The sequence below is a fragment of the Saccharopolyspora sp. NPDC002376 genome, assembly GCF_053593195.1.
Window position 1 is genome coordinate 1 of record NZ_JBSFBZ010000053.1, and the last position, 54,577, is coordinate 54,577.

Sequence of the window (54,577 nt, forward strand, 5' to 3'; positions counted from 1 at the left end):
CATGGTTTTGCATCGCTGTCGCGTCCAGGTGGTTGACCAGGTTCAGGCCTGCGTTCGCTCCGTAGGCGGCCGGAATGCTGAGTGCGTAACAGTGTTCGAGCACTGTTGCGCACTCACGACCCCATGTGCCCAGAACAGGGCGATCAAGCAGCGGTCGCGGAAGACCGGGGTAAGTCGAACTCCAGCAACGAACGCAGCGAGAGATCCAGATCGAAGCGCGGTCCACGGCTTCGTCGAAGCTGGCGGAGGCGTTGCGCGCGGAAGTCCACATCGGACTTATCGGTGGACTGGCTGAGGATGCCGGACACCTCGCGCGGACGTTGCGCAGGTCCGGATGGCCTGTCGCCACCCGGGGGGCTGGTTGGTTTCTCGCGAGATTGTGCGTCCTCCGGTGGTCACTTGCCCTTGCGGGCTACTGGGATTTCCTTGCTGATCTGGGCTTCTCGGCGGGGCATTCGGATGGTGAGGATGCCTGCTTCGTACTCCGCCTTGATGTCGTCGGTGCTGCAGCTCATCGGAAGGAGCATCGTTCGGCTGTAGTTGCCGTAGTAGAACTCGCTGTGGCGGTCGGTGCGCTCCTCGTGCTTGCGCTCGGCGTTGATCTTGAGCTGATTTCCCTCGACGTTGATGTGGATGTCCTCGTCGGGGTCCACTCCCGGCAGTTCGCAGCGGAGCACGAACTCGTTGCCCTCGGTGAACGTCTCGACGCGCATCGCGTGGCGTTCGCCGAACGGCCATTCGCTTTCGAACATCTGGAAGATGTCCGCCAGTCCCATGCTCGGCCGGGGCAGTGAGCTGGTCATGGTGTCCTCCTCGGCGCAGGGTCTCGGCTGCGGGGGTACCCGCGCGCATCTGCGGCAAACCGGTGGCGATCACTCCGCCGACCAGCGGGCCGACGACGGGGATCCAGAAGTACCAGCTGAACCACTGGTAGGTACCGGGTAGCGCGATCTCGCCCCAGCCGCTCAGGAAAGTCCACAGCCTCGGGCCGAGGTCGCGCGCGGGGTTGATCGCGTATCCGGCGTTGGGGCCGTAGGTCATGCCGATGACGGTGACCGCCATGCCGATCATGAACGGTCCCATGTTGGCCGCCGGTGCGGTGTTGCGCGCGTCGATGAGCGCGAAGATGAGCAGCACCAGCACCGCGGTGCCGACGATCTGGTCGAGCAGCGGGCCCCACCACGATCCGTCGAAGTACTTGGCGGGGAAGGTGGCGAAGATGGCGAAGGTGTCCAGCGACTGGTTCCGGGCCAGCCCGGCCTTGGTGTTGAACGCGTTGATCGCCCAGCGGTAAGTGGCGAACACCAGTGCCGCCGCGACGAACGCGCCGACCAGCTGGGCGAACATGTAGGGCACGACCCTCCGCCACGGGAAGGCCCGCCGGGCCGCGAAGGCGAGGGTGACGGCGGGGTTGATGTGAGCGCCGCTCACACCGCCCGCGACGTAGACGCCGAACACCACCGCGAACCCCCAGCCGAAGGAGATGATCAGCCAGTTCCCGGGCCCGAACGCGTCGGATTGCCGACCGGAGCCGGACAGCCCGGCAACCGCGACCGCCACCGAGGCGCACCCCAACAGGATCAGAACGAACGTGCCCAGGAACTCGGCGAGCATCTCGCCGCCGAGCCCTCGTCGGTAGCCGTGACGGCGTTGCCCTTGCTCAGCCATCGTTGCTCCAGGAAACGAGTTACGTCTTCAGGCTCGTTCCAATAGGCCACGCTGGGGCTGTTCTCGCCAGACGACGTTGAAGAACCCGCGGAGGTCAGGCGGTGCGGTGGGCTACGCGCTGCAGGTACTGCTCTCGGTCGAGCGGGTTGTGGTCGGGCCGGAGGCTTGCCGCGGACTAGGTGTGTAGCGGGCGAACCAGGCTTCCAGCACGCCTTCGCCGTAGGTGAGGCCTGGCAGCTTCTGCTGCAGCTCGTGCACGTGGGCGGCAGGCAGCTCGCCCTCCACCAGGCACGATGTGCTGCGCGTGGTCGTCGCCCGCGGTACGCCCTGGAGTCGGGCCACTGCCTGGGCGACCGCGCTGAGCGCGTCCGACGGGATGTCGAGGTGGAAGCGGTGCAGCGGCTCGTGCACAGCCGTTCCAGACTGTCGCAGCGCGCTCATCAGCACCAGCGGTCTTACCAGCGTCGACGTGGGCCAGGATCCCCAAGTTCAACGTGCGCACGAGTTTCAACGTCCTTTGCGTAGGTGGTGAGTACCTGCGGTCGGGACGTGGCTGTGCGCATGAGCGCCTCCTTCTTCGTACAACTGGTGCGGAGAGTGCAGCAGGAGTCCACAGCGGACGGCAACTGATTATTTCGTTCGGCAAGCCGGACAAGGCCGATTGATGGTCCGGATATGAGAACGGGGCGGGCTGGAAATCCAGCCCGCCCCGCAGCTTCGGTTCGTCAGATGCGTGGGATCTGCATGGTCGGCTGTTCGGACTCGCTGTCCGCGGACAGGACGCGTCCAGTCGTCCGGTTCGCCCTGAGCTTCTGGACCAGCTGTGCGGCAACCCTGGACAGCAGCAGGATCACGACCGCCGACACGATCGCGCCGAAGAGCAAGCCCACCAGCGCGTCGTGCGGGTAGTGGGCGCCGACGAAGACCCGGGAGAACGCTGCGCCCACCGCGAGGAGCAGGGCCGGGATGCCGAGCTTTCGCCAAGCGGCCAACACGCCGATCGCTGCTGCACCCGCGATGACCGAGTGGTTGCTGGGGAAGGACCAGTCACCCGGCGGCGGGCACTCCACGATGGTCGTCACGTGCATCGCCTGGCACGGCCGGTTCTCCTCGATCAACGACTTGAGGATCTCGCTCAGCGCGTAGGCCACCCCCACAGCCAGCACGCCGAGCAGCGCGATCGCCATCGATCGTGCGGGCATTCGTCGTGCTCGCCAGCAGGCGAGCAGCAAGAAGCCGAAGAGCAGCACCAGTGCGGCCTCGGTGAAGAAAGCGGCGAAGGACTGCACCCATCCGGGAGTGCCGGCGGCGAAATCCACGACGTCGCGGTAGAGCTCCGCGCTGATGTCGGGTACGCCACTGGCGGTGTCCGGATTGCCCGCGCCCGCCGCTATCCCTCCGGCTTGCAACATTGCCGCCGATCGGTTTTCAAACACGTGTTGACCTGCCATCCATTTCGACTTGAACCCCTCGCGGAGGGGCGAGACGGCGCCATGTCGGCGGTGGCGGAGGCACCGGGGTGCACCGTCCGCGGGGGTCCTGGGCCAGGTCTAGTCCGCCGGGGCCGTCTCAGCCAGGGTAGCCAGGCGGGAGCGGGGTCGGTTGACGTGCTCGGTCAATCCCGCCCGCGACGAACTCCGAGACCGCGTGAACCGCGTGCTGCCGCAACAGCATCACGGCAACCGGGTCGTCGGACGTTTCGGTCACACGCACCCCGTCGGCAAGCCGCTCCACCTGCAGGTCTACTTCCTGGTGGCGCGCGAAAACAGCTGCGAACAGCGGATCTTCCTGCCGGATCGCCGCACCTCGCTGCAATCGCGACCACATCTGGTCCACGTGTTCGCGGATGCGCTCGGCGAGATCGGCGGCCGGACTGGTGGTTGTCGCGCGGATCCCATATGAGTAGTGCTCGACCTCACGCCGGATTTCACCGTGTCGCACCAAAAGATCCTGGATGACCAGCATGTCGCGCACTACGTCCGGATCCCCCGCGTTGTCGGGTGTGAGCATCCAGTCGGGCAGCGGTTGGTTCCGCGGCGGCTGCCCGCACGCGGTGAGCAGCGCGGCAGCGACTGCCAGGAACTCCCGTCGCGAACACATGTGGTGCGACATGCGCGATCCCGTCGAATCGGATGTACTGGCGCCAGGATGCGCCCGGCCCGGTCAGTGCGCAGCGGGCAGCAGGCGCGGGATCGCTCGCACGTAGATCACCATGCCGATAACTTCGACCAAGGTCTGGGTGACCACGACGATCGCAGCTACGGCCAAGTGATCCGGCAGGGCGAGCGCCAGCGGCAGCACGACCAGCGAATTACGCGTCGCCCCGGTGAACACCACCGCACGACTGTCCGATGTGTCCAGTCCGAACAGGCGCGCCACCGCCATCCCGGCGAACGGCATCACCACCAGGAAAACGACGTAGTGCGGAACCACCTGCGCCACGTCCCCGATCCGGCCGTCGAGCGCCGGGACCTGCGAGGCGACCACGGTCAGCAGCGTCGCAGCCATCAGCGGCACCATCGCCGCGCCCGCAGCGTCAGCGACCTTCCGGCCCGTCGGCTTCCGCGTCGCCCACGCCTGCGTTGCCCAGGCCAGTGCGAGCGGAACGACGATCAGCACCAGGAACGCCTCGACGAACGGGCCGATCTCCACGACGTCGGCGAGACCACGCCCCAGGAACAACAGCAGGAACACCGGCAGCAGGAGCATCTGGGCGATCAGCAGCAGGGGAGTGGCGGCCAGCAGCCGCTGGCTGCTGGCGCCGGCTAGCCCGGAGAAGACGATCACGTAGTCCACGCACGGCGCGAGCAGGACCAGCAGCACTCCCAGCTGCACGGCCCGATCGCCGGGTAGGAACGCGAACAGCACCGCGACGACCAGCGGCACCACGACGAAGTTCACCACCAGCACCGCCGCGAGGAACCGTCCGGCGCGCAGCGAACGCGCGAACTCCGCGACCGGAACCTGCAGGAACGTCACGTACAGCAACGCGCCCAGCACAGGATTGATCAGCGACTCGAGACCGCTGCCCACTGCGGGCGTTGACCAGCCCAGGAGCGCACCGAGAGCGATCGCCGCGAGGTAGATCCCGACCTGGTGCCGCTCCAACGCAGCCACCACGCCGTTGCCTTTTGGTGAGCAGACGTGAGCATGCTCTGTCCCCATTAGGCAGCCTCGCCTTCCGGCGGGGCAGTCCCGGTCTGACCAACAGAGTTGTGCCGGGTTGACGCTTCACGGCCTGCTGCGTTGACCACTGGCGTGGTCGCGGTCTCCTGCGTGGCTCCACGTCCGTCTCCCACCCGATGGTGGGCGGCCGGGCTGCTCCCGGTACCGGTCCCCGTTCCACCCGTGTGCTGGGCGTCGCCGAGGCGGGCGAGGTTGATCGCGGCGTTGAGATCACGGTCGATCATCAAGCCGCAGTGTTCACACACATAGGTCCGGTCGGCCAGGGTCAGGCTTGGCTTTCGCCCACCACAGGCCGAACAGGTCTTGGAAGAGGGGAAGTAGCGGTCGGCCTCGACCAGGGCGGAGCCGTACCACTTCGTCTTGTAGCCGAGCATTCGCCGGACTTCGGCAAGCGCGGCATCAGCGAGTGCCCGGTTCAGGCCACGCTTGTAGGCGCCACCGGCCGAGCGCATGCCGACGGCGTTCAACGTCTCCACGGTGATGACCTGATGGCGTTGGGCGAGTTCGGTGGTGGCCTTGTGCAGCCCATCTCGGCGCACCGCTGCTGCGTGGGCATGCGTGCGTGCGACCCGGGCCTGCGTTGTGCGCCACCGACGCGACGGTTGCCGCTTGGTCTTGGTGGCCGGATCCCGTGGGCCCTGTTGGCGTGCTGCCCTGCGTTGCAGCACCCGTAGATGTGCCTGTGCAGCGGTAAGCGACTTCGGCGCTGGGATGCGCTCAACCTCAACACCATCCGGGGTCGCGACCACCAGCAGACTGTCGGCCTTCACACCGACATCGACACCCACCACCGGCACGCCTTGACCGACGTGACCAGGTGCCCCAGACGCTCGTTGGACGACGGTCTGGAAGGCCACATGCCACCTGCCGTCCGAGTCGCAGGACAGCGTGGCGGACAGGATGCGGGCGGTCCCAGCCACGATTCGGCGGGCGAGTTTCCTCGTGGACTCATGCGTCTTCAACCTGCCCAAGCGGGGCAGAACGATGTGGTGCCGGTCGGGCTCGACACGGAGGGTGCCGGTAGTGAACCGCACCGATGCACGACCTCGCCTGCTCTTAAACTTGGGGAACCCAACCACCCGCCCAGCACGCTGGCCGTTGCGGGAGGTCGACCAGTTCTCCAGGGCGCGGGCGAGCGCATCCAGACCGGTGTTGTACGCCTCCTTGGAGTTCTCACCCCACCACGTCGCCACCACGTCCTTGCGGCGGTTCCACTCCCTGCGCAGCCCAGCCAGCGACCAGTTCAACGAAGATGTCAGATCAGATTCGCCGATGCCGTAGGTGCGTTCGGCAGCCCGCTGGTCCATAACGGCCTTCACCAGCGCGAGCATCGTGTTGTGCGCCTTGCGGGCGCCACCCGCATGCGACCAGAACGCCCGCACCTGGGCCGGTGTCGGATCCAGCGCATACCGATACGCCTGCACCGTCCACCCGTCCGGAACCTCGAACCGCGCCATCACACGGCCACCGCCTCCAGGCCAGTGCCCGTGACGGAGGCCACCGCGCGCATCGTCGCGGCGGCGTCGCCCCAGATCATGCCCGACTCCAACCGCCGAGCAAGCACCGGCATCCGGTCCTCACAGAACCACCGATACGTCGTCTGCGGATGCACACCCCGCATCCGCGCCCACTCAGCCAACTTCACACACTCATGCAAACACACGTTCAATCATGTTTGATCACGCAACGCCGAACAGTTCATTGCCCCGGATGCGAACTGTCCGATTCTGTCCGGTGCCGGATGGAGGGCGTGGTTCAGGTGCGCGCGGCGGGCTCGGTGGCTGCGATCAGCTCGACCAGCTTCGCGTTGAACGCGGGCAGATCTCGCGGTTGCCTGCTGGTCACGAGGTTCCGGTCGACGACCACTTCCTCGTCGAGCACCTCGCCGCCGGCGTTGCGGATGTCGGTGCGGATGCTGAAGAACGAGGTCAGCTGGCGGCCGCGCACCACGTCGGCCTCCACCAGCGTCCACGGTCCGTGGCAGATCGCGCCGACCGGCTTTCCGGAGTTGACGAAGGTCCGGACGAACGCCACCGCATCGGCGTCGCGGCGCAGGTTGTCCGGGTTGATCGTGCCGCCCGGCAGGATCAACGCGTCGTAGTCGTCCGCAGCGGCTTCGGTGACTTGGCGCTCGACGGTGAACCGGTCACCCTTGTCGATGTCGTGGTTCATTGCCTGGATCTCGCCGCGGTGCGTCGAGAGCAGCTCCGCCCGCGCCCCGGCGTCCTCCACCGCCGCGCGCGGTCGGTCCAGTTCGACCTGCTCGACCCCGTCAGCGGCGAGGATGGCCACCCGTCGCCCGCGCAGTTCTCCGGTCATCGTCGGTCACCCCTTCCACTCGCAGCACCACCGCGGTCGGTCTCCCAGAACTTGTCTTTGATCTTGTTTTGCGCGGCGGTGCCGGTGGCGGAACCTCAGCGCCCGCCTGGTCTGCGGGTGCCCAACTTTGTGTATGCCAATACACGGCAGTTGGGCCGTCTTCGCCAGGCGAACGCTGAGAACCCGTGGCGGTGCCAGCCGCGAGGGTGGGCTGGCGGCGCATCAAGGCAGAAGATCAAAAACCAGGATCAAAGACAGGCACTCAAACCCCAGCGTCCTCGACCTGTTCGACGCTGCAAGTCGGTTCCCGTCAGTCCTCGGGCCAGCGGGCGCCGTTCTCCCAGTAGGTGCGGATGCTCTCCAGGGAGCGGCCCTTGGTCTCCGGGGCGAACCGGTAGACGAAGGCCCAGGAGATCGCCGCCAGCGCGAGGAAGATGCCGAACGTGGAGGCACCGCCCAGGCCGTCCATGATCGGCAGGAAGAACTGGGCCACGATCAGGTTCGCCACCAGGTCAGCGGTCAGCATCAGCGAAGCGCCGAGCGTGCGCAGCCGTGCCGGGAAGCTCTCCGAGGCGAACACCCACACCAGCGAGCCGAAGCCGAAGTTGAACCCGGCGGTGAACACCAGGATCGACGCGAAACCCCACCACGATCCGCCGCCGTCCAGCGAATCGGTGGCGAACACCAGGATCATCGCCAGGCTGGACACGATCATCGTTGCGATCCCGCCCAACAGGATTGGTCGGCGCCCCACCCGGTCCACCACGAACAGCGAACCGATGGTGGCCAGCAGCGCCGCGCCCTGCACGATCGCGGGAAGCCCGAGCACCGTGGCGTGGCCCTGGAAACCCATCTCCTCGAAGATGATCGGGCTGTAGTAGGTGACCGCGTTGATCCCGGTGATCTGCACCAGGAAACCGAGGACCAGAACGAACATCGTGGCCGTCGCGTAGGGCGAGCGGAACATCTCGGCGAGTCGCCCGCCGCGCTGGCTGTCGATGTCCGCGCGGATCTCGGCCAGCTCCCGGTCGACATCGGCGCCGGGATCGACCTGTTGCAGGGTTCGCCGCGCTTCCTCGTGGCGTCCCTTGAGGACGTACCAGCGCGCTGTGTCCGGCAACTTCAGCAGCAGGAACATCACCAGCACCGATGGCACGGCTGACAGCGTGAGCATCAGCCGCCAGTTCCCGGATCCGGCCAGGCTCCAGTCGACGAGGTAGGCGATGAGGATGCCGGTGACGGTTGCGACCTGGTAGCCGACGACCAGTGCGCCGCGGATCGCGGCCGGCGCGGATTCGGCCAGGAAGATCGGCGTCACCACCAGCGACAACCCGATGCTGATGCCGAGGAAGAACCGCGAGACGTCCAGCCACAGGATGTCGGAGGTCAGTCCGGACCAGACGGCGAACACCGCGTATCCGGCCACCAAGAGCAGCATGGTCGCCTTCCGCCCGATGGCGGTGGCCAGCTTGCCGGCGAGCAGCGCGCCGACGATGTTGCCTGCGACCAGCACGGTGGTCACGCTGCCCTGCAGCGCGGGGGACAGGCCCATCTCGTCGGTGATGAACAGCAGCGCGCCGGAGATGTTGCCGATGTCGTAGCCGTAGATCACGCCGATGGTCGCCGCTGCCACGGCGATCCGGCGTGCTACGGGCGAGGTGGTGCTCAACGCGGGCGAGGCTCCGGACATGACAAGCTCCTTGTTGCGATCAGATTCCGAGGACTTCCAGGAGTTGCTCGGCCTCCTGTTCTGCGCTGAGTCGCGAAAAGGCTTGCACTGGTCAGGTTTTCAGGCGCGCGGCTGACTGTTCACCGAGGACAGTCGTGATCTGGTCGGCCGCGAGGGAGGGCGCCATGAACCGTCATGGTGGTCACGTGCTCGCCAGCGCTCGGGCTGGCCGGTGATCCGGACGGCGTCATCGCACGTTCCTTCCGAAGGTGTCGGCGGAGGAAACAGCGCGAGTTTAGGGCGATCGAAATTGAGCGAGCAATGCTCCATTTGCTCAATATCGAGCAATCAGGCGGTCAGCACCGTAGTCCCCGCCGCCCTGAAGGCGGCACACACGTCGGCGTCGACACCGACGTTGGTGATCAAAGTGTCGATGGCGTCGGTGGCGCAGATCTGGGCGAACGCCCGCCGGTTGAGCTTGGAGCTGTCGGCGACCACGGCGACCCGCGCCGCGCGCGAGGCCATCAACCGGTTGATGCTGGCCTCGCCCTCGTGGTGCGCGTAAGCGCCGTGCTCCGGATCGATCGCGTCGACGCCGAGGAACAATAGATCCAGCGTGATCTCCTGCAGGATGTGCGTGGCCAGCGGTCCGGTGAGCTCGAAGGACTGCTCGCGCGCCACGCCGCCGGTGACCACGATCTTGATGTGCGGCCGCACTACCAGCTCGTTGGCGATGTTGAGCGCGTTGGTGACCACGGTGAGCCCCGGGGAGCCGTGTTCGGCCAGGTCCGCGCGGGTGGCCAGGCTGCGCGCGACTTCGGTGGTGGTCGTGCCGCCGTTGAGCCCGATCACCATGCCGGGCTGGACCAGGCGCGCGGCCGCCGCGCTGATCCGCTGCTTCTCCGGCGCATGCCGGGCGGCCTTGTGCCGCAGCGGCAGGTCGTAGGCGATGCTGGTGGCGACCGCGCCACCACGGGTGCGGGCCAGCAGCTGCTGCTCGGCCAGGTGGTCGAGGTCGCGGCGGATGGTGGCGGCGGAAACGTCGAGCTCAGCGGCCAGCTCCTCGACGTCGGCCCGTTCGCGCTGGCCGACGATGTCCAGCAGTTTGCTCAGCCGTTCGTGCCGGTTCATGCCCAGTCTCCTCCGCGCAGTTCGCAGGCAACCTACTACAGCGGACATCGCCCACCGGGCCACGGCGAGCTGCGGTCGCGTGCCGCCGAACGGATCAGCCGTGAAGCCGCCGCGCGTCGGTACTGGCTTGATGTGAGATGTGCGATTGTGCGTGAATCCACGGTAATACACGCAGTTTCACGCAGGAGGCGTTATGGTCGAGCATCCGCGCAGCGCTCTGTCCCGGCGGACCTTGCTGCGCTCCAGCGCGGCGGCGGGGGCCGGGCTCGGACTTGCCAGTCTGGCTCCCGGTGCGGCAGCGCAGAGCGCGTGGCCCGCGGCCAAGGGCAAACCCATGATGGGCGTGCCGTTCGAGGCACATGAGACGGTTCGGGTAGGCATCATCGGCTTGGGCAACCGCGGTGCGAGCATGCTGCCGCTGTTCCTGGCATTGGACGGCGTCGCGATCACCGCGGTGTGCGACACGAGCGCCGCCGCGGTGGAGAAAGCCGCGCGCACGGTGGTCGAGCAGGGCAGACCGGAGCCGGCCAAGTACAGCGCGGGCGAGCACGACTTCGAGAACATGCTCTCCCGGGACGACGTCGACTTCGCCTACATCGCTACGCCGTGGGAGTGGCACGCGCCGATGGCGGTGGCGGCCATGCGCAACGGCAAGCACGTCGGCGTCGAATGCCCGATCGGCGTGACCGTCGACGAGCTGTGGGAGCTGGTCGACGTCTCCGAGCGGACCCGTCGGCACTGCATCCAGCTGGAGAACTGCTGCTACGGCCAGAACGAGTTGCGCGTCCTGCGTATGGCCCACGACGGCATGTTCGGCGACCTGCTCTACGGCGCGGGCGCCTACCTGCACGATCTGCGCGACCTGATGTTCTCCAAGACCTACTACGCGGGGCAGTGGCGGCGCGCCTGGCACACCAAGCTCAACGGCGATCTGTACCCGACGCACGGCCTCGGCCCGGTCGCCGCCTACCTGGACGTCAACCGCGGCGACCGGCTGGTGCGCATCACCTCGATGAGCACTCCGGCGCTCGGCTTGGCCGCCTACCGAAAGGAGAACCTGCCGCCGGACGACCCGGCGTGGCAGGAGCGCTACGTCAAGGGCGACGCGACGATGAGTCTGATCCAGACCGAGCAGGGGCGGGTCATCCACCTCGTGCACGACGTCTCCAACGGCCGCCCCTACAGCAGGCTGAACCAGCTGCAAGGAACCAAAGGGGTGTTCGAGGATTACCCGCCGCGGATCTACCTGGAGCCCACCGGAACCCCGCACGAGTGGGGCAACTGGGACGACTACGCCGAGCATGACCACTGGTTGTGGAAGGACGTCGGTCCCGGGCCTGGCGGGCACGGCGGCATGGACTACCTGATGCTCTACCGCCTCGCGCAGACCATGCACCTGGGGCTGCCGCCGGACATCGACGTCTACGACTCGGCCACGTGGAGCGCCCCGTTCGCGCTGAGCGCGCAGTCCGTTGATAAGGGCAGTGCACCGATCGACTTCCCGGACTTCACCCGCGGCCGCTGGACCGAGCCGTACCCGGGCGTCGATTCACCCAAGCCGTGATGGCTGAGTATTCGTTTTCCGGTGGGTGGGCGACCCCGACCGCCGCCCACCCTTTTCCCGAATGTCGGATGAAACCCCCGACGCTTCACCCGACAACCACGCCTGCTGTTCTCGCAGGTCAGCGGCGCGTGGTTAAAAGCCTGCGGGTTAAGCGCCCGTTCTGCAAGGGGGCACCCCCGATTTTGGGGCGTATCGAGCACCACATTTTTGGTAGCGGAGGGTCTCTTCGGAACTACGTTCGGGAGTCGGGGAGCAGTTCCACCGACGGCGGTTCGTGGGCGATCATCAGCTGCGGTGGATTCGGGAAATGGGCCAGCAGGTCCAGTGCGGCGATCGCCCCGGAACTGATGCCGAGCAAGAAGGTGGACTCACCGGGGCAGGCGACCAGGTCGAGGATCCGCCGAGCGTCGGCGCTGTGCACCTCGACCTGCTGTCCGCTCAGCGCGGAATCCGTGCTGCTGCCGGAAAACAGCGCGGATCGTAGCTGACCACTGTGTACTGGGCGGCGAGTTCGTCCGCCATCAGGTGGGGTGACGGATTTCCGGCGGAGAACGAGCAGGTCAGGGGAGGATTCCCTGGCGGCGGGCGGCCACCACCGCTTCGTGGCGGTTGTGGACGTCGAGCTTGTGCATCGCGCTGCGCAGGTAGGCCTTGACCGTTTCCGGGCGCAGGGACAGGCGCTTGCCCACTTCGGCGTTGGTGCAGCCCAGGGCGACCTGGGAGAGGACGTCGAGTTCGCGCGGCGTCAGGCTGGCCGTCGGTATCTCCTCGGGCTTCGAGGTGATACCGGCCAGCCGGTCGCAGGCGTGGTGCAGGCGGTCGCGGAGAGCGGGGTCTTCGAGCCCCTGCGCGATGGCGCGGAACTCCGCGTGCAGCTCCCGCACCTCTTCCAGCGCGATCTGCTCCCGGTGGTCGGTGTCCTCCACCGAGCGCAGGAGGCGGAGTCGCCGGTCGACCTCGTCGCGCAGGGACAGCTCGTCGGCCAATCGCCTGGTCACGCCCATCGCGACGTCGATCGCCCGGTCACCCAATCGGGCGGTTCCGCGCGCCGCGCTGTAGAGCACGCCACGGACCGAACCGTCCACCAGCACGGGTGCGGCAACCACCGAGCTGATCCCCTCGGCGAGCACCGGCGCGTCGTAGTCGTGACTGATCGTCAGCGAGGTGGCGTAGTCGCTGACCGCGGCTGGTCGCCCGCGCGCCAGCACCCGGCCGCCGAGCCCGGCAGCGGCCCGGATCTGCAGTCCTTTCAGCATGTTCGTCCGCACGCCGGCCAGCTCGGACAGGTGCAGAGCGCCTTCGGTGGCCTCTCCGCCGAATGCCACGGGCATGTCGGCCCGTTGCCGCAGTGCTCGGACGGCCTGACGGAAGGCGTCGCCGTCGTCCGGGCGCAGGAGAGTGTCACCGCCGGTTCGCACATCCACCCCTTTCCGGGGGTAGCCGGGACTGTTGTGTGGCGCGGAGCATAACGCCTGGCAGCGCCGGGGCAAAGAAGCCGGGAAGGGGCCGACCGTGAGCATCGAGCCGAGCACCACCACTGAAACCGCACCAGCAGCCCGCGTGGCAGAACTGCTCGAGCGGTTCGGCGCCCCGGGCGCCAATGCGGCGGAGCTGCTCTGCGACGACCATCCGGCCGATGCGGTCGCGTTCACCGTCGTCGAATCCGATCTGTCCAGTCAGGACCTCACCTACGGCCAATTGCGGCGCGAATCGGCGCGTTTCGCTGCCGCGCTGGCCGACCTCGGTGTGGCCCCCGGCGATGCGGTCGCCGTGCTGATGGGCAAATCCGCCGATCTGGTCGTGGCCCTGCTGGGGATCTGGCGTCGCGGAGCCGTGCACGTGCCGCTGTTCACCGCGTTCGCGCCACCGGCGATCGCCCTGCGGTTGCGTGCCAGCGGTGCGAAGGTCGTCGTGGTCGACGCGGACCAGCGCGCGAAACTTGCGCCGAGCGAGGACATCCCGGCCGATGCGCCGTGGCGGACCATCGTCGCCGGCGATTCCTCCGACGAGCAGTCCTTCACCGCGCTGCTCGACCGATACACCGGTGACGAGCCGAGCGGGCAGGCGGTGCCGCTCGGTGGGGACGGGTTGCTCGTGCAGCTGTTCACCTCGGGCACCACCGGCACCCCGAAGGGCGTTCCGGTGCCCGTCCGCGCGCTGGCCTCCTTCCATGCCTACCTGGAGTTCGGGCTGGACGTGCGGGCCGACGACGTGTTCTGGAACGCCGCCGACCCGGGCTGGGCCTACGGCCTGTACTATGCGATCCTCGGTCCGTTGGCGGCCGGTCGGCGCAGCATCTTGCTGCACGCGGGATTCTCGGCAGCGTTGACCTGGAAGGTGATACGCGAGTTCGGGGTCACCAACTTCGCCGCCGCCCCGACCGTCTACCGCAGTCTGCGCACCGACACCTCGGCCGAGCCTGCCGGAATCCGGCTCCGCCGCGCCTCTTCGGCGGGAGAACCGCTGACCCCGGAGGTGGTTTCCTGGTCCGAGCGCGAGCTGGGCGTGACCGTGCGGGACCACTACGGGCAGACCGAGCACGGCATGATGATCGTCAACGCCTGGGCCGACGGGGTTCGCGATGAGATCAAGCCGGGATCGATGGGCGCTGCGCTGCCCGGCTGGTCGGCCGAAGTGCTCGACGACGACCGGGACGAACCCGCGGCCGTCGGCACCGCCGGGCGGATCGCGATCGACGTGGCGGGCAGCCCGCTGATGTGGTTCACCGGCTACACCGACGCGCCGGAGAAGACCGCCGAGCGGTTCACCGCGGACGGCCGCTGGTACGTGACCGGCGATGCCGGTTCCCGCGATGCGGACGGGGCGTTGTTCTTCTCGTCCCGCGACGACGACGTGATCATCATGGCCGGCTACCGGATCGGGCCGTTCGACGTGGAGAGCGTGCTGGTCCAGCACGAGGCGGTCGCCGAAGCAGCGGTGATCGGCGTCCCCGACGAGCTGCGCGGTGAAGTCTTGGAAGCCTTCGTCGTGCTGCGCTCGGGAACGACCGGTGACGACGAGCTGGTGACCGAGCTGCAGCAGCTGGTCAAGCGGAAGTTCGCCGCGCACGCCTACCCGCGGTCGGTGCACTTCGTCGAGCAGCTGCCCAAGACGCCGAGCGGGAAGATCCAGCGCTTCGTGCTCCGCAAGCAGCACCGCGACTGATCATCAGTCGGGCTCGCCGGTGATCTCGGTGCAGGTGAGTCCGTCGTCATCGGCGGGCTCACCGACCAGCGTTCGCGCGGCGACTTGGTCGACGTCGAGGCAGCGGACCGGGTGGCCGTTGACCAGCAGCGGAGCGCGTTGCTCGCTTGCTGCGGCGTAGGCGAGCACCCGTTGCGGCTCGCTGCCGTCGGCCAGCCGGATGCGTTCGGATCCGTGCAGGTGGACCAGTCGATAGCGGACGCCGCGGCCTTCGCACTGGTCGAGCACCCGGCGTTGTTCCGGGGTGGCGAACCAGAGCGCATGCTCCTCGACCACGCCGGGCGCCGCCGTCAGCACGGCTGGACGTTGTCAGTCGCGGACCCGCAGCCCAGCGGCCCAGACAGCGGAAAGTCCGGTGCAGCGGGCGCTAAGCGCCACCACCGGACCGGCCAACCCCAGTTCCTCTCGCAGCCAGGTGATCTTGGCCGGGCAGGCGTTCGACCCGTAGACCAACACGAGCTGCCGACCACGCAACGGCTCCGCGCCGCGCTCACCGAGCCAGCTGTCCAGACACTTGCCATCCGAACCGTCGCCGCTGACGCGCCATCCAGAGGGTGCGGAGGAATCCGGCCTCAACGCCCACCCCACGCCGTCGAGGTGAACGAACGAGAACCCAGGCCGAGCACCGGGGTAGGGGGGAGCAGGGTAGTTGGCATCGGAGAACGGGGATCGGTCTGCGGCGGGCAGATCGGGGCGCAACATCGCCGCCCAGCATCCCACCCGAACGGCCCCGGTGCCAGGAGGTTGAGCCGAACTCGGGCGGTCCGGCACGCCCGCGATTCGGCTCAACGGGACTGCATGAGCTCCGCGCAGCGTTCGCCGATCATCATGGCGGGAGCGTTGGTGTTGCCACCGGTGATCGACGGCATGATCGAGGCGTCCGCGACGCGGAGACCCTCGATGCCGCGTACGCGGAGTTCGGGGTCGACCACGGCGTGCTCGTCGGTTCCCATGCGGCAGGTGCCGACGGGGTGGTAGACGGAGTGGATGCGGTTGGGCAGCTCGCGGGCGAGCGCTGCGTCGTTGCGGAAGTCAGGTCCTGGATGCAGTTCGCCGGTGACGACTCCGGTGAGGTGCCTGCTCGCCATCACCTCGCGCACCCGCTTCATCCCGTTGATCAGGAAGCGCGCGTCCTCGGGCTCGGTCAGGTACGCCGGATCGATCAGCGGTGCCGTCGCCGGGTCCGCGGAGGCCAGCCGGATCTCGCCGCGGCTCTTCGGGTAGATCAGGGTGGGCATGACGGTGAGCGCGGGGCGGCGGTCGACGACGTGACGTACTGATTTGTCCTGGTTCGGCGAGGGGTAGGACCACGGCAAGGTGTGGATCTGCAGATCCGGACGCCCATCGGAGTGCTCGGTGCGGACGAAAGCCATGCTGTCGAAGACCGTGCGGCCGAGCCAGGTGTCGCCTCGGGTGGCCTCGCTCAGGATGCCGTTGAGGAAGTGCGGCGCGGTGCCCCGGTGCCGGGCCGTCGGCGCCAAGAAGGTCATCGGCACGAACAGGTGATCGTGGAGGTTCTTGCCGACCGGCAGGTCCGCCGCGACGTCGATGCCGAGCCCCCGCAGGTGGTCGGCGGGGCCCACGCCGGACAGCATCAGGATCTGAGCTGAGCCCACCACGCCGGCCGAGAGCACCACCTCACGGGCGGCGCGGATCACACGCGGACCGGACTTGCCGAGCACCTCCACGCCCACCGCGCGTCCGCCCTCGATCACGACCCGGGAGACCATCGCCCCGGTCTCGACCCGCGGCGCAGCCCTGCGCGTGTCGCGCAGGTACGCGTGGGAGGTGCTGAACCGCGTGCCGTTGTGCGCGCTCATCTGCACGACGCCCACGCCTTCCTGGGAGGCACCGTTGTAGTCGTCGTTCTTGGGGACGTCCAAGCTCTCGCTCATCGCGTCGATCAGTGCGCTCGACGCCGGAGTCAGGTCCTTCTGCCGGGTCACCTGAACCGGGCCACCCGCACCGCGCAGCTCGGTGGAGCCCCCCTCCCAGTTCTCCATCCGTCTGAAGGCCGGCAGCACGTCCTCGAAGCTCCAGCCCTTGCACCCTTCGGCCGCCCAGTCGTCGTAGTTGCTCCGGTGGCCGCGCACGAACAACATCCCGTTGACCGAGCTGGAACCGCCGACGAGCTTGCCGCGCGTCGTCGGGATCCGGCGTCCCGCCGCGTTCTCCTGCGCGACCGTGCGGTAACCCCAGTCGAACCGCTTCTTGATCTGGGGAACCGAGTGCACGATCGTGATCATTCCGGGGACGCGCACGAACCGCGACCGGTCCCAGCTTCCTGCTTCGAGCAGGAGCACTCGCGCACCGGTTTCGGCCAGGCGACTCGCCACGATGGCCCCGGCGCTGCCCGCGCCGACGACGATGTAGTCGGTCTCCTCGGTCACCACGACCTCCACTGTGCGTTGAGGGTTACGGAAAACGGGTTCGCGGCACGGAGCCGGTCGACGGCACCGCAGCACTCGGGCCGTCGAGCACCCGATCGCACTGTGAAGTGAAACATGTTCTCGTCGTTGGGGGCAATATCTGACGCACGCGGAAGACCGAGTGTGGTGGGTTGAGTTGTGCGGCGTTCCGCGTGCGCTGGGTTCGAATGTGCTTCATCCTTTTGTTGCACGGTGATTGGGGTTGGCCTCAGCTGGGGTGAGGTGGAGCGGCGACCGTTGCGGGCGGGTGTCGAATGCTCGCTCGGCGCATTTCGGAGATTGTGCGACGTCGAAACAAGTTCTAGTTATTCGGAGTGGTGTGACTGTGCGGGACGCGACGCGATGAGTCAAAGCACGATGGCGAACCTGCGCGGGGCAGCGCGGAACTGCGTGCCGCGACTGGCTGTCGCCAGGCCTCGATACCAGGCGAAGAAGCCGAGGTACATGCTCACCACGGCGAGGGTGATCATCAGCGGTCGCCCCCCGGCACCGAGCGATGCGATGATCCTCCCGGGTATCCAAAGTGGACTCAGCACGGCCTTCCGCGCACTGGTCGGCGCGGGGCGGCCGCTGCTGATGGAATCGCCCACCTACTGGGGCGCGATCCTCGCCGCCGAGCGAGCCGGCGTGCAGGTCGTTCCCGTGCCCAGCGGCATCCACGGCCCGGACCCGGCGGAGCTGGCCGCGCGTTCGAGCAGACCAGAGCACGCGTCTTCTACGCGCAGCCGAACTTCGCCAACCCGACTGGCGCGCAGTGGTCGCCGGCCCTCGCCGATGAAGTGCTCGACGTGGTGCGCAAGTACGGGGCGTTCCTGATCGAGGACGCCACGGCGCACGACTTCGGCATCACCGCCGCCCCGGCGCCCATCGCCGCGCGGGACAACAGCGGGCACGTCGTCTACCTGCGCTCGCTGACCAAGAGCGTGTCACCGTCCGTGCGCGTCGCCAGCATCATCGCCCGCGGCCCGGCCCGCGAGCGCATCCTCGCCGATGCTCAAGCCGAGTCGCTTTACGTCAGCGGGGTGCTGCAGGCCGTGGCACTCGACGTCGTCACCCAGCCTGCTTGGCGCACGCACTTGCGCAACCTGCACCACCAGCTCGTCGAGTCCGCCCAGCAGCGGTGGCGAGCCGTGAACGCACCCCACCTCGTCGAACGCCCCGAAGCCCGCGCGGCTTGAACGATCTCAACCGATCCGCGGCATCGGCCATGGCCCCAGGTCACGGGCGCGGGAAACGGGCGCGCATCGCGGCGATGCAGCTATCCCGGGACGTGGGCCCGCCGAACCGGAGACGGTCATAGGCGGTGAACGCCGGTTCCAGCGCGTCGAGTTCATCGATCACGGCGTGCAGCCGTTCCGCCCACTGCGCTGAACCAGCATCCGGCTCGTCCGCTGCGGCACTGATCGCGGTCGTCAGATAATCCTTGCGCTGGATGGCGGCCGGGGTCACCGAGCGCAGGCACACGTACTGTCCGCTGAGATACGAATCCCACTCAGTCTTCCCAGTGATCGGGTCGGCCCAGTGAGCGGTGAACCAGGCTTCGAGGAGGTCTACGCCACCCGCTTCGTCGGCGAGGGCGAACAGGTCGGCTGGCACCATCTCAGCACCGTCGGAGCGCAGATATCCCGGAAGCGGCAGACACTGCCCCAGCATCAGCCGGCGGACCGCATCACTGTCGCGGCCATGGACTGCACACAGTTCTTCCAGGGAAACGAACTGCGCGCTGACATACGCATCGTCGGCATCGGTCATCGGGTGGTCGCCGTTGACCTCGCGGAACCGCTCGGCGAGCTGCTGCTTCAGGGCCGTCTCCGACATTGGGGAATCCTCCGGCGCCATCAGCGCGGGGACCTCCCGCGCAGGATTCCACACGCTACCGGCCGAATCGTTCGGCACTCACCGAACCATCGAAGGATTCAGGGCGCCCGAGACATCCCCGCCCTCAGACCGAGCCAACCAATCCACAGCTCCTGACAATTACTCGGACATCAGAGCGGGACTTGGCTGCATTACTTCCTCCTGCGGTTCTTCCGGGGGCACTGGCGTCGGGTCTCAGCGGAGCGGCGAACCTCATCCACGCTCGGCCGGTGACTCGGAGGTGGCGGCCCGTCGGGGCGCGGGCCGATGAGCTGCTGCCGCCTGATCCGAACGAGAGAGGAATGACCCGTCATCGCGCACCCCCGCCGAACGCCAGCTCGCGGCGCACCCGGTCGCGGAACCTCGCTGCCCACTGCGCAGCGGCCGGGAAATCCCAGCGCTCGACAGGCGCGGAGAACTCCTCGCGGGGCAGGTCCTGGAGGTGCCACCACGGCAGGCCGTAGCGCTGGAGCGCGGGCCGAACGGCGCTCAGCGGGGCGTTCTCGGCGGGTCCGAGACCGTGCACCGATAGCGCGTCGCGGGCCAGCGCACCGATGCCGTGACGTCGCAGCTCCACGCAGTCCGCGCAGCGTCGCCACGCCGAGACCCCCATGCCGGGACCCGCGTCCTGGTGGCGGGTGATCGTCGTTAACGCCGACACCTGGGGAGCGGGTCCGCCGCAATCGCAGCAGCCGACCGGGTGCGGGTGCCCGGCCAGTTTCTCGACGTAGCCCAGGTGCAGGCCGTCGATCGCACTAGCCCGTTGACCATCTACCAGCAAATTCACGTACGTTCTCCTTCAATTCCAGCGTTCGGTACCGATGTCGGGAAGCTGCTGCGAGGAGGGCGGGGTGGACCCGCCGGCTAAATCCCAGGGGCGGCGACCGATCCGGCGCTGCGGCCCGAACGCGCTCCGCTGGGCCTGGTCGATCACCTCGCCCATGTCCTGGACCAGCTGCCCACGGTTCGGGGCCGAATCCGCGGTGCGCTGCTGTTGGTTGGGCCGGGGAATCCGCCGGTGCGTCGCGGTGTGCACGCGGACGTTCCCCTCCGGAGGGGCCAGGCCCTCAGCGAAGCAGTACGCGCAGAACTGCGGATCAACGCGGAGTCCTTGGGGTGGGATCGTCCACTTCCGTGCGCACTGCGGGCAGGCCCGGCAGCAACAGGTGAACTGCGATCCGGTGGCGTTGCGGCACTCCGGGTGAGCGGCCAGTTTCTGCTCCCGCGAGCCGTAATCCAGGCAGGCGCAATCCCACTGCCGCCAGGTCAGCCACCGGGTGATGGCTGTTGCGAACGCCACGCCGGGGACGTCGGTGGTGTCCTCGTTCCAAGCGGTTTCGTCGCGGGCGGCCTAGCCCTCGTGCCTGCGCCGGAACAGGCTCAGCCTGGTCTCGAAGTCGTCAACCGGCTGGATCTGTCCTAGCGCCGAGAGCTGCTGAATCGCGTAGATCAGCTCCGGGCGGCTGGCGGTGGTGCCGTGCCACTGGCCAGCGCCGCCAGGTTCGGCTTGCCCTCCACCGACGACCAGACCGAACACGGTCACGAAATCTGGGACGTGGAGGGTCTGCCGTACGTCCTGGGCCAGCCCCTTGCCGGTGGCGGTCAGGTCGAGCACCACCTCGACGCTGCTGGTGGCCTTCAGGGCCTGTCGGACGGCTCGGCGGACCACCGCAGCCAACGCGGGCGCCCCCTCCGAGATGGGCACTTCGCGGTAGGCCCGGATCCGCAACGCTGGCCGGTAGAGCAGCTCGCCGGGACCTGCTCGTCGCTGCGTTGCGGGAGCACGTCCCCGACGCGCACCTGGAAGCCGTGCCGCAGGGCGGGGTGAACCTGTGGGTCCGACTGCCGGACGCGACGGATCTGCTGCGGCTGGTCCGGGATTGCGAAGCAGCCGGGGTCATCATCGCCGCGGGCGACGAGTGGTTCCCCGCCGAACCGACCGGCCCCCACCTGCGCATCAACTACGCCGGGCCGAACCCCAGGGCTTTCCCCGACGGTGCGCGCATCATCGGTGAGAAGCTCGCTCAGCAGTAGCGGTCAGCGGTGGAGGTCCCAGGTCAGCAGCGCGACGTGCAGCGACACCAACGACTCCGGGCTGTCGAGGGAGACTCCGAGCAGCTGCTCGACGCGGGCGAGCTGCCCGTAGTACGCCGTGCGGGACACGTGCGCTGCGGACGCGGCAGCGGACTTGTTGCCGCCGTGGCGGCACAACGCGCGCAATGCGTCGAGCAGCCGGTCGTTGTCCAGGATGGGACCAAGTTCCCGCTCCGCGAACGCGGTCAGCCGCTCGTCGCCGCGCAGCAGGTGCAGCAGGCCGCGCAGCCGAACGTCGTTGAGCCGGTGGAAATCGCGCGTGCCGTCATCGACGTGCAGCGCGGCTTCGGCGACCTGCGCGGCTTCGGTGAGCGTCCGGCGCGCGCAGGAGATCGACGCCACCTCGGTGCCCACCGCGACCACCAGCGGTAACGCGGCAGAACGGCGGATGTCGGAGGCGAGCCGGTGCAGCGCGGCATCGACGTCGACGCCAGCCAACACCACCACAGCGTGCACGGTGATGTCGTCGACCACCCCGACCAGCACCGGCAGCTTGGCCTTGCGTGCCGCGAGCGCGGTCGCTTCGGCCAGATCTCGCAGTGCCTGCTGGGTTTCCAGCGCAGGTGCCGGAGTCGTGGTGGTGCGCGGGCGCACCGCGATACCCACCAGCGGGCCGTCCAACGGCACTCCGACTCCGGCCGCGCGAGCAGCCAGGTCCGCGGTTTCAGCGTTGCCCGCGAGGAGTTCGGTGATCAGCGTGCGATGCGTCTGCCGCTCCAGGCTCTCCCGATCGCGCGTCACCAACCGGTTCACCGCGAGCGCCGACGCCGCCCGCTCCGCCACCACCATGTGCCGGTGCGCGGGTTCCGGTCCGAGCACCACCAGCCGCCCCCAGTCGTCGCCGCGCGCCCCGACCACGGTGGTCAACCACTGCCGGTCCACGTCGTAGGAGGTGCGCCCGGACTGCACCACCGCACGGGAGCGCTCCGACCATTCCGACAGCAGTGCGACCGGATCCTGCCCCGCTGAGTCGTAGGCCAACACCTGGTGTGCCATCGTCTCCAGCACCACCGGCCGCTCGAGGATGCGTGAGGCCTCGCGCAGCACGGACGCCGGTTCGGCGCCCGAGGTGGTCAGGGCGGTGAAGGCCTCGTGGATCGCGTGCGTGGCGCGCAGTTCGGCCAGCTGGGCATCGCGGATGCGCGCCACCACCGCCTCGGTGACGCTGACGAACTTGGTCTCCTCCGAGAGCGTCACCAGCGGCAGGTCGTGCCGGTGCGCCGCGTCGACGAGCGCGCTCGGCACCCGGTCGCGCCAGCGGCGCACGAGCTCCACGACTAGACCGCACGCCCCGGCCGCGGCGAGCTCGTCGACGTAGCGGACCAGCTCGGCGGGTTCGTCGGGCAGCGCGATGCCGGTGGTCAGCACGAGCTCGCCACCGCTGAGCAACGCCGCGATGTCGGCGATCTCCGCGACGTGCACCCACCGCACCCGGCCGTCCAGACCCGACGCCCCGGCGATCACCCGGGGCTTGCCGCGCCGCAGCACCGGCAGGTCGAGCACCTCTGACACGGTCGGCAGCGCCAGCACGTCCGGCGACATCAACTCCATCGCACCTCCCGGTGCACACACCGTACTGCCACACGGGCCAGATCAATACAGGTTGTCCGTAGTTGGCCGCGCGTTCGGCGGGCCAGACTGACCGCATCGGCACGACGGAACGGGGAGCAATGTCGGAATCATTGGTGGCCCGCCATCGCGCGGCCATGCCCAGCTGGCTGTCCCTCTACTACGACGAACCCATCGAGATCGTCAGCGGTCGGGGACGGCACGTCACCGACGCGGCGGGCGACACCTACCTGGACTTCTTCGCCGGGGTCCTGACCAACGCCATCGGCTACGACATCGCCGAGATCAGCGATGCGATCCGCCGCCAGGTCGACAGCGGCGTCCTGCACACCTCGACGCTGTACCTGATCCGCAAGCAGGTGGAGCTGGCCGAGCGCATCGGCGAGCTGTCCGGGATGACCAACCCGAAGGTGTTCTTCACCAACTCCGGCACCGAAGCCAACGAGACCGCGCTGATGCTGGCCACCCAGCAGCGCCGCAGCCACCAGGTCCTCGCGCTGCGCAACTCCTACCACGGCAGGGGCTTCGGGGCCCTCGGCGTCACCGGCAACCGCGGCTGGTCGGCCAGCGCGCTGTCCCCGTTCAAGGTCAGCTACGTGCAGGGCGGCTACCGCTACCGCAGTCCGTTCCGGGAGCTGTCCGACGCCGACTACATCGCGGCTTGCGTCGACGACTTGCGCGAGGTCATCGAGACCACCACCTCCGGAGACGTGGCCTGCATGATCGCCGAGCCGATCCAGGGCGTCGGCGGTTTCGCCACTCCGCCGGACGGGCTGTTCGGCGCGTTCGCCGAGGTGCTCGACGAGTACGGCATCCTGCTGATCTCCGACGAGGTGCAGACCGGCTGGGGTCGCACCGGTGAGCACTTCTGGGGCATCCAGGCGCACGGCGTGACCCCGTCGGCGATGACCTTCGCCAAGGGGCTGGGCAACGGCCTGGCCATCGGTGGTCTCGTCGCCGAGGCGGAGCTGATGGACTGCCTGACCGCCAACTCGATCTCCACCTTCGGCGGCAACCCGATCTCCACCGGCGGAGCCGTCGCTGCGCTGGAGTACTTGCTGGACAACGACTTGCAGGGCAACGCGGCCAAGCTCGGCGGGCGGTTGCTGAACGGGCTGCGCGCTCACGCCGAGACCTGCGGATTGATCGGCGATGTGCGCGGCAAGGGCTTGATGATCGGCGTCGAGCTGGTCGAACCCGGCACCCGCACGCCTGCCGCTGCGGCCGCCGGGCGGGTGATGGAACTGGCGAAGCAGCGCGGACTGTTGCTAGGCAAGGGCGGGTTGTACGGCAACGTCCTGCGCCTGGCACCGCCGATGACCCTGACCGAGGATGAAGCGGACCAGGCGCTGCAAGTCCTCACCGAGACCACCTCGTTGGCCGAGCAGGAGCTCAACCGATGACAGAACTGATCAGGCACTGGATCGCCGGCAAGTTCGACCACACGACCCCACAGCGCACCGGTGAGGTGTTCGACCCCGCCACCGGTGCGGTGACCAAGCAGGTCGCGTTCGCGGCCGAGTCCGATGTGGACGTTGCGGTGACCAAGGCCGCCGAGGCGCTGAAGGAGTGGCGGCGCACCTCGCTGGCGAAGCGGTCGAACGTGCTGTTCGCCTTCCGGGAACTGCTCAACGAGCGCAAGTCCGAGCTGGCCGAGATCATCACCGCCGAGCACGGCAAGGTGCTCTCCGACGCCGCGGGCGAGGTGCAGCGCGGCCTGGAGAACGTCGAGTACGTGTGCGGCATCCCCAACCTGCTGCGGGGCGGCTTCTCGGAGAACGCCTCGACCAGCGTCGACGTGCACTCGGTGCGTCAGGCGGTCGGCGTCGTCGGGGTGATCTCGCCGTTCAACTTCCCGGCCATGGTGCCGCTGTGGTTCGTGCCCAACGCGATCGCCTGCGGCAATGCCGTGGTGCTCAAGCCCAGCGAGAAGGACCCGTCGGCGGCCAACTTCATCGCCCAGCTGTGGCAGGAAGCGGGCCTGCCCGACGGCGTGCTCAACGTCGTGCACGGCGACAAGGTCGCGGTCGACGCCCTGCTGGCGAACCCGACGGTCAAGGCGGTGTCCTTCGTCGGCTCGACCCCGGTGGCGCGCTACGTCTACGAGACCGGCACCGGCAACGGCAAGCGGGTGCAGGCCCTCGGCGGCGCCAAGAACCACATGGTTGTGCTGCCCGACGCCGACCTGGACCTGGCCGCCGACGCCGCGGTGTCGGCCGGCTTCGGTTCGGCGGGGGAGCGGTGCATGGCGATCTCCGCGGTCGTCGCGGTCGATCCCATCGGCGACGAGCTGGTCGCCAAGATCGCCGAGCGGATGGCCAAGCTCAACGTCGGCGACGGCCGCCGCGGCTGCGACATGGGACCGCTGGTCACCGCCGCGCACCGCGACCGGGTCTCGTCCTATGTGGACGCCGGTGTCTCCGCAGGGGCGGAACTGGTGGTGGACGGCCGGGGGATCCAGGTCGACGGCGCCAGCGACGGCTTCTGGTTCGGCCCGACGCTGTTCGACCACGTCGGCACCGACATGTCGATCTACACCGACGAGATCTTCGGCCCGGTGCTCTCGGTGCTGCGGGTGCCCAGCTACGACGCCGCGATCGAGGTGCTCAACGACAACCCGTACGGCAACGGCACCGCGATCTTCACCGAGAGCGGCGGGGCGGCGCGGCAGTACTGCGAGGAGGTCGAGGTCGGCATGGTCGGGGTGAACGTCCCGATCCCGGTGCCGGTCTCGTACTACTCCTTCGGCGGTTGGAAGGACTCGCTGTTCGGCGACGCGCACGCCTACGGCCCGGACGGCATCCAGTTCTACACCCGCACCAAGGTGGTCACCACGCGCTGGCCGGACCCCTCCCACGGCGGCGTCGACCTCGGATTCCCGCAGAGCACCTGACCTTCCCCGGGTTCGGGGAGCGCTCCGCCGGAGGGCTCCCCGAACCCGTGTTGGTGCTTGCGGACCTGTGGGAATCGTCGGACCGCTGGCTAGGCTCCCTGACGTGGGAGATGTGTCATTGCGACCGGTTCGGGAAGACGACCTGGCGGAGCTGGAGTGGCTGATCAACGAGCCGGAGACCACCGCCCCGTACAACTGGTGGGGCTGGCAGAAGCCGGACCGGATGACCAAGCGCTGGGAGGAATCCGGTCTGCTCGGCGACGAGCAAGGCGTGCTGCTGGCGATCGTCGAGGATGAGCTGGTCGGCTTCGTGTCCTGGCACCGCGTCGAGACCGGACCGTCGTCGCACTGCTTCGACATCGGCGTCAACCTGCAACCCGACTCGCGGGGACGCGGCTACGGCACCGAGGCGCAGCGTCTGCTGGTCCAGTACCTGTTCGCGCACACGCAGGTCAACCGCCTCCAAGCCGGCACCGAGCTGGCCAACGCCGCCGAGCAGCGAGCCCTGGAGAAGATCGGCTTCATCAGGGAAGGCGTCCTGCGCGCCTACACCTACCGCAACGGCCGCTGGCGCGACTGCGTCCTCTACAGCCTCCTCCGCGAAGAGGTCGACCTGATCGACCAGGCCTGATCGGGGCCGTCGGACCGATCGGGGCTCGCGGTCGATAAGATGGGCCGTGACATGCCCGGTTCGTGAATTCGGGGGACGGACGTGACCGCTGAGTCCGAACCGGGTGGTATCTGCCGGGGCTGCAAGGGCCGGGGGCAGGTCCGGGTTCCGCGCGGGTTCGTCTCGGCGGACGGCGAGGTCTACACCGTCATGGGTTGGACGCGCTGTCGGCACTGCCGGACGACACCGGGCCGCCAGCCCCACCGCTGGCCGCCGAGGTGAGGATCAAGGCATGACCGACCAGGGCCAGCCGCCGGTGTTCGCCGGTGGACCGAACGCGATTTGCTTCACGTGCGGGGGATTCAAGAAGGTCAGCGACCCCCGCCTGTACATGATCCAGGCGACCGAAGACCTGATGACCGGCATGACGCTGGCGGAGTGGCGAGGCTGCCCCCAGTGCGGCGGCGACGGCATCCTCGCGGGCCTGCGCCCGCCGGTCTGAGTTTCTGTTCCGGTGGTCATTTTCCTTTAGCGGTGCAAGTGGCGGAACCTCAGCGTCCGACTGGTCTGCGGGTGCCCTGATTTATGGATGCCGATACACGGCGTCAGGGCCGTCCTCGCCAGGCGAACGCTGAGAACCCGCGGCGGTGCAAGCGTCGAGGGTGGGCTAAGCGGCTGCGCCGCTTCAAAGACAAGAGATCAAAACCGGACCCGGGCTGATTTCGCGAATCGGACATTAGTGGTGGTGTCCGGGTGATCCGGCCGCCGAATGGCTCGAATAGCCGGATGCGGCCGGAGTTGATCTCATACCCTCACCCGCATGCCCTTGCTCAAGCCCCAATCCGTCCTGGATGGACACAGCTCGAACCGAACACCGGTGCCGTTGATCGTCGGCCTGGTGATCTCCGGTTTCTGCCTGCTGCTGGCGCTGCTCTACTACTTCTTCGTTGAGGGCGGACCGATCAACACCGCGGTCGGCCTGCTGCTGGCGCTGCCCACCGCGATCGTGCTGGTCGCGTTGGTCCTGCTCATGGACCGGTTGGAACCGGAGCCCCGGATCAACCTGGTGCTGTCGTTCGGCTGGGGCGCGGGGGTGGCCATCGTCGGCGCCCTGATCGTGAACTCCGTGACCGGGGTGCTGCTGATCCCGATGCTGGGCGAGGAGGCCGCGGACGCGTCCACCACGTCGATCGTGGCCCCGATCGTCGAGGAGAGCTTCAAGGGCGGACTGCTGCTCTACCTGCTGTGGGCGCGGCGGGACGAGATCGACGGCCCCATCGACGGGATCGTCTACGCCGCCATGTGCGGGCTGGGCTTCGCGATGGTGGAGAACGTCCTCTACTACATGCGGGGCATGGACGACGGCGCGCTGCTGTTCGTGGTGGTGCTCCGAGGGGTGTTCTCGCCGCTGTGCCACCCGATCTTCACCTCGATGACCGGGCTCGGCGTCGCCTACGCCGCCACACACCGCGGCTCGGGGCGCGTCCTGGCCGTGATCGGCGGCTGGATCGGCGCGGTGTTCCTGCACGCGCTGTGGAACGGCAGCACCCAGTTCGGCTTCGGCGGCCTGGCGTTCGCCTACCTGGCGGAACTGGCGGTGCTGATCATCCTGATCGTCGTGGTGATCAGGGACCGCAAGCGGCTGGTGCACATGATCGGCAAGTACCTGCCCGCCTACATCCCGAGCGGGCTGGTGCAACCCAACGACCTCCAGATGCTGGGGAAGATGAGCGGGCGCAAGCAGGCGCGGCGCTGGGCGCGAGGGCAAGCCGGCACCGTCGGGGTTCGGGCCATGGGTGACTACCAGCTGGCGGCGACCGAGCTGGCGCTCCTGCACGCGCAGGCCGAGCGGTTGACCATCCCGCCGGACAAGTTCTTCCAGCGGCGGGAGGCCATCCTGTCGCTGATGCGGATGGCCCGCGACGCCTTCTTCCGGCGAATGCCGCAGCAGGCGCCTCCGCCGCCGTGGGCGCCGCGCCAGGAGCAGTCCGGGTTCTTCGCGCTGCCAGCACAGTTGGGGCAGCTGCCGACCTACCAGCAGCGGCCGCCGACACCGCCCGCCGGGCAACGCCGGCAGCCGCCCCGTCCGCCCCAGGCTCCGGGGCCGCAGCAGCCGGTCGGACCGCGCCCGCCGCAGCCTCCGGCTGGACAGCGTCCGCCCCAGCCGCCGATGGGGCAGCAACCGCCTCAGCCGCCTGCTGGTCAGCGCCCACCGATGCCGCCGCCGCAGCAGCCTCCGGGACCGAACGGGCAGCGTCCCGGAGGTCCCTGGCCGCCGCGCTGACCGGTCAGAGGGTGCGCAGCCGTGGCCAGAGCACGGGCCACGGCTGCTTCGGCTCCTGGTAGAGCGTGATCTCGTTGCCGCGAGCCATGTTCACCAGGTCCGACTCCACGGTCCCGAGCTGCTGCGACCGTCCGAAGTGGTCGGACAGCGACCGCTTGCCGATGTAGAGCACGACATCGCCGTCTGCGGGCGGGGTGCCGAAGAACCAGTAACCGCGATGCGGGCTGTAGACGCGAGGCAGACCGGCCGCGCGGCCTCGCACGTCGAGCGCGCCTGCCAGGTAGTAGGTCTCGGCGACGATGACCGCGCGGCGCTGCTGCTCGGGTGGTAGCGCCTGGTAGGCGCGGTTGACCGCATCGGTGAGCTCCGGCCAGCCGGTCTCGTAGAGCCGCGGGTAGTTGGGGATCTCAGGGTGCCGGGCCAGCACATCCAGCGGGTAGACCGGCAACATCGCCAGCGGCAGCACTGCCGAGATCGCGCAAGCGGGCCACAACAGCTTGCCGCTGCGGTACTGCAATCCGACCGCAGCCGCGGCGAACAGAACTCCGAACAGCCCCGCCACGTAGTTCGGCCGCCCACCGGTGACCAGGAAGAACACCAGAACGGCCAAGGTCGTCCAGCCCAGGAACCGGTACGTCTGCAAGGAAGGGGAGCGCAGCAGCACGGCCAGGCCGTAGCAGCACAACACCGCGCCGACCACGATCCCGGCGTAGAACAGCGTGGTCGGGACGAGCAGGAGCCGGTCGTTCTCCTCGTTGACCGCGGTGCCCATCTCCAGCGCGGGCCAGCCGTTGGCGGCCTGCCACCACAGCGTGGGAACAGCGGTCACCACGGGAATCGCGACAGCCACCCACAGCGAAGGACGAGCCAACACCGCCCGCGGACCGGTGATCGCGATGCTCAGCAGCAGCGCCGCGCACAGGACCACCACCTGGAACTTGGTCTGCACGGCGAGGGCCGCGATCAACCCGATGCCGATGAGCAGACGATCCTGTTGAACACCGTGGCCGTGCAGCCGAATCCATCGCACCAGCAGCCAGATCATCGCCGTCCACTGCAACGGTTCCATCGTGGATGCGGTGAGCCAATGGCCGTTGACCAGCAGCCACGGTGAGAGCGAGTACGCCGCCGCGGCCAGCACCTGGGCCTTGCTGTTGCCGCCGAACTCGCGCGCGACCAGCGCCGTGACCACCACCCCGAGCCCGGTCACCAGCGCCGCGGGCAGCCGGAACGCCACCAGCGAACCGGGAAACGCGGTGTCCAGGAACGCGGACAGGAGCGGTACCAGCGGCTGCTGGTCCATGTAGCCCCAGGCCAGGTGGAACTTCCCGGCGGCCAGGAAGTAGAGCTCATCGGTGACGAGGTCGTAGCGCGGCGCCAACACCACCAGCAGCGCCGCGACCAGTGCAGCGAGCACCAGGACCCGAGTCCGGGCGAATGGCGGGGCCGGGCGGGGGAGCCGGACGGTGGTCGCACCGTCGAAACCGGTGGTAGCGCTGGTGTACATCGGCTCCCCCCGGTCGTGACGGCTCGGGGCAGCCTAACGGCCGACCGGACGAGTCACAGGCGGCTGACGACCTTTCGCAGTGTGATGCGGACTGCTGTCACCGGACCGCGATCGGCCCCGGCCGCGGGCGTGTCGGTGATGTGCTGCTCCCTGCTCTTGCCGATGTACTTCCGCGCCAGCTGCTCGCGCAGCCTGCCGAGCAGTTCACCGCTCTGCTCACGGGGCCGATGGAAGCGCGAGCCCGCTTCGGCACGCGGGATGTCCCTGGCGAAGAGCTGCATGCCGTCGCCGCAGCTGCGGTTGGAACTTTCCCACGCGCGTTCGCGCCGGAGTGAATCGCTTCGGGCAGATCAGATGTCTGCCTTGTGGCGTTGGTAGTAACGGGCGACGCGGACTCGGTTGCCGCAGATCGCAGGTGAGCACCAGCGGCGGCGGGGGTTGGTCGCGATGAAGAGCATCACGCAGTTCTGCTCTTCGCATTCGCGGAGCGCTTCGATGATCGGGTCGGTGAGCAGCTCGGCGGCGGCCTCGGCCAGGCCGGCGGCCACTCGCACGCCCAGATTTCCAGGGCGTTCGACGGTGCCGACCAGCGAACCGCTGCGCCAGCTGAGCTTCCGGATCCCCGGTGCCGCCCGCTGGGCGTCGTTGAGCCCGCGGAGCGTGTCCGCCGGTGGACGCTTTCCGAGCCGGATCTGGGAGAGCGCTCGCGTGGTGTGCTCGCGCACCTCGTGCACGGCCGTCAAATCGGCTTCGCTGAGCGAAGTGCGCTCCGACTGGGTGGGCGTCGTCATCCGGTCCGCCTGGCGGGTCAGCCACTCCCACAGCTCCGCCGGCGTGCCCATGAAGTCGACCGGGCCGTCCGGGGTGATCGTCCTGGTGTTGACCAGGTCGACGGCCAACGGCTCACCGATCAGCGGCAGGCGCGTTTTCATGGCTCCAGATGGTAGTGGAGTCCTTGACAACGTCGAGTCCACCTGGTCCAACGCGTAAAGAACAATTTACCCATGATCAGCGTCGTCGGAGCTGCGGCACGCCGGGGTGTTGGCCTCCATCTGGAATGTGGCCAGCTCGGCGGTGAAAGCGCGATCGGGGAACTGGTGCAGGATATTCGGGGCGCGAGTCGAAGGATGGCCGGGTTTCGGGTTCAGCAGCAGGGATTCCTCTTCAACGCCGAAAGTCGGCAACCGGCCGCGGCGCATCGAACTCCCTTCCAGGGGCTGGACGAACTGCGCCAGCAGAGCCAGTTTCCGGCCCTCGCGCTGGTTTGTCGCTCGCCCGGAAGTGCCACGCTCGCCACTGATGTCCACTGTGGAATATTGAAGGTCCGGCCCGGTGCGAGTCGGGGTTCAACACCGGGCCGGAGGTTCGCGATCGGCGTCAAGGTGCGGTCCGCCGGTTCTTCAGGAAGTCGTTGCACCGCATGCAAGTCGGTGCCGTTCGCCAGTCCATCTCGCCGGGCACGGCCATCGCCACTTCAGCGCCGCACGTGGCGATTTCCACCGGTTGGCCCTCCCAGCGTCGGCCGTGGAAGGCGTGCCGCTCGAAGACGCCCGTCTCCGGATCCGGTGCGGGCAACCAGTAGTGCCGCTCGGTCTGCTGCAGTCCGATCACGCCACTGCTCCCGGGGAAGTCGTCGTGGCAGGGGGCAGGTGAGAGGCGAGCGGGAGGGGGATCGTGACCACCGGGAACCAGTTGATGCTCACGTGCTCGCCCGCCTCTCAGTCTCCTGTCGCCCCCGTTGTCGCCAGTATGGGAACGATCGCCCCCGCACATCAAGCAATCCGCGCAATCGCCAACCGAACGGCCCAGCAGGTCGCGTCACCCGGATCGGCTGTCCGAGTTGCGCCGCGCCCCGAGCCTTGACCGAATGCACGTATTGCACGGACGATGCATGAATCTTCCGAACGAGGAGGACCAGGTGAAGTTGACCTTCTGGGGGACGACGTCCCACGCGGGTACCTGCCCCACGCTGTACAGCACCGACCAGGGCACCTACGTCGTTCAGGGCTACAAGGTCACCGATCCGGAAGCGCTGGCCGCGCTGCGCGAACGCGGCCTGCCCGACCACGAGACGGCGGTGGAGGTACCAGCCGCTTTGCTCGACGTCTTCGTGCCGAAGGCGGCACCGTGAGTTCCTGGGTCTTACCGGGCGCGCAGTTCGAAGAACTGCTGCGCTCGTTCCGGCATCGGGCGTGGCGGTGGGAGTGCCAGGGCACCTACCGCCAGCCGGCCGAGGCCGAACCCTGGCGGCGCTGGCGAGCCGGTGAATCCGACGATCTGGCTTGGTTGCGCCCCTGGCTGGACCAGGTGGCGGCGGCGACCCGGGCGGGACGGTTGTTCGCCCGGGTGCGCGTTTTCCAGGAGCCGCCAACGGAATACCAGTTATGGCAGCTCGACGTCGGTCCGGCCAACGTCGCCGCGGGCGAGGACGTCCGGGTGCTCCCCGAATCCCGGGCGCGGGCGCTGGGCCTGCCCACCCACGACTTCTGGCTCTTCGACGAGGCGCGGGTTGCGCTGATGCACTTCGAGGACCAGCGGTTCGCTGGTACCGAGATCATCGCCAGCCCGGGGGAGGTGAACCGGTACCGGAACTGGTGTGGAATCGCGCGCAAGCACGCGGTTCCGCTGCTGGCCTACCGGCACGATCTGCTCGGGAGGCGCCGGTGAGCGACTTCGACACCCGCCGCCTCGCATTCGGCGACGCATTGCGGCGATTACGCGTGGAAGCCGGGCTGTCCGGCAAACAGCTCGCGCAGCTGGCCGGATGGACGCCGTCGAAGGTCTCGCGGATGGAAACCGCGAACCAGTCCGTCGCCGATTCCGACGTGGTGGTCTACTGCCGGTTGACCGGCGCGGGCGAGCCGGTTGAGTCCGAGCTGCGGCAGGAGCTGCGTGAGATCCGGCTCGAAGCGGCGAGCTGGAAGCGCCAGCTGCGCACCGGAAACAGCGCCCGGCAGGAGTACGGCAAACAGCTCGAGCACGACGCCGAGCGCATCCGGCTGTTCGAGATCGCGATGGTGCCCGGTCTGGCGCAGACCGCCGAATACGCCCGGTACATGTTCGAAGCGGTCGCCGTGCTGCACCAGAACCAGCTGGACATCGCCGAGTCGGTCGAGCGGCGGATGGCCCGGCAGGAAGTCCTCTACCGACCGCGGACCGAAGTGCAGATCGTGTGCTCGGAAGCAGGTTTGCGGCACCCGATCGCCCCGCCACAGGTGATGGTGGGGCAGCTCGACCGGTTGCTGGCCTTGGCCGGGATGTCGACGCTGCGGCTGGCGGTGCTGCCGATGGACGTGCAGCTGACCGCGGTGCCGCAGCACGGTTTCGTCATCATCGACGACATGGCCCTGGTGGAAACGGTGAACACGGAGATGACCGTGACCGACCCCGACGACCTGGCCCGCTTCCGCCGGCTTTTCGACGTGCTGTTGTCGGCTTCGCTCGAAGGCCCCGACGCGCGCGCCGTGTTGCACCGGCTGATCGAGCAGTACGGCGCGCTCGAGGGCTGAGGCTCAACTGTCCCGGAATGCGCGCCGCTGAATTGAGATCCCGAATGCTGCCAGCCAGGGGAGCGGCGTCGCGTTGCCCGCGAGGTCGAGAGCCGCGCCGCCCAGATACGCCCGCCGCGATGGCGATGTTCCAGACGGTGATGGTCAGCGACTGCGCCAAGTCCGCATCACGCCCCGCGACCCTCGCCGACGCGAACTGGGGTGTCCGTGCGGTTGCTGCGCTTCTAAGAGGAGCAGGACCTGATCCGTCCGGCGCGCGATGAGCTCGGGCACCGCGACTACGGGGACGGCTCGGTGGATCGGGTGCACAAGATCCGCGGTCTGCTGGATTCCGGGATCCCTACCCGGATCATCCGCGACATCCTGCCGTGCCTGGAGAAGCCGGGCGCGATCCACATGCGCATCGTCGCCCCCGAGATGCTGGCCAACCTGGAGCGGGAGCGGGCGAAGGTCGAGGAGCGGATGGAATCGCTGGCGGACAACCTCGACGCCATCGACGACTACCTGGCCAAGGCCCGCCCCAACCTCCGCCAGACCTAGAAAGATCGCTGGGAGCTGATCCAGAGCACCGGGCCGGCCCGGTGAGTGTGCACGGTGCGCATCCCGCAGGAGTCCAGCTGCTCGGCGACGTCGTCCGGCCCGAAGAAGGTCAGCCCGGCGCGGTCGCCGATTAGCCGCGCAGCCTGGTGCAGGAGGCCGTCGCGCGGCGTCGGAACCATGACCGCCAGCCAGCCACCGGGGGCGAGCGCGCGGCACGCCGCGGCCAGGACGTCGTCGGGTGACGGGATCAGCTGCAGCGCGGCCAGGCTGGTGACCAGGTCGAAGGTGCCGTCCGGGAACGGCAGGTCGCGCGCGTCGGCGCGGATGAATCCGACGTTGTCGGACGTTTCGGTGCGGGCCGCCCGCGCCAGCATGGGACGGGAGACGTCCAGGCCGATGGCGAGCCCGGTCTGGCCGACCTGGCGCCCCAGCGCGGCGGTGACGTTGCCCGGCCCGCAACCGATGTCGAGCACCCGGCCGCCCAGCGGCGGGCGGGTTCGAGTGGGCAGCCGGTAACAGGCCGGGGACACCCGGCGGGCGAACGACTGCACGTGGTCGTAGCAGCTCGAGCCGAGGCCGGACTCCCAGAACGACTGGATCGGCCCGGACGGCTCCTCGGGATGACCGCCGAGCAGATCCAGGTAACCGGCTTCGAAATCCGGCTCCTCCGGAGCGGACTTCAGCAGCGGCAGCACCCGGGTGAACACCTGCGGCGTCGATTGGTCGGTCATGCGCACCTCCCGGCGACCAACACTAGGCAGTCGCCGAGCCAGCTGCCAACAGGTGCGGCGGCTGCCCTACACTCGACTCGTGGTCAAGAGCTCCTAGGTGTGGGCTCGCCCTCCGATGAGGCGGTTTCGCCGGGCGGAGGGCCGTTTTCCGCTGTCGTGACCACGTCGGCTCCCGTTCGGTCGAGCCCTGCACCCTCGGTTCCCACCGCGCTAGCGCGGCATCTCGTGCTGCCTGACCTCGGTGCCTTCGACGTGCTCACGCTTCCCTGCTTTCGAAACGAGGAGTGATGGTGAGCGTGCCGAAGAGGTACGTGCTGGTGCTGACGGCGGTTCTGCTGTCGTCGCTGACCTTTCCGCTGACGATCACCGGGGCGTCCTTGGCGCTGTCCGGCATCCGCGAGGATCTGGATGCCGGGCTCGCTGCGACCCAGTGGGTGGTCAACGGCTACAACGCCTGCTTCGCCAGTTTCCTGGTGTTCACCGGTTCGCTGGCCGACGTGCTCGGCCGCAGGCGGATCTACGCCGCAGGCCTGGCGCTGTTCTGCGCCAGCAGCGCGATGAGCGCGCTGGCCGATGACGTGCTGGTGCTCGACCTCGTCCGCGCGTTGGGCGGTGTTGGCGCCGCTGCAGCGACGACGGGCGGTTCGTCGATGCTCGCCGCGATCTTCCAAGGGGCGGCGAGGAGTCGGGCGTTCGGACTGCTGGGGACGGTGCTCGGCGTCGGACTGGCGTTCGGGCCCACCGTCGGCGGTGTGCTGGTCGAGACCCTGGGCTGGCGGGCGGTCTTCGCCGTACCGGCGCTGATCGCTGGGCTGGTCCTGCTGCTGGTGCCTGCACTTCCGGCGTTGCCCGGAGAACCGGGGCGCGGCATCGACTGGCCAGGGGCGGCGCTGTTCACCTCGGCGCTGTTCCTGCTGATCTTCGCGCTCGACGAAGGACCCGCGCTGGGCTTCGGAAACCTGCTCGTAGTCGGTGGGTTCGTCGCCGCGCTCGGGCTCGGGGCTGCTCTCGTCGCCGTTGAACGGCGTCGACCGGACCCGCTGTTCCAGCTCGATCTGCTGGTCAACAGGCGGTTCCTGACGCTGGCCGTGGCTGCCGGGGCGCACATGGGTGTGCTGGTCCCGCTGGTGGTGTACCTGCCGACGTACCTGATCGCGGTCGTCGGGCTGTCGGCCGCGCAGGCCGGGATCTGGTTGCTGATGCTGACCCTGCCGACGGTGTTCCTGCCGACCGTGGGAGCGGTGGTGTCCCGGTGGCTGCCCCCGATGTCGGTGGTCGTCGGCACCGTGGCGCTGAGCGGGATCGGCGCGCTGACGCTGGTGACCATCGGTCCGGACAGCACCCCGCTGCACCTGCTGGTGCCGTTCGTGCTGATCGGCGCCGGGGTCGGGCTGTCCAACGGGATTCTCGACGGCCTGGCGATCGGTAGCGTGCCGCCTGAGCAGGTGGGTGCGGCGTCGGGCACTTTCAACACCGCTCGGTTGGTCACCGAGACGATCGCGCTCGCAGCGGTCGGGGCGGTGCTGGCCGGGGTTGGCGGTGGACAGCTCACCGGAACAGCGTTCACCTCCGGTCTGCACATCGCGAGCGTGCTCCTGAGCTGCGCCGCAGCGATCGCGATCGGATGCGTGGTGTTCCTGATGCGCCGGGCCGCGCTCGTCGAGCACCAGTAGAGGCTTTCGACGTGCAGTCGAGCATGCCTCGGCGGTGCGCGGCGAAGCAAGACCGCACCCGGCTGGAGGGCCTCGCGAAAACTTCCTTGCCCGACCGGCCGGTAGCGGGCAAGGTGGCGGTCGCACCGATCGGACGGGACGCGTTCCCGGCCGGGTGCGGCCTGGCGGGACAACGGCGTCTTGCCAGGCGTCGGGGAACGGGTCGAACGCGTTCGACCCAGCAAACGGAAGGTTTCACGTGCGCCAACACCCGCAGCCGTCGATGCGAACATCGTGGCGGCAACCGAGCACGACCCGCCTGTTGCTCAAAGCGGCTTGGCTGGAGATCCGCGCGGTACTGCTGTAAGCGTCAGCGCCCATCGGGCGCACCCCGCCGATGTCCGAAATGGACTGCATGAGGCGTGGGGTTGAGAAGAGAGAACTGGGTCAGTTGGTGGCCCGCGTCCTCACCTGAGATAGTTAATGAATTGACTATCTTCTGTTTGGGAGGCGTGATGGCGGCGGACGAGCTGGACTTCTGGTCCTTCGTCGAACTGGCCAACCACCGGTTGTCCGAGGAGTACGGCTTCCAGCACCAGCTGGCCACCGAGGTGCTGCTGGCCCTCAACCGGGCGTCCAACATCGTCACCTACGACCTGGAAGCGGCTGTGCACCGCCCGCGCGGCCGCTCCTGGTCGGGCTTCCGGCTGCTGTTCGTCACCTGGCTGGCTGGACCGCTGGAGGCGAAGAAAGCCGCCGAGCTGACCGGGATGAGTCGCGCCGCGGTCTCGAACCTGACCAAGACCTTGGTGGGCGACGGCATGCTGGAGCGCACGCCGGGCGAGCACGACGGCCGTTCAGTGCTGCTGTCGCTGACCGAGCGCGGCCAGCAGGAGATGCTCGAGGTGTTCCGGGCTCAGAACGAGCGCGAGCACGAGTGGACCAGCGTGCTCACCGAGGCCGAGCAGCGCATCCTGGTCATGCTGCTCGACAAGCTGATCACCAACCGCGACCAGTTCGACATCCGCGGCCGCAACTGACCGTCCGGTTCACCCGGCCTGTGGGTGGGACCGCGATTTCGCGTAGCTCGTGGGTCGGTCGGCTGTTGCGGAGCGTCGAGATAGTTAATACATTGACCAACTGCGTCGGGGCGTTGAGGCCCTGGGGCGCTGCGAGGAGGCGAGGTCGATGGCGTACTACCGGCAGGTCGGCGATGTTCCGCCGAAACGGCACACCCAGCACCGCAGGCCCGACGGCGGCTTGTACTACGAGGAGCTGATGGGGGAGGAGGGCTTCTCCAGCGACTCCTCGCTGCTGTACCACCGCAACCTGCCCTCGGCGCTGGTGGACTCCACGGTCTGGGAGCTGCCGGACCTGGAGACCGAACCGAACCACCCGCTGCGCCCGCGGCACCTGAAGCTGCACGACCTGTTCGGCGGGCAGGAGTGGAAGCGCCACGACGTGGTCACCGGTCGGCGGCTGGTCCTGGGCAACGCCGACGTGCGGATCTCCTACGTCGTCGCGGGCGAGACCTCCCCGCTGTACCGCAACGGGATCGGCGACGAGTGCGTCTACGTCGAATCCGGTGAAGGCGTGGTCGAAACGGTGTTCGGCGCGCTGCCGTTCCGGCAGGGCGACTACGTGCTCCTGCCGCGCGCGACCACCCACCGCTGGGTGCCGAAGGGCGACGAACCGGTGCGCGCGTACTGCATCGAGGCGAACTCGCACATCACCCCGCCGCGCCGCTACCTGTCGAAGTTCGGCCAGCTGCTGGAGCACTCGCCGTACTGCGAGCGCGACCTGCACGGTCCGACCGAACCGCTGCTGGCCGAGGGCACCGACGTGGAGGTGCTGGTCAAGCACCGCGGCAGCCGGGGCATCGTGGGCACCCGGTTCGTCTACCCGGAGCACCCCTTCGACGTGGTCGGCTGGGACGGCTGCCTGTACCCGCACACCTTCAACATCGCCGACTTCGAGCCGATCACCGGCCGCGTGCACCAACCGCCGCCGGTGCACCAGGTGTTCGAGGGCAACAACTTCGTGGTGTGCAACTTCGTGCCGCGCAAGGTGGACTACCACCCGCTGTCCATCCCGGTGCCCTACTACCACTCCAACGTGGACTCCGACGAAGTGATGTTCTACTGCGGTGGGAACTACGAGGCGCGCAAGGGGTCCGGCATCGGTCAGGGCTCGATCTCGCTGCACCCGGGCGGGCACTCGCACGGCCCGCAGCCGGGCGCCACCGAGGGCAGCATCGGCGTGGAGTTCTTCGACGAGCTGGCGGTCATGGTCGACACCTTTCGCCCGCTGGAGCTCGGCGAGGGCGGCCGGGCCGCTGAAGACCCCGGTTATGCCTGGACCTGGGCGGGACGGGGGCCGAAGCAGTGAGCATCCCGGAGTTCGCCAAGGGGCTGTGCGATGACGCGGCGGTCTTCCCGCCCGGTCGCGCGCCGCTGCCCGACGCCGTCGCCGCGCACCTCCGGCACACCCAGTCGCCGTACGCAGCCCTGGTCGGTCCGCTCGTGCTGGCCGCGCCAGCGTTGGACGAGCTCCCCGGGCTGATCTGGCCCGACCAACAGCTCGAACTTTCCGTCACCGCCCCGAAAGGTCCGGCGCAGTTGCCGGCCGCGCTCGCGGCGGTGGAATCCCTGCCGGTTCGGCTGCGGGCGCTGGAAGTCGCGGTTCCGGCCGGGCAGGAGCCGAAGGAGTTCTTCGCGGCTCTCGACGCGGTGGGCGTCGACGAGGACGTGGCGGTGTTCGTGGAGGTGCCTCGCGACGAGCGCCGCCCGGAGGTCATCGCGACCTGCGCTTCGACCCGATACCAGGCGAAGTTCCGCACCGGCGGCGTCAAAGCCGAGCTTTACCCCGACGATGCCGAGCTGGCCGCCGCGATCCGCGCGGTGGTCGACGCCGGAGTGCCGTTCAAGGCCACCGCGGGCTTGCACCACGCGATCCGCAACACCGACCCGACAACGGGTTTCGAGCAGCACGGCTACCTGAACCTGCTGCTGGCCACGGACGCGGCGGTGGACTTCGCCGACGAGGTGGAGATCGCCGGCGTGCTCGCCGAGCGGGACGCACAGAAGATCGCCAAGCGGGTGGCGGATCTGGACCGGGTGCGGGTCGTGGCGGCGCGCGACCGCTTCCTGTCCTTCGGCACCTGCAGCATCGGCGAACCCCTGGTAGAACTGGTCGACCTCGGCCTGGTCCCGGCCGAGGTGCTCAGCGGAGGAGGAACCAACTCGTGATCGACATTCCGGACGGCTCGCTGTTCGGGCTCACCAACCTGCCCTACGGCGTCTTCTCCACGCCCGGAACCGAACCGCGCGTCGGCGTCCGCGTCGGCGTCCGCGTCGGCGATTCCGTCGTGGACCTGGCGGCGGCGCTGGACGACGAGGTCTTCGCGCAGCCGACGCTGAACGCGTTCATGGCTCAGGGCCACGACCGCTGGGTGCAGGTGCGGCAGCAGATCACCGAACTGGTCTCGGGCGAGGTGCCGGACGAGGCGGTGCACCCGGTCGCCGAGGTGCGCATGCACCTGCCGATCGAGGTCGCCGACTACGTCGACTTCTACGCATCCGAGCACCACGCGTCCAACCTCGGACGGCTGTTCCGCCCGGATTCCGAACCGCTGATGCCGAACTGGAAGCACCTCCCGGTCGGCTACCACGGACGTGGTGGAACGGTCGTGGTGTCAGGCACGGACATCGTCCGCCCCAGCGGGCAGCGCAAGGCGCCGAGCGAGGACGCCCCGACGTTCGGCCCGTGCCGCCGCCTGGACATCGAGGCGGAGCTCGGGTTCATCGTCGGCACCGGAACCGACCTGGGCACCTCGGTGCCGGTGGCCGAGTTCGGCACCAAGGTGTTCGGTGCGGTGCTGGTCAACGACTGGTCGGCCCGGGACATCCAGGCGTGGGAGTACGTGCCGCTGGGCCCGTTCCTCGGCAAGAGCTTCGCCACCTCGATCTCGCCGTGGGTGGTCCCGCTGCTCGCGCTGGAGGAAGCGCGCGTGGAAACCCCGCCGCAGATCCCGGAACCGCTGCAGTACCTCAAGGAGTCCGAACCGTGGGGCCTGGATGTCGAACTCGCGGTGTCCTGGAACGGTCACGAGGTCTCCCGCCCGCCCTACCGCGAGATGTACTGGTCGCCAGCCCAGATGCTGGCGCACATGACGGTCAACGGAGCCACCAGCCGCACCGGCGATCTCTACGCCTCGGGCACCATCTCCGGTCCGGAGAAGGACCAACGGGGTGCGTTCATCGAACTCACCTGGGGCGGCAAGGAACCGCTGAGCATCGGTGGAGAGGAGCGCACGTTCCTCGAAGACGGCGACGAAGTCGCGATCACGGCTACCGCGCCCGGCGCCAACGGCACCCGAATCGGCTTCGGCGAGGTCACCGGCCGCATCCTCCCCGCCACCTGACGAACCGAAGGGCGCCTTCCACCTGCGAAGTCGGGTGGAAGGCGCTTTCACACGGTGACTACCGGAGTTCGACGATCATGTCGCGGAGTTCGAAGCCGCCGATCGCGTCGTTGAAGGAGACGCGTGGTGGCGTGCGCAGGGCGACTCCCGGCAGGGCGAAGAGCTTGGTGAGGAAGATGTCGGATTCCAGGATCGCGACGTTCGCGCCCGGGCACTTGTGCGCGCCGTCGCCGAAGGACATCCCCGAGGCCGTGGCGTCGGTGAGGGGGCGGGCCGGGCACACCGCGAGGGGCTCGTCGCCGACCGCGCGCTGGTCGGTGTTGGTCGCGCTGACCTGGACGTCGATCACGTCGCCTGCCGGGACGGTGACGGTTTCACCGTCTTCGGCGGGCAGCTCGACGGGTGCGGTGGTGCGGCGCTTGAGGTGTCCGACCACCGGTTCCAGGCGCAGTAGCTCGTGCAGGATCGCGATCCGCTCGGGCTCTTCGGCGGCGCGGTAGCGGTCGCGGAGCTCGCTGTTGGTGAACAGGTGCCAGGCTGCCAGGTTGACGAACTCCCGGGTGGTGACCATGCCCGCGGCGGCGAAGGTGATGCACTCGCCGAGGATCTCGGCCGACGAGCAGCCCTCATCGAGCAGGTGCGAGATCAGGTCGTCGCGCCGCTGCGCGCGCCGGGCCCGCACGGCCGGGCGCACGTCGTTGAAGAAGATGCCCGACCAGTTCCTGGCCTGCCGCCACACCCAGTGCAGGCCGTTGAGGCTGGTGAAACCCGGTTCGCCGAACTCCTCCGGGAAGAACCGCTCCAACCGCTGCGCCAGGCCCGGACGGCTCTCGGTCAGCCCGATCACCGCGCACGCCACGTCGATGGCGAGGTTGAAGCTCAGCTCCGACAGCGGCGCCCGGCCTTCGTGGCGAAGCTTGGCCAGCTGCTCGTCGGCGACTCGCTCCATGAGGCCCCGGTAGGCCTCGTCCACCCGGCGCGGCGTGAAGTACTTGGCGGTCTGCCGCCGGTGCTCGCGGTGCTCGGGACCGTCCCGGTAGAGCACCGGGCGCCGGATCTTGGCCGGCATCTTCTCGACGGTCTCCACTCCGAGCCCGGCCTGGACGGTGTCGGTGCTGCGCAACGCGGCGCGCGCGGCGGCGTGGCCCCGGACCAGCCAGGCCCCGTCGCTGCCTCGGCTCACCGGGCATCCGCCCAGCTCCTCGCCGCGCTCGATCTTGCGTGCGTCCGTCGCGTCGGTCGACATCGGGGACCGGTCCTTTCCGCAGCCTGGGGTGTCAGAGCATGATCCACTTCTTCTAGCAGGCCGGGTGCCGCGGATGCAGCAGGTGAGTCAGATTCGTAGCGCAATGTTGACCGCCGGTGCTCGCGTGTCGGGACAATCGCTGGTGAACGGTCGCCGGGTTGGGGCGTGCGCTTTGCCGCGCGTCACCCAATAGGATGACTGGAAAGTCGGTCTGAGGAGTTGCGCACCGTGAAGTGGCAGTTCGGCCCGTACCGCGTGGAGGGATTGATCGCACGGGGCGGCATGGGTGAGATCTTGCGTGCCTACGACACCCGCCACGACCGCGTCGTCGCCCTCAAGCTGATCGCCGCGAACCTGGCCTCTGATGAGGAGTTCCGCGATCGGTTCAAGCGGGAGGCGCACGCGGTCGGCCGGTTGCGGGAGCCGCACGTCATCCCGATCCACGCCTACGGCGAGATCGACGGCCGGCTCTACCTGGACATGCGGCTGGTCGAGGGCGGCGACGTCGGTTCGCTGCTGGCGGCCAACGGCCCGATGCGCCCGGCGGACGCGGTGGCCGTCCTGGAGCAGGTCGCGCAGGCGCTGGACGCCGCGCACGCGGAAGGCCTGGTGCACCGCGACGTCAAGCCGCCCAACATCCTGGTCGCCGAGAGCGGCTTCGCCTACCTGGTCGACTTCGGCATCGCCGCGTCGCTGCGGGCTTCGGGGAGCCTGACCTCCACCGGCTACGCCGTGGGCACCCTGGCCTACATGGCGCCGGAGCGCTTCGAGGACGGCCCGGTGGATCATCGGGCGGACGTGTACTCGCTGGCCTGCGTGCTCTACCAGTGCCTGACCGGGGCGAAGCCCTTCGCCGGTGAGACGGCGGCTTCGCTGATCAACGCGCACCTCAACCACCAGCCGCCGCTGCCCACGGCCGCTCGCGGCGACCTCCCGCGGGAGTTCGACCACATCGTCTCCCGCGGCATGGCGAAGAAACCGTCCGACCGCTACGCCAGCGCCGGCGAGCTTGCTCGCGCCGCCCGCCAGGCGCTGACCAGCGTGACCGCTGTTCCGAGCGAGTACGTCCCGGTGTCCGCCCCGCCACGCCGCACTGCCCGCTGGCCGTACGTGGCCGCAGGAGCGGGTGTGCTCGCCGTGCTCGCCGGGGCGATCGCCTTCGCCAGCACGATGCGGACCGAGCCGGGCCGGGCGATCCCGGTGCAGGCGCCGCCGTCGAACGACCCGTTCGATTCCGTCGCGCCGACCAGTGCCGTCGAGGAGCCGGTGTCGGAGCAGACCGAGCCGGGCGGCGACCAGGAGGCCGCGCCAGCGACACCGGAGCAGACCAAGTGGTGCCAGACGATCACCTACGAAGGGGAGGAACGCGGCTCCGGTTGCTTCGAAGCGATCGGCGACCACCTGTTCGCGCACGACACCAACAAGGACGGCATGTGGATCAAGACAGTCGCCGAGACCGACTACGGCCGGGTCGCGACGTGCGAGGACCTCAACTCCATGGGTGATCCGGTCGACTGCAACTACGACATGCAGGAAAGCGGCCGGGTGCACTTCAAGGTCGAGCTCTGGGACGGCAAGGCCAAGCTCAGCGAGACCTCCTGGTCCGACTTCGTGCCGATCGGTCAGTAGGCCGATTCGGGCAATCGGCCCAAGCGGCTGGCCAAGCAAGCGCTCGGGGGGTTAGCTTACCAAGCACTTGCTTGGAGGTGGTCGCGTGTCCGGGAGCGAACCGCTCACCGTCCCCACCGCAGTCGGCCTTGCCGCGCAACGTTTTCCGGATTCGGATGCGCTGCTGGACGGACCGGTTCGGCTCAGCTTCGCGCAGCTGCTGGACCGGGTGCGGACCGTGGCGCGCGCCTTGATCGCCGAAGGCATCCGGCCTGGCGATCGGGTTGCGTTGTGCTCGCCGAACACCCACCACTGGGTGTTGGCCGCGCTCGGCGCGCAGTACGCGGGTGCGACGCTGGTGCCGATCAACACGCGGTTCACCGGCGCCGAAAGTCTCGACGTGATCCGGCGTTCGCGGGCCCGAGCGCTGGTGATCGCCGGGGAGTTCCTGGGCGTCGACCGGCTGGCGCAAATCCACGCCGCCGACAGCGGGGCGCTCGACCAGCTGCGCACGATCATCCGCGTCCCGGTCGAAGGCGAGTTGGAGCCGGTCGAGGGCACTCGTCGCTGGGACGACCTGGGCGCTCTGGCGGTCGCGGTCCCGGAATCGCAGGCCGACGAGGTGGCCGCGGCGGTCACTCCTGACGACGTCAGCGACATCCTGTTCACCTCGGGCACGACGGGGCGGAGCAAGGGCGCCATGAGCGCGCACCGCCAAGCGCTCGGCGTCGCGCGGGCCTGGGCTGAGAACAGCGAGCTGACCAGCGACGACCGCTACCTGGTGATCAACCCGTTCTTCCACAGCTTCGGTTACAAGGCCGGGCTCCTCCCTTGTCTGCTGCGCGGCGTCGCAGTGCTGCCGCAACTGACCTTCGACGTCGCCGACGTGCTCCGACGGGTCGAAGCCGACCGGATCACGGTGCTGCCCGGCCCGCCGACCATCTACCAGTCGATGCTCGACCACCCCGACCGAGACCACCACGACCTGTCCAGCCTGCGGTTGGCGGTGACCGGCGCGGCAACCGTCCCGGTCGTGCTGGTCGAGCGGATGCAGCGGGAGCTGAGCTTCGACGCCGTGCTCACCGCCTACGGGCTGACCGAAGCCGTCGTGGTGACGATGTGCCGACCTGATGACGACGACGAGACCGTGGCCACCACCTGCGGGCGCGCCACGTCCGAGCTCGAAGTCCGGATCGCGAGCAAGGACGGCACTTCGCGACCCGCGGGTGAGGCGGGGGAGGTCCAGGTGCGCGGGCGCAACGTCATGCTGGGCTACCTCGACGACGAAGCCGCGACCGAGCAGGCCTTCGATCACGGTGGCTGGCTGCGCACCGGCGACATCGGCACCCTCGACGAGCGCGGCTACCTGACCATCACCGATCGGCTCAAGGACATGTACATCTGCGGCGGCTTCAACGTCTACCCGGCCGAGATCGAGCAGGTGCTGTCCTGGCTGGACGGAGTCGTGGACGTGGCAGTGGTAGGAGTGCCCGACGAGCGTCTCGGCGAGGTCGGCAAGGCGTTCGTCGTCGGCAGCGCGGAACTGTCCACGGAGGACGTGATGGCGCACTGCCGGGACCGCTTGGCGAACTACAAACGGCCCCGGCAGGTCGAATTCCGCACCGAACTACCGCGCAACCCCTCCGGCAAGATCCTCAAACGCCTCCTGCGCGACCTGCGGTAGCACTACAACCGCGGGTCCACCGGCTCGGATTCCAGCGCCAGCACGGCGAAGACGCACTCGTGCACCCGCCACAACGGCTCACCGCGCGCCAACCGCTCCAGCGCTTCCAGTCCCAATGCGTACTCGCGGGCTGCCAAGCCGCGCTTGCGGCCCAGGCCTCGCTGCCGCAACCGGTCTAGGTTGGCCGGTTCGGTGTAGTCGGGGCCGTAGATGATCCGCAGGTACTCGCGTCCGCGCACCTTCAACCCCGGCTGCACGAGACCGCGCTTGCCCCTGGTGAGGTTGGCCGCCGGCTTGACGACCATGCCTTCACCACCAGCACCGGCGAGCTCCTCCCACCAGGTGATCCCGGCGGCGGTGGAGGTCGGGTCGGTGGTGTCCACCGCGAGCCGTCGGGTCGTGGCGAACAGCTCCGAGTCCACCTGCACCAACCGATCCGCCAGCGCGAGGTGCCAATCGTGCTCGCGGTCGTGGTACGTGCGTCCTTCGGTGGCCAGCAGCTGGAACGGCGCCAGCCGGACACCGCGCAACCCCTCGGTGGGCCAGCAGTAACGACGGTAGGCGTCCCGGTAGGAGCTGGCGTTGTCGGCTCGAGCACGGGTCTTCGCCAACAGATCGCCGACGTCGACACCTCGCTCGGCTGCAGCGGCCAACGACTCCAGCGCGGGTGGCAGCGCCGCCTCCGCAGCAGCCCCGACCGAGGCGTACCGGTCGGTGATCAGCGCACCGGCCTTGGCGCTCCACGGCATGAGCTCGGCGTCCAGAAGCAGCCAGTCGGTATTCAGTTCGTCCCACAACCCGGTCGAGTCCACCGCTGCGCGCACTCCGGCGAGCAGTTCAGCCTCCTGTTCAGGGGCGAAGAACGGACGTCCGGTCCGGGTGTGCACCGCGCCGGAGCCCTCGATGCCGAACCGGCCCGCGGAATCGTCCCGGCAAACCAGAACGACCGCGCGGGAGCCCATGTGCTTCTCCTCGCAGAGCACGTCCTGGACTCCAAGCGTCTGGTAGGCGGCGAACGCTTCCTCCGGGTGCTCGAGCGCGTCGGGCCGGTTGGAGGTGGCGACCGGGGCCATCGTCGGCGGAAGGTAGACCAGCCAGCGCGGGTCGATGGCGAACCGGCTCATCACCTCCAGCGCGGCGGCCGCCCGCTCGGGCTGGATCGAGATGCGGCCGTGGTGCCGGGTCTCCACGCTCCGCCGCCCGGCGACGTCGTCGAGGTTGAGCACGCCCGGCTCGCGCCGAGACACCGACTCCGCAGGCGGTGGGAGCTCGCCGGACGGCAGGAGCGGGCGCGACGGCTCGTACCAGACGCGCTGCGCCGGAACCGACACCACTTCGCGCTCGTCCAAGCACATAGCGTCGTTGATCCACTCGGTCTCCGGCACCGGCGTGTGGCCGTAGAGCACCATCGCCCCGCCCCGCGCCGGTACTCGTTGGCCCACGGTTGACTTCCTCATCGGCCTGAAGGCTGGTGATTCCTACCGCGCCCGGCGGCGCGGGCATCCGCGCTCGCCAGGTCACCTCGGTGGGTTCCTGCTTCACCGCGCTCGGCCCGAACGAGTTCGGGACTTACATGCGCTCCACAGGCTGTTACCGCCAGTCCGGCGGCCTTCGCGACGTTGACCGCCGCGTTCACGTCCCGATCCAGGTGCGTTCCGCATCCCTGGCACCGCCAGGTGCGGATGTGCAGCGGCTTAGGGCCGTCTTTCACGCCGCAGTTCGAGCACACCTGGGAAGTGGGCTCGAACCGGCCGATCCGAACCACCCTGCGCCCGTACAGTGCGGCTTTGTACTCCAGCATCGCCACGAACGCCGACCATCCGGCGTCGTGGACGGACTTGGCCAGCCTGGTGCGTGCCAGTCCCGAGACCGCCAGGTCTTCCACTGCGATCGCTTGGTTCTCGCGGATCAACTGGGTGGAAAGCTGGTGGTGGAACTCGCGGCGCGCATCGGCAACTCGCGCGTGCGAGCGGGCGACCTTTGCCCTGGCTTTGTCCCGGTTGGTGCTGCCCTTCTGCTTGCGGGAGAGGTCTCGTTGTGCCCGCTTGAGCTTGCGTTCGGCGTTGCGAAGGAACTTCGGGGCAATGATCTTTGTGCCGTCCGACAGCACTGCGAAGTGCCCCAGCCCCAGATCAACGCCGATTTCCGGGGCGTCGTTGTTGATGGGTTCGGAGTGGGTGTCGACGACGAAGGATGCGAAGTACCGTCCGGCGGCGTCTCTGATGACGGTCACGCTGGACGGGGCCGAGGGAAGTCGGCGGGACCATTTCACTGGCACGTCCCCGATCTTCGGCAGCCGCAGCTTGCCGCCCGGCGTGATCGACCAGCGGGCGTTGGCGGTGAACCGGACAGCCTGCCGCCGGTCACGCTTGCTCTTGAACCGGGGCACCCCCACCTTGCGGCCCGTGCGTTTCCCGCTCAGCGAGTCGAAGAAGTTCTTGTATGCCCGATCAGCATCCCGGAGCGCCTGCTGCAAGACCACCGCTGACACCCCGCCCAGCCACTCACGTTCCGGGGTGTTCTTCGCGTCAGTAACTAGGCGCGTGGACAACTCCGACGCGGTGGGGGCCTTCTCGCCAGTTTCATAAGCATTCCGGCGGGCCCGGATGGCGTCGTTGAACACCACACGAGCACACCCGAACGCTCGAGCCAACGCAGCCTGCTGGCCCGGCGTCGGATACAGGCGGAACCCGTACCGAAGCTGCACACCACGACCATAGATCCCATCACCGACAACGAGATCATTTGCACTGGTCACCACTGCTGTTTCATGCTGCACGCGCATTTGGTTTTCGTGACCAAGTACCGGATTCGGCGAGCTGCGCCAACGCGGAACGCACGTAGGACTTGCGGTGGGCGAGGTAGCGGTTGCTGATCAGCTCCCGCTCCGGGTGCTCGGCCAGCCAACCGTCCCCGGCGCGCAGCAGCTTGTCCACCTCATCGCCGTGGACCCAGTAGTGCTTTGCGTTGTCCAGCACCGGAATCAGCACGTACAGGTGCTTGAGCGCATCGGACACCAGGAGGTTCCCGGACAGCCGCAGGTCCACGTACCGCGAGTCGCCCCAGTCCGGCACCTGCGGATCCAGCGGGATCGGCGTGGCCTCGACCTGCCAGCCGAGCGGCTCGAACAATCGGGCCGCGAGATCGGCCCCGCCACGGCAGGGCAGTGCGGGAATCCGGATCTGCAGCGGGATCGGGGTGGCGGCCAGCTCCGGCCGCGCGTCGCAGCGCCCGTTCAACGCCGTCCGGAACACCGAGCCGAGTGCGACGGCGAGCAGCGACCCGGCGGCGTAGGGCCGGTCGTTGACGTATTGGCCGAGCGCGAACGAGTCGTTGTGCTTGCCACGCACCAAACCGATGGGATCGACGTCCAGCAACAGCGCCGCAGTGCACTCGTCCTGTTCTGCAACCGGGTAGAAGACGTGCGCGGTCCCGCCCGCGACCGGGAACGTCTGAGCTTTCTCTGGATGCTTGTGCAGCAGGAAGCCCAGGTCGGTCGCCGGGCTGTGCCTGGTGCTGACGGTGACTAACACACCACGAGTCTGACGCAGGAGACCGATTCGGCGAAGCGATTTTCGAAGAACTCAACGGGCGAGTCCACAGTGGAGTTATCTCGCGTCGTCCGACGAGGACACCTCAGTCGGCGAGGCCGGATTGGTAGGCGAACACGACGAGCTGGGCGCGGTCGCGTGCGCCGAGCTTGACCATCGCCCGGCTCACGTGGGTGCGCGCGGTGGCCGGGCTGACCACCAGGCGCTCGGCGATCTCCTCGTTGTTGAGCCCCTCGGCGACCAGGCTGAGCACCTCTCGTTCCCGCTCGGTCAGGGTGTGCAGCTGGGGGTGCGGGCGGCGGGCGCGCGCCTGCAGCGAGACGAACTCGCGGACCAGCTGGCGGGTGGCGGACGGCGCGAGCAGCGCGTCACCACCGGCGACCAGCCGGATGGCGCGAAGCAGGTCGACGGGTTTGGTGTCCTTGAGCAGGAACCCGCTGGCCCCGCCGCGCAGCGCGCTGAAGACGTACTCGTCGATCTCGAAGGTGGTCAGCACGATCACCCTGGTCCAGGCCAGGTCGGGATCAGCCGAGATCCGCCGGGTGGCCTCCAGCCCGTCCACGCCGGCCATCCGCACGTCCATCAGGACCACGTCCGGCCGGTGCTCACGCGCCGCGGCCACCGCGGCCAACCCGTCGGCCGCTTCTCCGGCGCAGGTCAGGTCGTCCTCGCTGTCGATGAGGGTGCGCAGTCCGATGCGCACCAGGTCCTGGTCGTCGACGATCAGCACGGAGATCATGGGGTTCCTTCGAGGGGCAGGCGGGCGGTGACGGTGAACCGGTGGTCCACGGTGGGGCCGGCCTCGAACTCGCCGCCCAGCGACGCGACCCGCTGCCGCATTCCGGGCAAACCGAGCCCATCACCACCTCCGGACGAGCCGGACAGCGGGTTGGTGACGGTGAGAGCCACGGCGTCCTCGGTGTACTCGATGGTCACCTCGGCGCGCTTGTCGTTGCTGTGGCGCAGCACGTTGGTCAGCGACTCCTGCAAGATCCGGTAGCTGGTCAGGTCGACCACCGGTGGCAAGCTCGGCGCCTCGCCGCCGGTGTTGAGCTCCACCGACACGCCGGCCTCGCGCATGCGTTGCAGCAGGTCGTCCAGCCGCCCCAAACCCGGTGTCTGCCCGCTGGGTCGACGTACCACCGCCAGCGTCGCGCGCAGCTCGTCCAGCGCGTCGCTGCTGGTGCGGCTGATCGCATCCAGCGCGACTTCCGCCTGCTCGGGCTTCTTCGCCAGCACGTGCAGCGCGACGTCGGCCTGCATCTTGATGGCGGCCAGCCCGTGCCCGACGACGTCGTGCACTTCTTGCGCGATGCGCAACCGCTCGTCGTCGACGCGCTGGCGCAGTTGCTCGGCCCGGTCCCGCTCCGCCGACTCGCGCTGCAGTCGGACGACGCTGCCGATGGCGAACGGCACGGCCACCCACGCCGAGCCGGGCAACACCGCGAGCAGGCTCGACGGCCCGGGGATGGTGGTGAAGATGTGCACCAGCTGCACCACGAGCACGCCCAGCGCGACCGGCACCGACGTAGACGGCGGCCGGTGCCGGGCGAGCGAGTAGACCGCCACGATCAGCGACAGCAGGATCGGACCGTAGGTGTAGCCCAGCACCAGGTAGGTGGAGGTGAACAGCGCGACCGCTCCGGCGGCGATGACGGGCTGCCTGCGCCGAAGCACCAGGCTCAAGCCAGCGGCGGCCACCAGTGCGAGACCGATGGCGTCCAACGGCCGGATCGCGGTGCCCGACCACCGGTTCGCCATCGTGGTGCCCACCAGCCCGATCAGCGTGATCACGACGGCGAGGGCCACGTCCGCGCTCAACGATCGCAATGCCCGCATGCGACGAATTCTCGCCGATCCTGCCGCGTGAGGAGTCGGCTCGGAAGCGAACATCTGCCTACTCCTCTCGACGTAGCTAGTTCTCGACCATGAAGTCGTCCGGGCTCGTTTTGGGTGGCGGTGCGGGTAGCGGAACCTCAGCGCCCGCCTGACTCCGGGATCTCCGACTCATGTACGTCCAATACACAGCGCTGGAGCTGTCCTCGCCAGGCGAGCGCTGAGAACCCGCGGCGTTGCAAGCTGAGTCCCACACCGCATGCGGCTCCGCCGCATTCCAGAACGACCTCTAACGTACCGCCGACGGGAGTTGTCGGTGGCCGTCCGATGTGGACGCCTCAGCGGTTCCCGTAGGGGAAGTCCGGCGAGCGGCGTTCCAGGAAAGCGGCGATGCCTTCAGCGCACTCACCGGTTTCGGCCGAAGTCCGCTGCCACTGCTCGGCCCGCTCGTCGAGCGGCACCCCGTGGTGAGCCAGGTCGACCAGCTCCTTGGAGGCGCGGACGGTGAGCTGGGAGCGGGTGGAGATGGTCGTGGCCAGCTCGCTCACGCGGGCCTGCGGGTCGTCGACGACCTCGTCCACCAAGCGCATCCGCAGCGCGTGCTCGGCGTCGAAGAAGTCCGCCGAGAACAGCAGCAGCTTCGCCGCCGACGGCCCGACCAGCTCGGTGAGCCGGGCGATGCTCGACCGCGGGTAGACGATGCCGAGCTTGGCGGGCGTGATACCGAACGTCGCCGAATCCGCCGCGATGCGGATGTCGCAGGCCGCGGCCAGCTGGCAGCCACCGCCGATGCACAGCCCGTTGATCAGCGCGATCGTGGGCAGCGGGAAGTCGACCAGGGCTCGCTCGGCGGCCACCGTCGGGTTCTCCGCCGCGCCCTCGATCGCGTGCAGCTCCGAGATGTCCGCCCCGGCGCAGAACGTGCCACCAGCACCGGTGAGCACCACGACGCGTGCCGCAGGATCGTCGGCGACCGCGCCCAGCAGCTCCGGGACCTGCCGCCACATGCTCTCTGTCATCGCGTTGCGCCGGTCCGGGTTGTCGATCGTGATCCACGCGGTGTGCCCGACGACGTCCAGATCAAGCCTGCCCTTGGCGTTGCTCATCGACTAGTCCGCTTCCATTGCTCGTGGGCACGTGCCGCGCCGGTTGAGATCGTGGATCTCATCCTCGCCGAACAGCCCGCCCGGGATCGAGGCGATGTGCTCGACCCAACCCGGTGCGTCCGGTGGGCGGCAACTGTTCCGGGGTGAGCGCAACAGCCGCTTCCGTGTCAGTGCTGGTCTCCAGAGTTCGGATGCACACCACCTCGGACGCCCGCAAGCTCCGCACCCACCAGCGGCAAGCCCTCGCCCGTGGTGCTCGAAACGATCTTGTCACCTGATCGAACTAATTGTCGATAGCTGTTGCGTCGATCGGGGGTTACCGAGAGGGCTCGGCGTTGGTCGCGTCGGGTGGTTTCTAACGGCGCCCGCTAGTTACTGAGCGAGTTCTCGCCGTGGCGCTCAGTGGATCATTTGGCCTGGTCCGGGGGCATTCGGCCACCCGATCGTGCAAAGCTGGCTCAGAGTGGCGAGGATCAGGGGTGAGCCGATCGGAAGGACAGGAGCGGACATGGACGAGGTGACCAACCGTCGCCTGACGGAGGTGCGTTCGTTGGCCGAGGAACTCAACCCCGAGGACATCGAAGCCGATATCGGCCGTGCGCGGATCGAGGCGTACCAGGCGGGAATGCGGTTCGCCGCCGACTACGTCGAGCACGGCCCCACGCGCGAGGAACGTCCCAACATCCCGCTCCCGCGCGTGTGAGCCGTCCTTGCTCAGCCCCTCGGTCCGCGCAGCGCTTCGTGCGCGGACCGGGAGGCGCGCAGGCCGCTCTCGACTGCGCCGTCGATGAACCCGGCCCAGCCGGTGGCGAGGTCAGAACCCGCGAAGCGGACCGCGCCGTGCGACTCCTGCAGAGCGGCCAGGTACTTGGTCAGCTGTCCCGGCCGCTGCATCGGCCAGGTCTCGCGGGAGAACTCGTCGGCCATCCAGTTGTGGCCGGCAACATCGACCACTTCGAGGTCGTCGCACCACACCCGCAACGCGCGGGTGACCCCCTCGACGTCATCGGGAGCGAGATCGGCGGCGCGGGTGCCGAAGGCGACCAACACGGTGTCGCCCTCCACTGTGTATTCGGGGTGGACGAAGGTCAGGTCGTGGTCGTCCGGCGCATAGCCGGTGAACGGCGCGACCTCGCCGCGTACCCGGATCCACGTCTTCAGTCCCTGCGACGCCGTGCGCTCGGCACTGGCAGCCAGCTTGGCGGCAGGTAGTGCGGGCTCGAAGTCGATGCTGCTGAGCACGTTGAGCGGCAGCGTGCAGATCACCTGCCGTGCCGTGATGCGGCCGCCGTCGGCGGTGGTGACGGTTGCGCCGCCGGAGTCCTGCGAGACGCTGGTGACCACTGTGCCGAGGCGGAGTTCGGCGTTGCTGTCAGCGGCGATCGCTCCGATCAGCGCCCCGGTGCCCTCGACGAGCCGGTAGCCAGAGGTGGCCTGGTGCAGCAGGGGCCAGTTGCCGGAAGCCGCCGAGCACCAGCGCATGGCTTGGGTGAGCCCGGAGACCGCTGCTGGGCCGTTGAAGTGCTCGGCCCACACGCCGGTGGTCACCTCGCCCTCGGTGGGATCGAGGTCGAGCTTGGCGAAGTAGTCGGCGACCGAGAGGTGGTCGATCTGGTCGAGGTCGGCGCGGTGCAGCGGCTCGTAGGGGAGCGGGAACCACTCGCAGCTCTCACGCGCCAGCCGGTCCATGCCGCGCGAGATCAGGGCGTCGAACTCCTCCGGACTGCCCTCGTGCTTGGTTTCGCCGGAGATCCAGTGGACCGTCTGCGAGGCCGGACTCGGCTCGACGCGCTGGCCGTACCGGGTGACCTCGGTCCAGACGTGCGGCTGCAGCCAGTGCACCCAGGTGCCGCCCATCTCCAGGCGTCGGCCCAGGCGCTCATCGGTCCAGGTTCGTCCGCCGATGCGGTCCCGTGCTTCGAGCACTGCGACCGAGTGCCCCCGCAGGGACAGCTCGCGGGCTGCGACGAGACCGGCGAATCCGGCACCGATGACCACGACGTCGTAGGAATCCATGCGCACTCCCCGCATTTCGGGATTGGTCCGAAGCGCATTCTGTTCGGTCGTCAGCGGTGTCCCCATCCGCCGATCGAGCGGTTGCGTCCGCGGGGTGTTCGCGTCCTATGTGGACTGGTGGCACCGGTCCGGTGTGGAGCGGTACACTTCCGGTTCCCGCGGATGGGGTGCGGGGTTCGTGGTGAAAGTTGGGAACTGGTTGATGGTTACCGGCAAGGTCGTTCGGTTCGACGAGGTTCGCGGGTACGGGTTCGTGGCCCCCGAGGTGGGCGGCGAGGACGTGTTCATCCACGTCAACGATCTGACCTTCGACAAGCGGCTGGTCGCTCCGGGGGTGGTCGTGGAGTTCGACCTGGAGGAGAGCGACCGCGGTCCGAAGGCGTCGAACGTGCGCATCGTGCGGCAGGCGTCGGTGCGGGCGGGGGAGGGCGGCGCTCCGGTGCCCGACGAGGAGCTCTTCGACGTGCTCTCGGCCAAGGAGTTCCACGAGCTGATCACGGAGTCGTTGCTCAGCGCCTCGCCGACCATGACCGCCGAGCAGATCCTGCAGGTGCGGCAGAAGCTCACCCAGGTCGCTGTGCGGCACGGCTGGGTCGAGGCCTAGCCGGCATCCGCGCGCCCGGCGCGCGGATGCCGACCGTCGTCAGTCTTCGTCCGGCTTGGCGTGGTCGGGCACGCCTGGGTGCGGGTC

The 54,577-nt window shown here is 68.6% G+C and carries 58 protein-coding genes and 3 pseudogenes (1 of these 61 cut by a window edge); 23 read left to right on the top strand and 38 right to left on the bottom strand.

Annotation, left to right across the window (positions count from 1 at the left end):
• The 12 genes and pseudogenes from ACWCO2_RS28260 to ACWCO2_RS28315 all read right to left on the bottom strand — a co-directional run.
• Positions 1-271: hypothetical protein (locus ACWCO2_RS28260; RefSeq protein ID WP_450130817.1), on the bottom strand; the 271-nt coding region annotated here is incomplete at its 3' end.
• A 124-nt stretch (positions 272-395) separates the two neighbouring features.
• Entirely contained in the window at positions 396-803 is a 408-nt protein-coding gene (locus ACWCO2_RS28265; protein ID WP_450130818.1) for an Hsp20/alpha crystallin family protein, read from the bottom strand.
• Positions 804-870: 67 nt separating this feature from the next.
• A pseudogene (locus ACWCO2_RS28270) lies at positions 871-1,668 on the bottom strand (MIP/aquaporin family protein); the annotation flags it as partial.
• Between the two features lie 111 nt (positions 1,669-1,779).
• Positions 1,780-2,079: a hypothetical protein gene (locus tag ACWCO2_RS28275; protein WP_450130819.1), complete on the bottom strand. Its 300-nt coding sequence runs from the start codon at positions 2,077-2,079 to the stop codon at positions 1,780-1,782.
• A 314-nt stretch (positions 2,080-2,393) separates the two neighbouring features.
• Positions 2,394-3,080 (bottom strand): phosphatase PAP2 family protein, encoded by a 687-nt coding sequence (locus tag ACWCO2_RS28280; RefSeq protein ID WP_450130820.1) that lies wholly within the window; start codon positions 3,078-3,080, stop codon positions 2,394-2,396.
• Positions 3,081-3,237: 157 nt separating this feature from the next.
• The gene (locus tag ACWCO2_RS28285; protein ID WP_450130821.1) at positions 3,238-3,642 is read right to left on the bottom strand and encodes a hypothetical protein; all 405 of its coding nucleotides are present in this window, start codon (positions 3,640-3,642) and stop codon (positions 3,238-3,240) included.
• A gap of 189 nt (positions 3,643-3,831) precedes the next feature.
• Positions 3,832-4,833, bottom strand: coding sequence for a bile acid:sodium symporter (locus ACWCO2_RS28290; protein WP_450130822.1), 1,002 nt, complete (start codon positions 4,831-4,833; stop codon positions 3,832-3,834).
• Positions 4,833-6,311, bottom strand: a complete 1,479-nt coding sequence (tnpB, locus tag ACWCO2_RS28295; RefSeq protein ID WP_450130823.1) for an IS607 family element RNA-guided endonuclease TnpB — start codon at positions 6,309-6,311, stop codon at positions 4,833-4,835. Before tnpB ends, ACWCO2_RS28290 begins: the two co-directional genes overlap by 1 nt.
• The gene (locus ACWCO2_RS28300) at positions 6,311-6,499 is read right to left on the bottom strand and encodes a hypothetical protein (RefSeq protein ID WP_450130824.1); all 189 of its coding nucleotides are present in this window, start codon (positions 6,497-6,499) and stop codon (positions 6,311-6,313) included. Before ACWCO2_RS28300 ends, tnpB begins: the two co-directional genes overlap by 1 nt.
• Positions 6,500-6,609: 110 nt before the next feature.
• A complete protein-coding gene (locus ACWCO2_RS28305; RefSeq protein ID WP_450130825.1) occupies positions 6,610-7,173 on the bottom strand; it encodes a type 1 glutamine amidotransferase domain-containing protein in 564 nt (187 codons plus the stop codon).
• 310 nt (positions 7,174-7,483) lie between these two features.
• The gene (locus ACWCO2_RS28310; RefSeq protein WP_450130826.1) at positions 7,484-8,863 is read right to left on the bottom strand and encodes a sugar porter family MFS transporter; all 1,380 of its coding nucleotides are present in this window, start codon (positions 8,861-8,863) and stop codon (positions 7,484-7,486) included.
• 327 nt (positions 8,864-9,190) lie between these two features.
• Positions 9,191-9,973 carry a DeoR/GlpR family DNA-binding transcription regulator gene (locus ACWCO2_RS28315; protein WP_450130827.1) on the bottom strand — a complete coding sequence of 261 codons (783 nt, stop codon included), beginning with the start codon at positions 9,971-9,973 and terminating at the stop codon, positions 9,191-9,193.
• Positions 9,974-10,166: 193 nt separating this feature from the next.
• Between ACWCO2_RS28315 and ACWCO2_RS28320 the strand changes: the two genes are divergently transcribed.
• Positions 10,167-11,537, top strand: a complete 1,371-nt coding sequence (locus tag ACWCO2_RS28320; protein WP_450130828.1) for a Gfo/Idh/MocA family protein — start codon at positions 10,167-10,169, stop codon at positions 11,535-11,537.
• 232 nt (positions 11,538-11,769) lie between these two features.
• Here ACWCO2_RS28320 and ACWCO2_RS28325 read toward each other — a convergent pair whose 3' ends face one another.
• Positions 11,770-11,958: a hypothetical protein gene (locus tag ACWCO2_RS28325; protein WP_450130829.1), complete on the bottom strand. Its 189-nt coding sequence runs from the start codon at positions 11,956-11,958 to the stop codon at positions 11,770-11,772.
• Between the two features lie 139 nt (positions 11,959-12,097).
• On the bottom strand, positions 12,098-12,955 hold the full coding sequence (locus ACWCO2_RS28330) for a LuxR C-terminal-related transcriptional regulator (RefSeq protein WP_450130830.1): 858 nt from the start codon (positions 12,953-12,955) through the stop codon (positions 12,098-12,100).
• Between the two features lie 94 nt (positions 12,956-13,049).
• Between ACWCO2_RS28330 and ACWCO2_RS28335 the strand changes: the two genes are divergently transcribed.
• A complete protein-coding gene (locus ACWCO2_RS28335; RefSeq protein ID WP_450130831.1) occupies positions 13,050-14,702 on the top strand; it encodes an AMP-binding protein in 1,653 nt (550 codons plus the stop codon).
• A 3-nt stretch (positions 14,703-14,705) separates the two neighbouring features.
• Here the strand turns inward: ACWCO2_RS28335 and ACWCO2_RS28340 are convergent, their stop codons facing one another.
• The 3 genes from ACWCO2_RS28340 to ACWCO2_RS28350 form a co-directional block, all read right to left on the bottom strand.
• Positions 14,706-15,038 (bottom strand): hypothetical protein, encoded by a 333-nt coding sequence (locus tag ACWCO2_RS28340; protein ID WP_450130832.1) that lies wholly within the window; start codon positions 15,036-15,038, stop codon positions 14,706-14,708.
• Between the two features lie 12 nt (positions 15,039-15,050).
• Positions 15,051-15,443: a hypothetical protein gene (locus tag ACWCO2_RS28345; protein ID WP_450130833.1), complete on the bottom strand. Its 393-nt coding sequence runs from the start codon at positions 15,441-15,443 to the stop codon at positions 15,051-15,053.
• Between the two features lie 83 nt (positions 15,444-15,526).
• Positions 15,527-17,131, bottom strand: coding sequence for a GMC family oxidoreductase (locus ACWCO2_RS28350; RefSeq protein WP_450130834.1), 1,605 nt, complete (start codon positions 17,129-17,131; stop codon positions 15,527-15,529).
• A 381-nt stretch (positions 17,132-17,512) separates the two neighbouring features.
• Here ACWCO2_RS28350 and ACWCO2_RS28355 point away from each other — a divergent pair, with 381 nt between their 5' ends.
• Both ACWCO2_RS28355 and ACWCO2_RS28360 read left to right on the top strand, forming a co-directional pair.
• On the top strand, positions 17,513-17,986 hold the full coding sequence (locus ACWCO2_RS28355) for a hypothetical protein (RefSeq protein ID WP_450130835.1): 474 nt from the start codon (positions 17,513-17,515) through the stop codon (positions 17,984-17,986).
• Positions 17,959-18,348, top strand: coding sequence for a hypothetical protein (locus ACWCO2_RS28360; RefSeq protein WP_450130836.1), 390 nt, complete (start codon positions 17,959-17,961; stop codon positions 18,346-18,348). The genes ACWCO2_RS28355 and ACWCO2_RS28360 overlap by 28 nt, the downstream gene beginning before the upstream one ends.
• A gap of 40 nt (positions 18,349-18,388) precedes the next feature.
• Here the strand turns inward: ACWCO2_RS28360 and ACWCO2_RS28365 are convergent, their stop codons facing one another.
• The 4 genes from ACWCO2_RS28365 to ACWCO2_RS28380 form a co-directional block, all read right to left on the bottom strand.
• Positions 18,389-18,988, bottom strand: coding sequence for a DUF6058 family natural product biosynthesis protein (locus tag ACWCO2_RS28365; RefSeq protein WP_450130837.1), 600 nt, complete (start codon positions 18,986-18,988; stop codon positions 18,389-18,391).
• A gap of 349 nt (positions 18,989-19,337) precedes the next feature.
• Positions 19,338-19,814: a hypothetical protein gene (locus ACWCO2_RS28370; RefSeq protein WP_450130838.1), complete on the bottom strand. Its 477-nt coding sequence runs from the start codon at positions 19,812-19,814 to the stop codon at positions 19,338-19,340.
• Positions 19,815-19,826: 12 nt separating this feature from the next.
• A complete protein-coding gene (locus ACWCO2_RS28375) occupies positions 19,827-20,327 on the bottom strand; it encodes a hypothetical protein (RefSeq protein WP_450130839.1) in 501 nt (166 codons plus the stop codon).
• Positions 20,328-20,378: 51 nt separating this feature from the next.
• Complete coding sequence (locus tag ACWCO2_RS28380; protein ID WP_450130840.1) at positions 20,379-20,756, bottom strand: hypothetical protein; 378 nt, start codon at positions 20,754-20,756, stop codon at positions 20,379-20,381.
• A gap of 44 nt (positions 20,757-20,800) precedes the next feature.
• Here ACWCO2_RS28380 and ACWCO2_RS28385 point away from each other — a divergent pair, with 44 nt between their 5' ends.
• Positions 20,801-21,061 (top strand): hypothetical protein, encoded by a 261-nt coding sequence (locus ACWCO2_RS28385; RefSeq protein WP_450130841.1) that lies wholly within the window; start codon positions 20,801-20,803, stop codon positions 21,059-21,061.
• A gap of 3 nt (positions 21,062-21,064) precedes the next feature.
• On the opposite strand, the gene ACWCO2_RS28390 is transcribed toward ACWCO2_RS28385, so the two are convergent.
• Positions 21,065-22,672, bottom strand: a complete 1,608-nt coding sequence (locus ACWCO2_RS28390) for a PucR family transcriptional regulator (RefSeq protein WP_450130842.1) — start codon at positions 22,670-22,672, stop codon at positions 21,065-21,067.
• A gap of 119 nt (positions 22,673-22,791) precedes the next feature.
• Here ACWCO2_RS28390 and ACWCO2_RS28395 point away from each other — a divergent pair, with 119 nt between their 5' ends.
• The 5 genes from ACWCO2_RS28395 to ACWCO2_RS28415 all read left to right on the top strand — a co-directional run bounded on the left by ACWCO2_RS28395 (position 22,792) and on the right by ACWCO2_RS28415 (position 28,477).
• Positions 22,792-24,093 (top strand): aspartate aminotransferase family protein, encoded by a 1,302-nt coding sequence (locus ACWCO2_RS28395; protein ID WP_450130843.1) that lies wholly within the window; start codon positions 22,792-22,794, stop codon positions 24,091-24,093.
• A complete protein-coding gene (locus ACWCO2_RS28400; protein ID WP_450130844.1) occupies positions 24,090-25,583 on the top strand; it encodes a CoA-acylating methylmalonate-semialdehyde dehydrogenase in 1,494 nt (497 codons plus the stop codon). The genes ACWCO2_RS28395 and ACWCO2_RS28400 overlap by 4 nt, the downstream gene beginning before the upstream one ends.
• A 103-nt stretch (positions 25,584-25,686) precedes the next feature.
• On the top strand, positions 25,687-26,214 hold the full coding sequence (locus tag ACWCO2_RS28405) for a GNAT family N-acetyltransferase (protein ID WP_450130845.1): 528 nt from the start codon (positions 25,687-25,689) through the stop codon (positions 26,212-26,214).
• 271 nt (positions 26,215-26,485) lie between these two features.
• Entirely contained in the window at positions 26,486-26,695 is a 210-nt protein-coding gene (locus ACWCO2_RS28410) for a hypothetical protein (RefSeq protein WP_450130846.1), read from the top strand.
• Positions 26,696-27,013: 318 nt separating this feature from the next.
• Complete coding sequence (locus tag ACWCO2_RS28415) at positions 27,014-28,477, top strand: PrsW family intramembrane metalloprotease (RefSeq protein WP_450130847.1); 1,464 nt, start codon at positions 27,014-27,016, stop codon at positions 28,475-28,477.
• A gap of 4 nt (positions 28,478-28,481) precedes the next feature.
• Here ACWCO2_RS28415 and ACWCO2_RS28420 read toward each other — a convergent pair whose 3' ends face one another.
• From ACWCO2_RS28420 to ACWCO2_RS28440, 5 genes are all read right to left on the bottom strand, one after another.
• Positions 28,482-29,984, bottom strand: a complete 1,503-nt coding sequence (locus tag ACWCO2_RS28420; RefSeq protein ID WP_450130848.1) for an ArnT family glycosyltransferase — start codon at positions 29,982-29,984, stop codon at positions 28,482-28,484.
• Between the two features lie 53 nt (positions 29,985-30,037).
• Positions 30,038-30,265, bottom strand: a complete 228-nt coding sequence (locus ACWCO2_RS28425) for a hypothetical protein (protein ID WP_450130849.1) — start codon at positions 30,263-30,265, stop codon at positions 30,038-30,040.
• A 69-nt stretch (positions 30,266-30,334) separates the two neighbouring features.
• A complete protein-coding gene (locus tag ACWCO2_RS28430) occupies positions 30,335-30,916 on the bottom strand; it encodes a CGNR zinc finger domain-containing protein (protein ID WP_450130850.1) in 582 nt (193 codons plus the stop codon).
• Between the two features lie 66 nt (positions 30,917-30,982).
• Entirely contained in the window at positions 30,983-31,183 is a 201-nt protein-coding gene (locus ACWCO2_RS28435; protein WP_450130851.1) for a hypothetical protein, read from the bottom strand.
• A 178-nt stretch (positions 31,184-31,361) separates the two neighbouring features.
• Positions 31,362-31,595 (bottom strand): hypothetical protein, encoded by a 234-nt coding sequence (locus tag ACWCO2_RS28440; RefSeq protein ID WP_450130852.1) that lies wholly within the window; start codon positions 31,593-31,595, stop codon positions 31,362-31,364.
• A 280-nt stretch (positions 31,596-31,875) separates the two neighbouring features.
• On the opposite strand from ACWCO2_RS28440, the gene ACWCO2_RS28445 reads away from it, so the two are divergent.
• The 4 genes from ACWCO2_RS28445 (at position 31,876) to ACWCO2_RS28460 (ending at position 34,033) form a co-directional block, all read left to right on the top strand.
• Positions 31,876-32,115, top strand: a complete 240-nt coding sequence (locus ACWCO2_RS28445; protein ID WP_450130853.1) for a hypothetical protein — start codon at positions 31,876-31,878, stop codon at positions 32,113-32,115.
• Positions 32,112-32,651: a DUF6879 family protein gene (locus ACWCO2_RS28450; RefSeq protein ID WP_450130854.1), complete on the top strand. Its 540-nt coding sequence runs from the start codon at positions 32,112-32,114 to the stop codon at positions 32,649-32,651. The genes ACWCO2_RS28445 and ACWCO2_RS28450 overlap by 4 nt, the downstream gene beginning before the upstream one ends.
• Positions 32,648-33,493, top strand: coding sequence for a helix-turn-helix domain-containing protein (locus ACWCO2_RS28455; RefSeq protein ID WP_450130855.1), 846 nt, complete (start codon positions 32,648-32,650; stop codon positions 33,491-33,493). Before ACWCO2_RS28450 ends, ACWCO2_RS28455 begins: the two co-directional genes overlap by 4 nt.
• 240 nt (positions 33,494-33,733) lie before the next feature.
• Positions 33,734-34,033 carry a MerR family transcriptional regulator gene (locus ACWCO2_RS28460; protein WP_450130875.1) on the top strand — a complete coding sequence of 100 codons (300 nt, stop codon included), beginning with the start codon at positions 33,734-33,736 and terminating at the stop codon, positions 34,031-34,033.
• Here the strand turns inward: ACWCO2_RS28460 and ACWCO2_RS28465 are convergent.
• Entirely contained in the window at positions 34,030-34,764 is a 735-nt protein-coding gene (locus ACWCO2_RS28465; protein WP_450130856.1) for a class I SAM-dependent methyltransferase, read from the bottom strand. The two genes, ACWCO2_RS28460 and ACWCO2_RS28465, sit on opposite strands and share 4 nt — an antisense overlap.
• A gap of 287 nt (positions 34,765-35,051) precedes the next feature.
• Here ACWCO2_RS28465 and ACWCO2_RS28470 point away from each other — a divergent pair, with 287 nt between their 5' ends.
• Positions 35,052-36,437, top strand: a complete 1,386-nt coding sequence (locus ACWCO2_RS28470) for an MFS transporter (RefSeq protein ID WP_450130857.1) — start codon at positions 35,052-35,054, stop codon at positions 36,435-36,437.
• A gap of 234 nt (positions 36,438-36,671) precedes the next feature.
• Here ACWCO2_RS28470 and ACWCO2_RS28475 read toward each other — a convergent pair whose 3' ends face one another.
• Positions 36,672-36,833, bottom strand: a complete 162-nt coding sequence (locus tag ACWCO2_RS28475) for a hypothetical protein (protein WP_450130858.1) — start codon at positions 36,831-36,833, stop codon at positions 36,672-36,674.
• Between the two features lie 98 nt (positions 36,834-36,931).
• On the opposite strand from ACWCO2_RS28475, the gene ACWCO2_RS28480 reads away from it, so the two are divergent.
• The 4 genes from ACWCO2_RS28480 (at position 36,932) to fahA (ending at position 40,839) form a co-directional block, all read left to right on the top strand.
• Positions 36,932-37,456 (top strand): MarR family winged helix-turn-helix transcriptional regulator, encoded by a 525-nt coding sequence (locus tag ACWCO2_RS28480; RefSeq protein ID WP_450130859.1) that lies wholly within the window; start codon positions 36,932-36,934, stop codon positions 37,454-37,456.
• A gap of 148 nt (positions 37,457-37,604) precedes the next feature.
• Entirely contained in the window at positions 37,605-38,804 is a 1,200-nt protein-coding gene (locus ACWCO2_RS28485; protein WP_450130860.1) for a cupin domain-containing protein, read from the top strand.
• A complete protein-coding gene (locus ACWCO2_RS28490) occupies positions 38,801-39,664 on the top strand; it encodes a hypothetical protein (RefSeq protein ID WP_450130861.1) in 864 nt (287 codons plus the stop codon). The genes ACWCO2_RS28485 and ACWCO2_RS28490 overlap by 4 nt, the downstream gene beginning before the upstream one ends.
• Positions 39,661-40,839 (top strand): fumarylacetoacetase, encoded by a 1,179-nt coding sequence (gene fahA, locus ACWCO2_RS28495; protein WP_450130862.1) that lies wholly within the window; start codon positions 39,661-39,663, stop codon positions 40,837-40,839. Before ACWCO2_RS28490 ends, fahA begins: the two co-directional genes overlap by 4 nt.
• 58 nt (positions 40,840-40,897) lie before the next feature.
• Here fahA and ACWCO2_RS28500 read toward each other — a convergent pair whose 3' ends face one another.
• Positions 40,898-42,085, bottom strand: coding sequence for a cytochrome P450 (locus tag ACWCO2_RS28500; RefSeq protein ID WP_450130863.1), 1,188 nt, complete (start codon positions 42,083-42,085; stop codon positions 40,898-40,900).
• Between the two features lie 228 nt (positions 42,086-42,313).
• On the opposite strand from ACWCO2_RS28500, the gene ACWCO2_RS28505 reads away from it, so the two are divergent.
• On the top strand, positions 42,314-43,714 hold the full coding sequence (locus tag ACWCO2_RS28505; RefSeq protein WP_450130864.1) for a protein kinase domain-containing protein: 1,401 nt from the start codon (positions 42,314-42,316) through the stop codon (positions 43,712-43,714).
• Between the two features lie 85 nt (positions 43,715-43,799).
• Positions 43,800-45,377: a FadD3 family acyl-CoA ligase gene (locus ACWCO2_RS28510; RefSeq protein ID WP_450130865.1), complete on the top strand. Its 1,578-nt coding sequence runs from the start codon at positions 43,800-43,802 to the stop codon at positions 45,375-45,377.
• Between the two features lie 2 nt (positions 45,378-45,379).
• On the opposite strand, the pseudogene ACWCO2_RS28515 reads toward ACWCO2_RS28510, so the two are convergent.
• The 6 genes and pseudogenes from ACWCO2_RS28515 to ACWCO2_RS28540 all read right to left on the bottom strand — a co-directional run.
• Positions 45,380-46,798, bottom strand: a pseudogene (locus tag ACWCO2_RS28515) (polynucleotide kinase-phosphatase); the annotation flags it as partial.
• Positions 46,799-46,830: 32 nt separating this feature from the next.
• Positions 46,831-48,084: an RNA-guided endonuclease InsQ/TnpB family protein gene (locus tag ACWCO2_RS28520; RefSeq protein ID WP_450130866.1), complete on the bottom strand. Its 1,254-nt coding sequence runs from the start codon at positions 48,082-48,084 to the stop codon at positions 46,831-46,833.
• 70 nt (positions 48,085-48,154) lie between these two features.
• Positions 48,155-48,910 (bottom strand): annotated as a pseudogene (locus tag ACWCO2_RS28525) (3' terminal RNA ribose 2'-O-methyltransferase Hen1); the annotation flags it as partial.
• A 103-nt stretch (positions 48,911-49,013) separates the two neighbouring features.
• Complete coding sequence (locus ACWCO2_RS28530; RefSeq protein WP_450130867.1) at positions 49,014-49,667, bottom strand: response regulator; 654 nt, start codon at positions 49,665-49,667, stop codon at positions 49,014-49,016.
• The gene (locus ACWCO2_RS28535) at positions 49,664-50,767 is read right to left on the bottom strand and encodes a sensor histidine kinase (RefSeq protein ID WP_450130868.1); all 1,104 of its coding nucleotides are present in this window, start codon (positions 50,765-50,767) and stop codon (positions 49,664-49,666) included. The genes ACWCO2_RS28530 and ACWCO2_RS28535 overlap by 4 nt, the downstream gene beginning before the upstream one ends.
• A gap of 335 nt (positions 50,768-51,102) precedes the next feature.
• Positions 51,103-51,870: an enoyl-CoA hydratase/isomerase family protein gene (locus ACWCO2_RS28540; protein WP_450130869.1), complete on the bottom strand. Its 768-nt coding sequence runs from the start codon at positions 51,868-51,870 to the stop codon at positions 51,103-51,105.
• A 508-nt stretch (positions 51,871-52,378) separates the two neighbouring features.
• Between ACWCO2_RS28540 and ACWCO2_RS28545 the strand changes: the two genes are divergently transcribed.
• A complete protein-coding gene (locus ACWCO2_RS28545; protein ID WP_450130870.1) occupies positions 52,379-52,573 on the top strand; it encodes a hypothetical protein in 195 nt (64 codons plus the stop codon).
• Between the two features lie 11 nt (positions 52,574-52,584).
• Here ACWCO2_RS28545 and ACWCO2_RS28550 read toward each other — a convergent pair whose 3' ends face one another.
• Complete coding sequence (locus ACWCO2_RS28550; RefSeq protein ID WP_450130871.1) at positions 52,585-53,886, bottom strand: flavin monoamine oxidase family protein; 1,302 nt, start codon at positions 53,884-53,886, stop codon at positions 52,585-52,587.
• A 202-nt stretch (positions 53,887-54,088) separates the two neighbouring features.
• Here ACWCO2_RS28550 and ACWCO2_RS28555 point away from each other — a divergent pair, with 202 nt between their 5' ends.
• Positions 54,089-54,490 (top strand): cold-shock protein, encoded by a 402-nt coding sequence (locus ACWCO2_RS28555; RefSeq protein ID WP_450130872.1) that lies wholly within the window; start codon positions 54,089-54,091, stop codon positions 54,488-54,490.
• A 39-nt stretch (positions 54,491-54,529) separates the two neighbouring features.
• Here ACWCO2_RS28555 and ACWCO2_RS28560 read toward each other — a convergent pair whose 3' ends face one another.
• Positions 54,530-54,577: the end of a hypothetical protein gene (locus ACWCO2_RS28560; RefSeq protein WP_450130873.1), read on the bottom strand. The gene runs 108 nt beyond the window's last position; the window shows 48 of its 156 coding nt (coding positions 109-156); its start codon lies off the right edge, out of view; it ends in the stop codon at positions 54,530-54,532.

What these genes read in the sequence shown, in the direction of transcription:
- ACWCO2_RS28435 (WP_450130851.1), bottom strand. Translation starts at nt 31,183, where the DNA reads ATGCGCCGCGGCCGGTTGCCGACTTTCGGCGTTGAAGAGGAATCCCTG.
- ACWCO2_RS28355 (WP_450130835.1), top strand. Translation starts at nt 17,513, where the DNA reads ATGAGTCAAAGCACGATGGCGAACCTGCGCGGGGCAGCGCGGAACTGC.
- ACWCO2_RS28430 (WP_450130850.1), bottom strand. Translation starts at nt 30,916, where the DNA reads ATGAAAACGCGCCTGCCGCTGATCGGTGAGCCGTTGGCCGTCGACCTG.
- ACWCO2_RS28410 (WP_450130846.1), top strand. Translation starts at nt 26,486, where the DNA reads ATGACCGACCAGGGCCAGCCGCCGGTGTTCGCCGGTGGACCGAACGCG.
- ACWCO2_RS28365 (WP_450130837.1), bottom strand. Translation starts at nt 18,988, where the DNA reads ATGTCGGAGACGGCCCTGAAGCAGCAGCTCGCCGAGCGGTTCCGCGAG.
- ACWCO2_RS28415 (WP_450130847.1), top strand. Translation starts at nt 27,014, where the DNA reads ATGCCCTTGCTCAAGCCCCAATCCGTCCTGGATGGACACAGCTCGAAC.
- ACWCO2_RS28485 (WP_450130860.1), top strand. Translation starts at nt 37,605, where the DNA reads ATGGCGTACTACCGGCAGGTCGGCGATGTTCCGCCGAAACGGCACACC.
- ACWCO2_RS28280 (WP_450130820.1), bottom strand. Translation starts at nt 3,080, where the DNA reads ATGTTGCAAGCCGGAGGGATAGCGGCGGGCGCGGGCAATCCGGACACC.
- ACWCO2_RS28500 (WP_450130863.1), bottom strand. Translation starts at nt 42,085, where the DNA reads ATGTCGACCGACGCGACGGACGCACGCAAGATCGAGCGCGGCGAGGAG.
- ACWCO2_RS28395 (WP_450130843.1), top strand. Translation starts at nt 22,792, where the DNA reads ATGTCGGAATCATTGGTGGCCCGCCATCGCGCGGCCATGCCCAGCTGG.
- ACWCO2_RS28290 (WP_450130822.1), bottom strand. Translation starts at nt 4,833, where the DNA reads ATGGGGACAGAGCATGCTCACGTCTGCTCACCAAAAGGCAACGGCGTG.
- ACWCO2_RS28305 (WP_450130825.1), bottom strand. Translation starts at nt 7,173, where the DNA reads ATGACCGGAGAACTGCGCGGGCGACGGGTGGCCATCCTCGCCGCTGAC.
- ACWCO2_RS28400 (WP_450130844.1), top strand. Translation starts at nt 24,090, where the DNA reads ATGACAGAACTGATCAGGCACTGGATCGCCGGCAAGTTCGACCACACG.
- ACWCO2_RS28425 (WP_450130849.1), bottom strand. Translation starts at nt 30,265, where the DNA reads ATGCAGCTCTTCGCCAGGGACATCCCGCGTGCCGAAGCGGGCTCGCGC.
- ACWCO2_RS28555 (WP_450130872.1), top strand. Translation starts at nt 54,089, where the DNA reads ATGGTTACCGGCAAGGTCGTTCGGTTCGACGAGGTTCGCGGGTACGGG.
- ACWCO2_RS28480 (WP_450130859.1), top strand. Translation starts at nt 36,932, where the DNA reads ATGGCGGCGGACGAGCTGGACTTCTGGTCCTTCGTCGAACTGGCCAAC.
- ACWCO2_RS28550 (WP_450130871.1), bottom strand. Translation starts at nt 53,886, where the DNA reads ATGGATTCCTACGACGTCGTGGTCATCGGTGCCGGATTCGCCGGTCTC.
- tnpB (WP_450130823.1), bottom strand. Translation starts at nt 6,311, where the DNA reads ATGGCGCGGTTCGAGGTTCCGGACGGGTGGACGGTGCAGGCGTATCGG.
- ACWCO2_RS28310 (WP_450130826.1), bottom strand. Translation starts at nt 8,863, where the DNA reads ATGTCCGGAGCCTCGCCCGCGTTGAGCACCACCTCGCCCGTAGCACGC.
- ACWCO2_RS28530 (WP_450130867.1), bottom strand. Translation starts at nt 49,667, where the DNA reads ATGATCTCCGTGCTGATCGTCGACGACCAGGACCTGGTGCGCATCGGA.
- ACWCO2_RS28345 (WP_450130833.1), bottom strand. Translation starts at nt 15,443, where the DNA reads ATGTTGCGCCCCGATCTGCCCGCCGCAGACCGATCCCCGTTCTCCGAT.
- ACWCO2_RS28535 (WP_450130868.1), bottom strand. Translation starts at nt 50,767, where the DNA reads ATGCGGGCATTGCGATCGTTGAGCGCGGACGTGGCCCTCGCCGTCGTG.
- ACWCO2_RS28445 (WP_450130853.1), top strand. Translation starts at nt 31,876, where the DNA reads ATGAATCTTCCGAACGAGGAGGACCAGGTGAAGTTGACCTTCTGGGGG.
- ACWCO2_RS28545 (WP_450130870.1), top strand. Translation starts at nt 52,379, where the DNA reads ATGGACGAGGTGACCAACCGTCGCCTGACGGAGGTGCGTTCGTTGGCC.
- ACWCO2_RS28315 (WP_450130827.1), bottom strand. Translation starts at nt 9,973, where the DNA reads ATGAACCGGCACGAACGGCTGAGCAAACTGCTGGACATCGTCGGCCAG.
- ACWCO2_RS28265 (WP_450130818.1), bottom strand. Translation starts at nt 803, where the DNA reads ATGACCAGCTCACTGCCCCGGCCGAGCATGGGACTGGCGGACATCTTC.
- ACWCO2_RS28470 (WP_450130857.1), top strand. Translation starts at nt 35,052, where the DNA reads ATGGTGAGCGTGCCGAAGAGGTACGTGCTGGTGCTGACGGCGGTTCTG.
- ACWCO2_RS28540 (WP_450130869.1), bottom strand. Translation starts at nt 51,870, where the DNA reads ATGAGCAACGCCAAGGGCAGGCTTGATCTGGACGTCGTCGGGCACACC.
- ACWCO2_RS28320 (WP_450130828.1), top strand. Translation starts at nt 10,167, where the DNA reads ATGGTCGAGCATCCGCGCAGCGCTCTGTCCCGGCGGACCTTGCTGCGC.
- ACWCO2_RS28390 (WP_450130842.1), bottom strand. Translation starts at nt 22,672, where the DNA reads ATGGAGTTGATGTCGCCGGACGTGCTGGCGCTGCCGACCGTGTCAGAG.
- ACWCO2_RS28420 (WP_450130848.1), bottom strand. Translation starts at nt 29,984, where the DNA reads ATGTACACCAGCGCTACCACCGGTTTCGACGGTGCGACCACCGTCCGG.
- ACWCO2_RS28465 (WP_450130856.1), bottom strand. Translation starts at nt 34,764, where the DNA reads ATGACCGACCAATCGACGCCGCAGGTGTTCACCCGGGTGCTGCCGCTG.
- ACWCO2_RS28475 (WP_450130858.1), bottom strand. Translation starts at nt 36,833, where the DNA reads ATGCAGTCCATTTCGGACATCGGCGGGGTGCGCCCGATGGGCGCTGAC.